Source organism: Biformimicrobium ophioploci (assembly GCF_030270605.1).
Taxonomy (GTDB): Bacteria; Pseudomonadota; Gammaproteobacteria; order Pseudomonadales; family Cellvibrionaceae; genus Biformimicrobium; species Biformimicrobium ophioploci.
The window spans coordinates 1-57671 of sequence record NZ_BSYJ01000008.1 but is presented as its reverse complement, the minus strand read 5'-3'; the positions used below and the strand labels follow the sequence as shown (position 1 = coordinate 57671).

46 protein-coding genes and 1 tRNA gene (1 of these 47 running past the window's edge) are annotated in these 57671 nt (G+C 58.6%); 12 read left to right on the top strand and 35 right to left on the bottom strand.

All coding sequences use genetic code 11. From position 1 onward, the window contains the following. The 6 genes from QSJ80_RS15210 to QSJ80_RS15185 form a co-directional block, all read right to left on the bottom strand. Positions 1 to 3082: the 5' portion of an ATP-binding protein gene (locus QSJ80_RS15210; protein WP_285765325.1), read on the bottom strand. It extends 563 nt beyond the left edge of the window; the window shows 3082 of its 3645 coding nt (coding positions 1-3082); it begins with the start codon at positions 3080 to 3082; the stop codon falls past the left edge of the window. Beyond that, complete coding sequence (locus tag QSJ80_RS15205) at positions 3072 to 3899, bottom strand: DUF4194 domain-containing protein (RefSeq protein ID WP_285765324.1); 828 nt, start codon at positions 3897 to 3899, stop codon at positions 3072 to 3074. Before QSJ80_RS15205 ends, QSJ80_RS15210 begins: the two co-directional genes overlap by 11 nt. Further along, positions 3892 to 5313, bottom strand: a complete 1422-nt coding sequence (locus tag QSJ80_RS15200; RefSeq protein WP_434219189.1) for a Wadjet anti-phage system protein JetA family protein — start codon at positions 5311 to 5313, stop codon at positions 3892 to 3894. Before QSJ80_RS15200 ends, QSJ80_RS15205 begins: the two co-directional genes overlap by 8 nt. Before the next feature lie 14 nt (positions 5314 to 5327). After that, positions 5328 to 5498: a DUF3012 domain-containing protein gene (locus QSJ80_RS15195; protein WP_285765322.1), complete on the bottom strand. Its 171-nt coding sequence runs from the start codon at positions 5496 to 5498 to the stop codon at positions 5328 to 5330. Between the two features lie 103 nt (positions 5499 to 5601). Next, complete coding sequence (cysS, locus tag QSJ80_RS15190) at positions 5602 to 6978, bottom strand: cysteine--tRNA ligase (RefSeq protein ID WP_285765321.1); 1377 nt, start codon at positions 6976 to 6978, stop codon at positions 5602 to 5604. 67 nt (positions 6979 to 7045) lie between these two features. After that, complete coding sequence (locus QSJ80_RS15185) at positions 7046 to 8713, bottom strand: glutamine--tRNA ligase/YqeY domain fusion protein (RefSeq protein WP_285765320.1); 1668 nt, start codon at positions 8711 to 8713, stop codon at positions 7046 to 7048. 258 nt (positions 8714 to 8971) lie between these two features. On the opposite strand from QSJ80_RS15185, the gene QSJ80_RS15180 reads away from it, so the two are divergent. The 3 genes from QSJ80_RS15180 (at position 8972) to QSJ80_RS15170 (ending at position 11529) form a co-directional block, all read left to right on the top strand. Beyond that, positions 8972 to 9481 carry a peptidylprolyl isomerase gene (locus QSJ80_RS15180; RefSeq protein WP_285765319.1) on the top strand — a complete coding sequence of 170 codons (510 nt, stop codon included), beginning with the start codon at positions 8972 to 8974 and terminating at the stop codon, positions 9479 to 9481. 114 nt (positions 9482 to 9595) lie between these two features. After that, on the top strand, positions 9596 to 10324 hold the full coding sequence (locus QSJ80_RS15175; protein ID WP_285765318.1) for a UDP-2,3-diacylglucosamine diphosphatase: 729 nt from the start codon (positions 9596 to 9598) through the stop codon (positions 10322 to 10324). A 47-nt stretch (positions 10325 to 10371) separates the two neighbouring features. Then, positions 10372 to 11529, top strand: coding sequence for a saccharopine dehydrogenase family protein (locus tag QSJ80_RS15170; protein ID WP_285765317.1), 1158 nt, complete (start codon positions 10372 to 10374; stop codon positions 11527 to 11529). A gap of 1 nt (position 11530) precedes the next feature. Here QSJ80_RS15170 and QSJ80_RS15165 read toward each other — a convergent pair whose 3' ends face one another. Next, on the bottom strand, positions 11531 to 12139 hold the full coding sequence (locus tag QSJ80_RS15165; RefSeq protein ID WP_285765316.1) for a MiaE family protein: 609 nt from the start codon (positions 12137 to 12139) through the stop codon (positions 11531 to 11533). Between the two features lie 296 nt (positions 12140 to 12435). Continuing rightward, positions 12436 to 12903, bottom strand: coding sequence for a DUF3429 domain-containing protein (locus QSJ80_RS15160; RefSeq protein WP_285765315.1), 468 nt, complete (start codon positions 12901 to 12903; stop codon positions 12436 to 12438). 59 nt (positions 12904 to 12962) lie between these two features. Here QSJ80_RS15160 and QSJ80_RS15155 point away from each other — a divergent pair, with 59 nt between their 5' ends. Together QSJ80_RS15155 and QSJ80_RS15150 are read left to right on the top strand one after the other, a co-directional pair. Continuing rightward, complete coding sequence (locus tag QSJ80_RS15155; protein WP_285765314.1) at positions 12963 to 13223, top strand: DUF3081 family protein; 261 nt, start codon at positions 12963 to 12965, stop codon at positions 13221 to 13223. 93 nt (positions 13224 to 13316) lie between these two features. After that, positions 13317 to 14219, top strand: a complete 903-nt coding sequence (locus QSJ80_RS15150) for a hypothetical protein (protein ID WP_285765313.1) — start codon at positions 13317 to 13319, stop codon at positions 14217 to 14219. Between the two features lie 28 nt (positions 14220 to 14247). Here the strand turns inward: QSJ80_RS15150 and QSJ80_RS15145 are convergent, their stop codons facing one another. Continuing rightward, complete coding sequence (locus QSJ80_RS15145) at positions 14248 to 14703, bottom strand: DUF1289 domain-containing protein (protein ID WP_285765312.1); 456 nt, start codon at positions 14701 to 14703, stop codon at positions 14248 to 14250. A gap of 249 nt (positions 14704 to 14952) precedes the next feature. On the opposite strand from QSJ80_RS15145, the gene acnB reads away from it, so the two are divergent. The 3 genes from acnB (at position 14953) to QSJ80_RS15130 (ending at position 21627) form a co-directional block, all read left to right on the top strand. After that, positions 14953 to 17577 carry a bifunctional aconitate hydratase 2/2-methylisocitrate dehydratase gene (gene acnB / locus QSJ80_RS15140; protein WP_285765311.1) on the top strand — a complete coding sequence of 875 codons (2625 nt, stop codon included), beginning with the start codon at positions 14953 to 14955 and terminating at the stop codon, positions 17575 to 17577. Between the two features lie 234 nt (positions 17578 to 17811). Further along, the gene (locus tag QSJ80_RS15135) at positions 17812 to 20031 is read left to right on the top strand and encodes an ATP-dependent helicase (RefSeq protein WP_285765310.1); all 2220 of its coding nucleotides are present in this window, start codon (positions 17812 to 17814) and stop codon (positions 20029 to 20031) included. A gap of 93 nt (positions 20032 to 20124) precedes the next feature. Beyond that, entirely contained in the window at positions 20125 to 21627 is a 1503-nt protein-coding gene (locus tag QSJ80_RS15130; protein ID WP_285765309.1) for a phospholipase D-like domain-containing protein, read from the top strand. A 44-nt stretch (positions 21628 to 21671) separates the two neighbouring features. On the opposite strand, the gene QSJ80_RS15125 is transcribed toward QSJ80_RS15130, so the two are convergent. The 8 genes from QSJ80_RS15125 to QSJ80_RS15090 form a co-directional block, all read right to left on the bottom strand. Further along, positions 21672 to 22370: a hypothetical protein gene (locus tag QSJ80_RS15125; protein ID WP_285765308.1), complete on the bottom strand. Its 699-nt coding sequence runs from the start codon at positions 22368 to 22370 to the stop codon at positions 21672 to 21674. Further along, positions 22348 to 23628: a patatin-like phospholipase family protein gene (locus QSJ80_RS15120; RefSeq protein WP_285765307.1), complete on the bottom strand. Its 1281-nt coding sequence runs from the start codon at positions 23626 to 23628 to the stop codon at positions 22348 to 22350. Before QSJ80_RS15120 ends, QSJ80_RS15125 begins: the two co-directional genes overlap by 23 nt. Before the next feature lie 118 nt (positions 23629 to 23746). Beyond that, positions 23747 to 24307, bottom strand: a complete 561-nt coding sequence (locus QSJ80_RS15115) for a YbaY family lipoprotein (protein ID WP_285765306.1) — start codon at positions 24305 to 24307, stop codon at positions 23747 to 23749. Positions 24308 to 24452: 145 nt separating this feature from the next. Continuing rightward, on the bottom strand, positions 24453 to 25454 hold the full coding sequence (locus QSJ80_RS15110) for a YhdH/YhfP family quinone oxidoreductase (RefSeq protein WP_285765305.1): 1002 nt from the start codon (positions 25452 to 25454) through the stop codon (positions 24453 to 24455). A gap of 42 nt (positions 25455 to 25496) precedes the next feature. After that, on the bottom strand, positions 25497 to 26669 hold the full coding sequence (gene sohB, locus QSJ80_RS15105; RefSeq protein WP_285765304.1) for a protease SohB: 1173 nt from the start codon (positions 26667 to 26669) through the stop codon (positions 25497 to 25499). Between the two features lie 119 nt (positions 26670 to 26788). Then, positions 26789 to 27439 carry a cation/multidrug efflux pump gene (locus QSJ80_RS15100; protein ID WP_285765303.1) on the bottom strand — a complete coding sequence of 217 codons (651 nt, stop codon included), beginning with the start codon at positions 27437 to 27439 and terminating at the stop codon, positions 26789 to 26791. 24 nt (positions 27440 to 27463) lie between these two features. Continuing rightward, positions 27464 to 28348 carry an NAD(+) diphosphatase gene (nudC, locus tag QSJ80_RS15095; RefSeq protein WP_285765302.1) on the bottom strand — a complete coding sequence of 295 codons (885 nt, stop codon included), beginning with the start codon at positions 28346 to 28348 and terminating at the stop codon, positions 27464 to 27466. Further along, on the bottom strand, positions 28335 to 30032 hold the full coding sequence (locus QSJ80_RS15090) for a FimL-related protein (RefSeq protein ID WP_285765301.1): 1698 nt from the start codon (positions 30030 to 30032) through the stop codon (positions 28335 to 28337). Before QSJ80_RS15090 ends, nudC begins: the two co-directional genes overlap by 14 nt. Positions 30033 to 30444: 412 nt before the next feature. Here QSJ80_RS15090 and nhaB point away from each other — a divergent pair, with 412 nt between their 5' ends. After that, complete coding sequence (gene nhaB / locus QSJ80_RS15085; protein WP_285765346.1) at positions 30445 to 31950, top strand: sodium/proton antiporter NhaB; 1506 nt, start codon at positions 30445 to 30447, stop codon at positions 31948 to 31950. Positions 31951 to 32064: 114 nt separating this feature from the next. On the opposite strand, the gene dnaQ is transcribed toward nhaB, so the two are convergent. From dnaQ to QSJ80_RS15065, 4 genes are read right to left on the bottom strand one after another with little or no spacing between them, the layout of a single operon-like run. Further along, positions 32065 to 32787, bottom strand: coding sequence for a DNA polymerase III subunit epsilon (gene dnaQ / locus QSJ80_RS15080; protein ID WP_285765300.1), 723 nt, complete (start codon positions 32785 to 32787; stop codon positions 32065 to 32067). 50 nt (positions 32788 to 32837) lie between these two features. After that, a complete protein-coding gene (gene rnhA, locus QSJ80_RS15075) occupies positions 32838 to 33272 on the bottom strand; it encodes a ribonuclease HI (protein WP_285765299.1) in 435 nt (144 codons plus the stop codon). A 33-nt stretch (positions 33273 to 33305) separates the two neighbouring features. After that, positions 33306 to 34706 (bottom strand): 23S rRNA (uracil(1939)-C(5))-methyltransferase RlmD, encoded by a 1401-nt coding sequence (gene rlmD / locus QSJ80_RS15070; RefSeq protein ID WP_285765298.1) that lies wholly within the window; start codon positions 34704 to 34706, stop codon positions 33306 to 33308. Between the two features lie 16 nt (positions 34707 to 34722). Then, positions 34723 to 35538 (bottom strand): class I SAM-dependent methyltransferase, encoded by an 816-nt coding sequence (locus tag QSJ80_RS15065; RefSeq protein WP_285765297.1) that lies wholly within the window; start codon positions 35536 to 35538, stop codon positions 34723 to 34725. A 162-nt stretch (positions 35539 to 35700) separates the two neighbouring features. On the opposite strand from QSJ80_RS15065, the gene gloB reads away from it, so the two are divergent. Further along, a complete protein-coding gene (gene gloB, locus QSJ80_RS15060; protein WP_285765296.1) occupies positions 35701 to 36459 on the top strand; it encodes a hydroxyacylglutathione hydrolase in 759 nt (252 codons plus the stop codon). A 172-nt stretch (positions 36460 to 36631) separates the two neighbouring features. Continuing rightward, entirely contained in the window at positions 36632 to 38206 is a 1575-nt protein-coding gene (locus QSJ80_RS15055) for a LysM peptidoglycan-binding domain-containing protein (protein ID WP_285765295.1), read from the top strand. 86 nt (positions 38207 to 38292) lie between these two features. On the opposite strand, the gene QSJ80_RS15050 is transcribed toward QSJ80_RS15055, so the two are convergent. The 12 genes from QSJ80_RS15050 to QSJ80_RS14995 form a co-directional block, all read right to left on the bottom strand. After that, the gene (locus QSJ80_RS15050) at positions 38293 to 40161 is read right to left on the bottom strand and encodes a SurA N-terminal domain-containing protein (RefSeq protein ID WP_285765294.1); all 1869 of its coding nucleotides are present in this window, start codon (positions 40159 to 40161) and stop codon (positions 38293 to 38295) included. A gap of 117 nt (positions 40162 to 40278) precedes the next feature. Further along, positions 40279 to 40551, bottom strand: coding sequence for an HU family DNA-binding protein (locus QSJ80_RS15045; protein ID WP_285765293.1), 273 nt, complete (start codon positions 40549 to 40551; stop codon positions 40279 to 40281). A 325-nt stretch (positions 40552 to 40876) separates the two neighbouring features. Continuing rightward, positions 40877 to 43282: an endopeptidase La gene (gene lon / locus QSJ80_RS15040; RefSeq protein ID WP_285765292.1), complete on the bottom strand. Its 2406-nt coding sequence runs from the start codon at positions 43280 to 43282 to the stop codon at positions 40877 to 40879. Between the two features lie 200 nt (positions 43283 to 43482). Then, the gene (gene clpX, locus QSJ80_RS15035; protein ID WP_285765291.1) at positions 43483 to 44784 is read right to left on the bottom strand and encodes an ATP-dependent Clp protease ATP-binding subunit ClpX; all 1302 of its coding nucleotides are present in this window, start codon (positions 44782 to 44784) and stop codon (positions 43483 to 43485) included. 111 nt (positions 44785 to 44895) lie between these two features. Then, positions 44896 to 45540, bottom strand: a complete 645-nt coding sequence (clpP, locus tag QSJ80_RS15030; protein WP_285765290.1) for an ATP-dependent Clp endopeptidase proteolytic subunit ClpP — start codon at positions 45538 to 45540, stop codon at positions 44896 to 44898. Positions 45541 to 45843: 303 nt separating this feature from the next. Then, complete coding sequence (tig, locus tag QSJ80_RS15025) at positions 45844 to 47154, bottom strand: trigger factor (RefSeq protein ID WP_285765289.1); 1311 nt, start codon at positions 47152 to 47154, stop codon at positions 45844 to 45846. A 109-nt stretch (positions 47155 to 47263) separates the two neighbouring features. Continuing rightward, a tRNA-Leu gene (locus QSJ80_RS15020) sits at positions 47264 to 47348 on the bottom strand. Positions 47349 to 47549: 201 nt separating this feature from the next. Next, entirely contained in the window at positions 47550 to 48902 is a 1353-nt protein-coding gene (locus tag QSJ80_RS15015; protein ID WP_285765288.1) for a cupin domain-containing protein, read from the bottom strand. Positions 48903 to 49001: 99 nt separating this feature from the next. After that, on the bottom strand, positions 49002 to 50177 hold the full coding sequence (gene fadA / locus QSJ80_RS15010; RefSeq protein WP_285765287.1) for an acetyl-CoA C-acyltransferase FadA: 1176 nt from the start codon (positions 50175 to 50177) through the stop codon (positions 49002 to 49004). A gap of 11 nt (positions 50178 to 50188) precedes the next feature. After that, complete coding sequence (gene fadB, locus QSJ80_RS15005) at positions 50189 to 52348, bottom strand: fatty acid oxidation complex subunit alpha FadB (RefSeq protein WP_285765286.1); 2160 nt, start codon at positions 52346 to 52348, stop codon at positions 50189 to 50191. A gap of 202 nt (positions 52349 to 52550) precedes the next feature. Then, complete coding sequence (locus tag QSJ80_RS15000; protein ID WP_285765285.1) at positions 52551 to 53138, bottom strand: cupin domain-containing protein; 588 nt, start codon at positions 53136 to 53138, stop codon at positions 52551 to 52553. A 63-nt stretch (positions 53139 to 53201) separates the two neighbouring features. Continuing rightward, positions 53202 to 55097, bottom strand: a complete 1896-nt coding sequence (locus QSJ80_RS14995; RefSeq protein ID WP_285765284.1) for a beta-ketoacyl synthase — start codon at positions 55095 to 55097, stop codon at positions 53202 to 53204. 263 nt (positions 55098 to 55360) lie between these two features. Between QSJ80_RS14995 and QSJ80_RS14990 the strand changes: the two genes are divergently transcribed. Further along, positions 55361 to 56350 carry a GlxA family transcriptional regulator gene (locus QSJ80_RS14990; RefSeq protein WP_285765283.1) on the top strand — a complete coding sequence of 330 codons (990 nt, stop codon included), beginning with the start codon at positions 55361 to 55363 and terminating at the stop codon, positions 56348 to 56350. Positions 56351 to 56367: 17 nt separating this feature from the next. On the opposite strand, the gene QSJ80_RS14985 is transcribed toward QSJ80_RS14990, so the two are convergent. Together QSJ80_RS14985 and QSJ80_RS14980 are read right to left on the bottom strand one after the other, a co-directional pair. Then, a complete protein-coding gene (locus tag QSJ80_RS14985; RefSeq protein WP_285765282.1) occupies positions 56368 to 57009 on the bottom strand; it encodes a class I SAM-dependent methyltransferase in 642 nt (213 codons plus the stop codon). A gap of 51 nt (positions 57010 to 57060) precedes the next feature. Continuing rightward, a complete protein-coding gene (locus QSJ80_RS14980; RefSeq protein WP_285765281.1) occupies positions 57061 to 57549 on the bottom strand; it encodes an Hsp20 family protein in 489 nt (162 codons plus the stop codon). Positions 57550 to 57671 lie beyond the last annotated feature (122 nt).

The following is a 57671-nucleotide window of genomic DNA, read 5'->3' as shown; positions in this document are numbered from 1 at the left end:
CCAGTAACTTGTCCCTGACCTTGCGGTGTTTGGGCTTAAGCTCCGCATCGAACAGGCTTTCCCCCTCACCGAGGTTGGGCAGGTCGATGAGCGCTTTGAAGAAGCTGTAATACTCCTCGAATTCCGGCACAAAGCGGTACGCAAAACGGAAGCGCTCGCGATCCGCACCAAAGCGATGATGCTCGAGCTCCAGGTTCAGCTGGTCCAGTACTTCCTTGCCACGGTTCACTGACTGGTAAATGGCGTGGCAGAGATGCGTCACAAAGGTGGTATTGAAAGACTGTTTGAGGCCGCCAAGTTGCTCATGACGCTCCGCCAGCAGATTGTGCTTCAGGCGGTTGCGTAGCGCCTCCACCTGGCGTTCCAGGCTGGAAACCGCACGGAACGTGGCATCGCCCTGCCCGGCACCGGGCGCCGGCTCATAAATCAGGTTGTCGCTCTCCGCGCTCAACTGGTTATGTTCCGGCACCTTGCGGTAGAGCTTGCGATCCAATTCCTCCAGCCGCGCCGTGCGCTCACCGAGGTCCGCCTCGAAATCAAATGCCTCTCCGGCCAGCTCAACCTCGCGGTCCGCCTGCTCCAGCGCCACGTCCGGATCGAAGTCCGGGCTGATCGTAGTGATCTGTTGAACCGCGTGCTCTTCCTGCTCAAGTCGCTCATCGAGCAGATCCTGCTGCGCCGCCAGTGCCTTACCCTGCTTGTCGTGCTGCTCACAGTCGCGCTCCAACCGACCGGACACTTTCTGGGTATCCGCCAGCGCCGTGCGCGCCTGTTCCAGCTCAATCCGCAGGCTCTCCGCCTGGGCTTCCAGGGATTCCGAGCCGCTCAAATCAAGGTTAGCAAGGGATTGCTCGGCATCTCGCCACGCCTGCTGGGCGCCAAGCATGCGAGCAACGACAGCCTGCAACTGCAAGGGCTTTACGCTGGCCAGCGCCCGGGAAACGCGCCGCACGAGGTTGTACCGATCATTCAGTTCATTGGCGGCCGCCAGCAACTGCTCAAACTGGCTTTCCTGTGCGGCAAGGGCGCGTGCGCGCGCACCTTCGCCAAAGACAAGATCGGAATCCGGCATATCGCAGCGGAACAGCGCGTAATTGCCGCTCGCGATACCCTCCGCAGTCACACCCCGGCGCGTGGATTTCAGTACCGCAGTATCCGTCACCTGCACCACACTGCCATAGGATGCGCGCAGGTAATGCTCCGCGGTCTTGTCACTGAAGCGCATCAAATGCAGGATACTGTCGTGCGAGAGATCAATGCGCTCCGAATCGCGTGCAGCCTGTGCACCCTGAATCACCCGGGTGCGGTTTTTCCCCGGCAGCCCACGCACTATCCGAATCGCTTCAGACTCAAATTCCCGATCCACAATAACCGCAAATCGCGTGCCGCCAAGAAGGCCCTCAACCGCCATCTGCCACTGCTCGTCGAGTACTTCAACGTAATCACAGAGGACACGAGGCTCGGCTTGCGGACAGCTCGCGCGAATCGCATCCAGAGCGGCCTGTACGTACTGCGGGTAACGAACACGACTGCCGCGCAACTGCCGGATGACCTGCTCTGCGGTGGACAGTTTCTTTTGTGCAGCACTCACCTCCGCGCCGAGGCTGGCTGACATAGCCGCGACCCGGTCACGCAGGCTGGCCCCATCTTCGTCTGCCTGTCCGGAATCTTCTGCACTGAGGGATTTACAAATGAGGTTCTGGGCTGCCTCAACGGACTCCGCGGCCTTTTGCAGTTCCGCCAGCGGAGCCAGATCGACCCAGTCGCTACCAAGCAGCGGGCTGAAATCCGGCAGTTCCAGGTTACAAATAGCCTTCAGCTGGCTACTGAATGTCTTACCCTGCAGCCCGGGAATTGCAATCCCGATACTGGTGGTGTTGATGAGAGACTGGAGTTCCTGCAGCGCTTCCTTGTTGGCCGCCGCCTGTTGCTCCTGCTCGAACAGGGGCCGCTTGGCGTCCCGCAACGCGCCCTGCGCCGAGGTAATGGCAAGTTCCAGCTGGCGCTTGTCTCGCAAGGCCGGCACGCCCTGACGCTGGGCCTCCACTTCGATCTGGCGCTGGGTAAGGCGCTCGATATCTTCACTCAGCTGCTGACGGCGCTGCTCGTTGAGCTCCAGCTCCGAGGACAATGCGCGCAGCTTTTCCTTGCCGGCAAGCCAGGTCTGCTGCAGGCGTACCTGAGCCTGCTTTGCCGCTTTGTACCGCAACATGGCAAGGGACAACCACTCTTCCCGGTAAATCGCGGCCGTCTCGCCGAGACCCTGCAGGCTATCGATGGTGGAGACCAGCTGACGCGCTTCCTGCTCCATACCGTGTATGGTCTTCATCAGCTCGGAAACCGAACGGATGGCATCGCCGAGATCACGCTTCTCCAGCACCTCACGTGCGACAAACTCGCTGATGCTCTTTACCGGCTTGTAGGCCATAAACCCGGCGAAAGTACGTGCCGCGTTTTTGGCCTCGTCTGCAGGCACGGCATCCTTGCGGCCGCGCAGCGCACCGTAGAGCCGGCGGAGGTAGGCTGATTTCTTGTCGTACTGCTCGATATTGCCGAACTGCTTCTGCAGCACTGCGTGGATCTTGTCGAGTGGCAGCAGATGCTTGCCGTCACTGTATTCCTTGATGATATCGCCGATCGCCAGCTGCACGCCTGGCAACAGGAAAAATCGCAGGTCGTCCTGGCGCGCCTGAGCCGGCTTTACAGTGCTATCCAGCCGTGCACGCGCGCCGAGCACCGCAGTGAATGGCTCCCCCTCCTCTCCGCGCGTGACATCGAAAACACCCGCAATGTAACAATCTGTGGGGGCCGTGCGTGCAAAGCTGCCGTCATCACATCCCATCACGTAGGACGCGAGCGTCCGCACCTGCTTGCCACCGCGCCCGCGCTGGGTGGTTTCATCCTGCCCGGGGTTGTAACTGAACAGGGTGTCATGGGCGGCGGTCATCAATGTCTGGATCGCATCCGCCAGCGTGGTTTTGCCTGAACCATTGCCGCCGGACAGGAGGTTGACCGGACCGAATTCATATTCCAGCTGGGGAATATTGCCCCAGTTGACCAGAATCAGTTTCTTAAGAAACATCGGTGGTCTCCTCAGCTTCATTATCGAAGAGGCTGCGTCCTTCGATCACTACGGAACCCTGTTCATCTTCATCAGAAGATACATCCGGCTCAGTTCCTGAAACATCACCTGCGCTGCTCTCACCTGTGCTGCTCTCTCCTGTGCCGCGCTCATCTGCGCTGCTGGCATCAGACTGCCGCTCTGCAGTATCGGCGAGGCCTGCGACTTCCATGACCTCCGCAATAGCGGCATCATTGACGAAATGCGTAATTGTCGGGCGGATACGCAGCCAGCTTTCACTACTACCGTCTTCCGCACTGAACTGGATCAGGCGCAGCTGGCGCAACTTGCGCAACAGTGAAACACGCTCGCCCTGGGTTTCCGGGAGCGACATTTTGAGCAGATTGCGCAGGCCAAGCTCCAGCGCCTCCAGCGGCGCCGGGACACACCCCTGCTCGTCCACCTGCGCTTCTCGCAGGCCTTTCTCATATTCGACCCGCAACACCAGAATGGCGGCAACCTCCGCCTGCGACAGACGTGTCCGGAATCCACCATGGTGCGGCTGCTCCGCATCCGGCATGCCCGGCACCGTCGCCGCCGGTGGATAAATACGGATAAACTGAAAGCGCCTGTCGTGTTGCAGCCGTACGCCCAGCGGTGCCAGCCACGACTCCACCAATGCCTCACAGCGGAGGAAGCGGTCGTACAGCAGCTCCTCAACCTGGCTTTCGTCCCTGCAGATCACACCCCAATCCAGCAGGCGCACCAGCAGTTCGGAGAACTCTTTTTCTGTGACCTGGCATTTTGCCAGGCATTCTTCCAGGTACTGGTCAATCACGTTGTTTCAACTCAAGAAAAAATTCGTCAAATTCAAAACAGGGATTTTCGCCACGCTCACCGGTAAAGGTCACTTCAAACCGGTATTCACTGGAGTCTGCAGCAGCGCTGGCAACTTCCAGTGCATGGCCCATCGCCAGCATCTCCCGCGCATTACTGCACGGCAGGTCCCGGCTGGAAATACGCCGTCCCGCGCCCATGGCTTCACGCACGTAGCTACGCAGCTCTGTATTATTCATGGAGAACGCCTGATCGAGCAGTTGCTGAATCACCACGTCGCGACGATTTTCCGCATCCAGTTCGACACTGTCTTCGATCTGCGTAACAACCGGGCGGCGCTTCTGCCTGTTCGCCAGCTGCACCTGTCCCGGGTCATGCAGGCGAAGTTGAAGGCCCTGCATCGAATCGCCAATACTCCCCAGCAACTCAGCCCGGTTTTCCGCCGCACCCAGCGTCGAGCAGAGCTCGACCAGGTCGCTGTCGTTATTGCGATGCATATAGCTGAGTTGCCGGATAATGATGTCTGCGCGCTTGGTAAACCCGTTCAGTGCACTGCGCAGAGCTGGCAGACTGATTTCACAGGCCCGCCGCATCCGCTCATCAATGGTGTCCAGCATGTACCAGAGCACGCTTCGCCCATCCTGCACCAGTTCGGGCACCAGCCTGCGAAGGTTGCGTTCCCATTCGGCCTTACGCTCCTTCGACTGCCTGCGTACCTTACCAATCACCTTGTTAATTGCATCGCGGTGCTTCTCTACACTGTCAGCCGAGAGCCGCACGGCGAGGTCAGGCTGGAAGCGGGTTTCCATGAACTGGAAGAACTGATCGGCGGCCTGCTGCACCAGCTGCTGCGATTCAACTTCTCGCACCAGCTCGCGGCGGCGTTCTTCCAGCTCGGAAATGATATCGGTGAAGTCGGCAACGATGCGCTCTGAGTACTCCCAGGCGTCGATCAGATCATGCTCCTCACCGCGGGCAAGAAAAGCATCGAGCGCATTCAGGGTGTTGCGGGTATTGCGATGGCGAGTGCGAACGCGAGTGTTATTGGTTTCCACCAGCGGCTGGGTAAAGAGCCGCCCGCGACGGCTGAACGGGTAAGTCGATGTCAGGCTGGCGCCGTCTACCTGCTTCTCCAGCCAGCCGCAATCCACCAGCAGGTTCAGAACCCAGCCGGCCTGTTCCCTGAGGTTCTTGAAACGCCGCTCGCCCTCCCCCTGCTCACTGTCGAGTTGCGGGGCACGGGTCAGCGCTTCGGAGAATACCTCGATGATCTGCTCTCGCCTGAGCGACTCACCATAATCGGCATTCGCCGTGTAAAGGCGCTCATACAGCAGGCGCAGGCATTCAACCACCTGCTCACGGTATTTACCCGTGAGCGGGCGAAAGAAGTGCTCGTAGGGTTCCGCAAAGAACAGCATGCAGGGCGGGATTATTCAGGCTTCTGGTTCAGTACGCAGTACTTGGTAAAGTCCCTGGCGTCATTCAACGTCCAGTTGCCCTTGTCGCTCTTCTCCATTTTCTCGCACCATGCGTCGGAGCCGCGCTCCGGCTCACAGCCGAACAGGAAAACGATAGGCAGAAGAATAAGGATCTTTTTCATTGTTGTTATCTCTGTAAATCAATCTAACTCAAAATAGCCCCGAATTTTTCGGAGCCCAAAAATCATACATAGGTGGAAGCGTTATCGGTGAACGAAATAGCTTTTAAGCCCGACGCCACTTGGTGCCTTCTCTACTGTCTTCAAGTATTACACCACGCACCCTCAGCTCTTCACGCACCTCATCGGCACGGGCAAAGTCCTTGGCCGCCTTGGCGTCCGTGCGCGCCTGGATCAGCGCCTCGATTTCCTCTTCGGAAATGGCATCGGCACTACCGCGCGCCTGCTTGAACCACTCTTCCGGGTCCTGCTGCAGGATGCCAAGCAGGTTGGCACCGGTCAGCAACAACCCCTTCAAACGCGCCTTTTCTTCACCCTCAGCCCGGTTGAGCTCCTTGGCAAAGTGGTGCAGCTCACTGATCGCAATCGGTGTATTGAGGTCGTCCTCGAGCGCAGCCATGAAAGCACTATCGGCGAGCGATACATCCGCGGCTTCGACGCCTTGGTTATCGCGCAGGAAACCGTACAGGGTATCCAGGGTACGCCAGGCCTGCTCCAGCAGGTCCGCGCTGAAGTTCAGCTCGGAACGGTAGTGCGCGGAAAGCAGCGCGAACCGCAATACTTCGCCCGGATATTCTTTCAGGAGATCATGCACCAGGCGGAAATTGCCCAGGGATTTGGACATCTTCTCGCCATCGATATTGACGTAACCGTTGTGCATCCAGTAACGCACGAACTCTGCTTCATTGGCACAGCAGCTCTGCGCAATCTCGTTTTCATGGTGCGGGAAAGTGAGGTCACGACCACCACCGTGGATATCGATGGTATCGCCGAGGTGTTTCTTGATCATGGCGGAGCACTCCAGGTGCCAGCCCGGGCGGCCACGCCCCCAAGGGCTGTCCCAACCCGGCTCATCATCGTACGACGGCTTCCACAGGACGAAATCGCCAGCGTATTTTTTGTACGGCGCCACTTCCACCCGCGCACCGGCGAGCATATCTTCCAGGGAGCGGTTCGACAGCTTGCCGTAGTCCTCCATCGACTGCACCGCAAAGAGCACGTGCCCCTCTGCTTCGTAAGCATGTTTCTTTGCGATCAATGACTCGATCATCGCAATCATTTCTGGAAGATGCTGGGTCGCATAAGGCACGACGTCCGGGCTCAGGCAGTTCAGCTCGTCCATATCCTCGACGTACGCCTGGGCAAAACGCTGCGACAGCACGGAGATATCCTCGCCCAGCTCCTTCGCCGCGTTCATGATCTTGTCATCGATATCAGTAATGTTGCGTGCATACACAACATCGCTGTACTTCTGCTTCAGCAGACGGTACAGGGTGTCAAAAACCACCGCCGGACGCGCATTGCCGATATGCACACGGTTATAGACCGTGGGGCCACACACGTACATGCGCACGCGGTCCTCTACCAGCGGGACAAATGGCTCTTTTTTACGCGTAAAGGTATTAAAAACTTGCAGACTCATAAAAACTTTTCAATCGTCAAATCAGCTATCGAACAATCAGCTTGCGAGCGCACTCGCTGCACTCGCCCTAGGATTGCTTGGCCCAGCTATCGCGCAGACCAATGGTGCGGTTAAAGACCCGCACATCCCCACCGGAATTCTTGCCATCCAGGCAGAAGTAACCATTGCGCTCAAACTGGTAGTGATCGTCGCTGGTCGCATTCGCCAGGCCAACCTCTGCCTTACAGCCCTTCAATATCTGCAGGCTATGCGGGTTCACATGATCGAGGAAGTTCTTGTCCCCGGCGTCCGGCGCTTCGTCGCTGAAGAGCCGATCGTACATACGCACTTCGCAATCCACATGCTTATCGGCGGAAACCCAGTGAATCACGCCCTTCGGCTTGATGCCGTCTGCCGGATCCACGCCGCGGCTTTCCAGATCCACAGTGCATTTCACTTCCGTGATCTCGCCTGCATCGTTCTTGACAACCTCTTCCGCCTGGATCACATACGCATTGCGCAGGCGCACTTTCTTGCCCAGCACCAGGCGCTTGTACTTCTTGTTGGCTTCCTCACGGAAGTCTTCCCGCTCAATGAAGATTTCTCGCCCGAACGGCAGGGTACGAACACCCAGGTCCTCCCGGTTCGGGTGGCCCGGTGCATCAAGCTCCTCAACCTGCCCTTCCGGATAATTGACCAGCGTAATTTTGAGCGGGTCCATTACACACATCGCACGCGGTGCGTTCTTGTCCAGGTCATCGCGGATGCAATATTCCAGCATGCCAACATCCACGACCGAATCACTGCGCGTCACGCCGATCATTTCGCAGAAGTTGCGAATCGACGCTGGCGTGTAACCACGACGACGTAGCCCGGAAAGGGTTGGCATACGCGGGTCATCCCAGCCATCCACATGCGCTTCATCAACCAGCTGCTTCAGCTTGCGTTTGGAAACCACGGTGTAGTTGAGATTCAGTCGCGCGAACTCATACTGTGTCGGCTTGGCCGGCACCGGCAGGTTTTCAATAAACCAGTTGTACAGCGGCTTATGGTCCTCAAACTCCAGCGTACAGATAGAGTGGCTGATATTTTCAATCGCATCGCACTGGCCGTGTGCAAAATCGTAGCTCGGATAAACACACCACTTGTCACCAGTCTGGTGGTGGGCCATTTTCTTGATGCGATATATCACCGGGTCGCGCAAATTAATGTTCGGCGCGGCCATATCGATCTTCGCGCGCAGGCTACAGCTACCCTCTTCCAGTGCGCCACTGCGCATTTCTTCAAACAGCGCGAGGTTCTCTTCGACGGTACGATCACGGTACGGGCTGTTCTTTCCCGGCTGGGTCAGGCTGCCACGATATTCACGCGCCTCATCCGGCGACAGGTGGCAGACATAGGCTTTGCCTTCGCGAATCAGGTGCAGTGCCCACTCGTAGAGCTGGTCGAAATTGTCTGAGGTGTGCTTGACCTCGCCATCCCACTCGAAACCAAGCCACTGCACATCACGTTTGATCGCCTGTACGTATTCGTCTTCTTCCTTCGCCGGGTTGGTGTCGTCGAAGCGCAGGTTACAGACTCCGCCAAACTCCTGCGCAAGGCCAAAATTCAGGCAGATAGACTTGGCGTGGCCAATATGGAGATAGCCGTTCGGCTCTGGCGGAAAGCGCGTGACAACCTTATTGACCTTGCCGGACTCCAGGTCCGAACGAATGATATTCTGGAGGAAATGAGCGGGCTTGCTCTCTGAACTCATGATGAACTCTTCAACTTTCGAGTGACTACTTGCGATGCCTGCTACCGATTACCTGCTGAGTAATTAAAGACCGGACAACAGCTTAATTTTTGATCTGGCGCAGGTCGGCTGGCGAAAGGCGGAGTATACCCCCAATACCCGCTTTTGTATGCGCCAAACACCCCCCTGAAAAGGCCCACGAGGCTTTGAATCGGCGCCAGCCGGCGGTATCATGCCGGCCTTTCGACACCTCCCGAGCAACCCAAGCGGACTCTTTATATGATTACACTGCACACCACTTACGGCGACATCGACATTGAGCTGGATTTCGACAACGCCCCCAAAACGGCGGCCAACTTCCTCCAGTACAGCCGTGATGGCTTCTATGCAGGCACTATTTTCCACCGGGTAATCGACGGCTTTATGATTCAGGGTGGCGGCATGCTGCCGAGCATGGAGCAAAAAGAAACCGGCGCACCGATCCAGAACGAAGCGGACAACGGCCTCAAGAACGACATCGGCACGCTCGCCATGGCCCGCACCCAGGACCCGCACTCCGCAACTGCACAGTTTTTCATCAACGTGAACAACAACGACTTCCTCAACCACCGCTCCAAGGACACGCAAGGCTGGGGCTACTGCGTGTTTGGCAAGGTCACTTCCGGCATGGACGTGGTCGAGAAGATCAAGGCAGTTCCGACCGGCAGCCACGGCTTCCACCAGGATGTGCCAAAAGACTCCGTCGTGATCGAGAGCGTCACCGTATCTGACGCCTACGCCGACAAATAAGGCTGCCGCCAGGCACCTCCCCCCAGCGGCGTAGTACCGGCTTCGGTATTGCGTCGCTGCCGACCACCAACCACCAAACCCTGAACCCCAAACCCTCAGCCAGCGGAGCCAGCCGTGTCACAACTGATCATCTCCGACCTGCACCTGGACCCGAGCCGTCCGGCGGTAACAGAAGCCTTCTACGAATTCCTGCAGGAACGGGCACGCGAGGCCGATACGCTCTACATCCTCGGGGATTTTTTTGAAGCCTGGGTTGGCGACGATGACGATGCACCATTGTCTCTGGAGGTTCAGGACAAGTTGCGCCAGTACGTCGATGCGGGGCACAAGCTGTATTTCATGCACGGCAACCGGGACTTCCTGGTGGGAGACGGCTTCGCGGGCAATACCGGTGCCACGCTGCTTGAAGACCCGACTGTGGTCAGCCTGGGCGGCGAAAACGTCCTGCTGATGCACGGTGACAGCCTGTGCACCGGCGATACGGAATACATGGCATTTCGGCAACAGGCCCGAAACCCGGCCTGGCAACAGGGCTTGCTGTCCCGCCCCCTCGAGGAGCGCCGTGCGATCGCGGCGCAGCTACGCGCTACCTCCAAATCCATGAACAGCCTCAAGGCCGAGGACATCATGGACGTTACCCAGTCAGAAGTTGAGCGCCTGATGCTGGAAAATGGTGTACAGACTTTGATCCACGGCCACACCCACCGCCCGGCCGTACACGATTTCACACTGGGCGACGCCCCTGCACGCCGAATCGTACTGGGTGACTGGCATGATCTGGGCTGGTGCATTTACGCAGACAACAGCCGTCTCGATCTTATAAACTGGCCGATAAAGGGTTGACCGGCAAATCAACCGGCTAATTTTCGACCAGACGCGAGTACAGCATATTGCCCCACAGGCTGCCCCACCCTCTACCGGAAGCGCACTATCGAGTCCTCGTACTTGGCGGATACGGGGTCTTTGGCAGTCGAATCACCAGACAACTGGCGTCACACCATGACCCGGACAACCCGGTTCACCTGATCATTGCCGGTCGAAACAAAATCAAGGCAGACAAACTTGCCGAGCAGCTTCCCTGCAGCGCTGAGGGCCTGCGCCTCAACCGCAACGCAATCAACCTCCCAGCCCTGCTTCAGGCACTGAATATTCGCCTCGTCATACATTGTGCCGGACCTTTCCAGGGGCAGGATTACCGTGTGGCAGAGGCCTGCCTTGCCAACAAGATCCACTACATCGACATTGCTGACGCACGCCGCTTTGTCTGCGACATCAGCAGGCTGAACGAATCCGCCGTAAAGCAAGGTGTGTCGATTGTTTCCGGCGCTGGCGCGCTGCCAACCATCTCCTCGGCAGTACTGGCACGGACTGCACCGGGCTTCGCGACCATCGAGGAATGTCACATCTGCATTGCCCCCGGTCACCAGATCCAGCGGGGCATTGCAATCGTCCGCGCAGGCTTCGAATCACTGGGGGCAGATTTCCCACAGCTGGCCGATGGCCGTTGGCACAGTACGTTCAGCGGCAACCACCACCGCCTCTGCGAGCTGGGGCACCCCGTCGGCAAGCGCGAAGTCTGCGATTTTGATGTGCCAGACCTGGAGTTATGGCCACAGAGGGTCCAAGGGATCAGAACTGTGACTTTCGGGACCGGCCTGCAACCGCGCCTGTTACAAAAGGGTCTCAACGCATGGGCACACCTGTTCCGCTTTATGCGGCAGCTCGGAAAAACCCACATCGCGAAATGGGGACACAAGTTGGCAGAGATCTGGCCGGGTGGCTCGCCGCACGGTGGTATGTCGGTAACCATCCGCGGCACGAATCAGGACGGCCGACGTATATCACTCAAATGGGAAGCACTGGGCCTGAATGGATCCGGCCCGGACATTGCTGCAGCACCTGCGGCGGCGCTGGCCTTGAAAATCATCCGCGGCGAGCCAGTAACAAACGGCGCCTACCCCAGCTGGAACACCGTCTCTCTGGAAGAGATCCTGTCCAGCCTGGACAACGAGCCGGTGGTGACGAGTACGCTCGTTACGCCTGACTGAATTAGACCTGACTGACCGGCCCGCTGTGGAAGCGGAACTCCGCATCCTCACTCAGCACCAGTTCGCGCTCCTTCTCCAACAGCACCTGTACCCGGTCACGGATATCCGTACCTGCCGCATTTTCAGCGAGAGTCAGGTAATCAGAAAAGTGGCGCGCTTCCGACTTCAGCAGCGAGTTGTAAAACTTCTGCAGTTCCTCATCGAGGTGCGGCGCAAGCTTGGCGAAACGCTCACAGGAACGCGCCTCGATGATGGCGCCGCAGATCAGCGTATCTACCAGGCGAGCCGGTTCACTGCTGCGCACCAGTTTGCGCAGTTCAGCGGCGTAACGGGAGGCACCAACGTGCGGGTAGCTGATACCGCGCCTTTCCATGATCGCTATGACCTGCTCGAAATGCCGCAACTCTTCCCGCGCCAGGCGTGACATCTTGTTCAGCAGCTCAAAATTATCAACATACCGGAACATCAGGTTCAGCGCGGTGCCCGCTGCCTTCTTCTCGCAATTTGCATGATCCACCAGCAACATTTCCGGGTGCTGAAGCGCACTCTCAATCCAGCTGTCTGGTGTTTCGCACAGAAGGAAGGCGTGGATTGCGGAAAGATCGGTCACTGCTGGTACCTGCTACCTACGGCTGGAGGATGGTCAATTTCTGGCCGCGCATTATATACGAGTCGCCTATCCCTACCATGTTCACTGGTACCACCTGACCCGCAGAAGGCGTAAATACATGGAATTTGGCGGAAAAACTGGTCTCCCCACATTTGATAACGGTTTTTTACGTACCTATTTTTTGTTAGGGCGCTTATTCGCCTCGGATAACGCAGAGATTTTCCGGCTGAAGAGCTGACATCAAGCCAGCGCAGCCACCAAACAAGCCGGAGCAGTCACCAAAGAAGCCAGAGTAGTCACCAAACCAGCCAGAGCATCACCAGATGGCAGGCAATCACGAGATAGCTCACCAGGGCACGGGTGCGGAAATAATTGCGCAGCCGCCGGGCATTGGGATTGAGACGCGCCTCTTCCCAGCGGACATAAGCGAAACCCGCCGCAAGCAGCAGAATGCCCCACTTCTGTGCAGAGAAAAGCAGCCCAACCCATGCCACTAGCGCCAGGGCATTGCTCTGCAGTGCAAGGGAAAGCCGCTTCGGATGCTGCGCGCGGTTCAGGGCGGCCGCCCACCATATGCCAACGAGAAAGCTGAGAATGCAGGCGCTGTAGGCTGCAAACAGGAAACGCCCCCCTACCCCAAACAGCTCGGTACCGGTCCACTGCATCCAGATACCGACAAGGAACGGCAACACCCCCGCATAGGCAAGACTGTCGAATAACGGGGTTGGCTCGGTAGGTGGCGGCGTGTCGCGAGGTTCCTTCATGTGCGCTAGTCTAAATAGCGTGGGATCGATTAGCTTAGACGAAGCAAGCAGTGGTGAGCGTGGAAACAGAACACAAGATCGACGTCAAACAGGCCCTGCGTGTATTTGACCGCGCCACCAAGGAAGGCAAGAAACTCGATGACGGCTGGCACTATCATGGCATCACCGCCAGTACCGACTTCGACGGCTACACCGTGTTCCTGAGCACCCCCAAAGTCCAACTTAGCATTTTCTTCCACAACAAATTTACCGTGGACTACAAGACCGCATTCGAGCTGGAAGAGTTCGTGGAGCTCCTCAAGAGGCTGGATAAATCCTGAATACCACCGTCTGGCAATAGCTGGCACTAGCTGGCAATGCAAAGCGTAGTCGCGTAACCTACCGAAGTTAACGGCTTGTTACGTACTTATAAAATGGACTTTTTTCCCGCGGAAACCCTTACGGAATTGCAGAGGCAACTCGACCGGCTCGAGCAGGATCTTATTGCTGACAGCCGCGAGTCCGGCGAACGTGCATACTTGGTGGAAATCCCGGAACTCATGCGCTGCGAATCCGCCTTTTCTACTGAACGCAGCAAGCCTTTCCAGCTTTCAGCGGCGCTCTACCGCCAGACTGACCACCTCGACGCAACCGCCGGCGGGGGATCTGACGCCCGGGAAACCCTGCAGCTTCCCGGCCTGCTGGGCGCCTCCCAGTGGACACTGGAAATTGCGGCGGAAGTAAACCGGCTGAAGGCCCGTTTCGAACAGGAAATCAAAGACTGGAAGGCCGCCCTGCCCGAGATGCCGGCACTCGAAAAGGACCGCCTGGTGCGGGATAAACTGTCCGGGCACGGCTTTCCACGGGCACACCTGCGCCAGATATACCGGCAAATCGTGCTGTGCCCGCCTGGCGTGGATGCAATCGCACTCAGCTGGGTCAAGGCGCGCAAATCGATTCGGAAAGTATCCGTGGACTGGTGCGAAAAGAAGCTGGAGAAGATGGATCCGCAGATGCAGGACCCGGGTATCCAGTACCAGCGCCGGTTGCTGGGCGGTCTCGATCCTTCAAGGGCAGACCACCTGCGCCAGATTCAGGTTCGCAGCCGTCCTACGGTCCAGGTAGCGGTTGTGGAGAATGATGCCTATCGCCAGATTGGCTATTCGTCCATGCCCGTGCTGGTACAGCTGGACCCCGGCAAATCCCTGCCGGACTTTACCCGTATCGCCGGCGAGCCCAGTGCCACAGTTCGGCGTGTCCGCAAGGACCGGACAATCGAACCCGAGCCGTTCCTTGCGGCACTACGTGTGCACCTGCTCAAGAATCAGGGCGACTAACCTTGCCCCCGTCTAGCTGGCTCCTTGGTTAAACCGGCTCGAGGCCCGGCGCCACATAGCGCTGGTAATAGGCAGCAGACACCGCATAGAAGGCTTCATCAATTTCCTTGCGCAGTTCGGCGAGTGAGACTCCCTGCCCCCGGGCGGTCAGCTGCAACCCGTAATCGTCAAGGTCGGTAACCTGATTCGCGCCGGCGCGCAACAAATCAAACACCCAGCAATGCGGGTCCTGATGCGGCTTAAAGCGTACTCCCTGGTGCTCCAGCTGCTGGCGTAGCCGGTTGACGTCGGCCACAACGAAGAACTGACGCGCGGCATCCCGCAGATAACCGGACAAACGCGCCTCGATCACCCGGCGCTGCTGCTCGCTGTAGGCATTCCAGTCGATCACCTCATGGGCGAAGCGCTTGCAGCCGCGACACACACCATCACCGAGGCCCGTGGAACACACGCCGATACATGGCGTGGATACGCGATTTAACATACTGATTCCGCTTCAGTTTTGCAGTGCGCAACAATGTATTGAATCAGCCTGACCGGTACAAGCGCGCGCCGACCACTATTCATCGAATGAATGATCGTGATTTTCATAAGTGATTGATTTTATTGACTTCTTAACAATCTTGTGGCTTTGGTATAGAATGCGCGTCCGAAATACACCGCCCCTTCGTCCGAAGAAGGCAACCAGACTAACCTATCCACGGTTAGCCGATTAAATAAGAGGGATTGACTCGTGCTTGAAGCCTATCGCGCCCACGTTGAAGAACGCGCTGCACAGAACATTCCACCCAAGCCGCTCAGCGCTGAACAGGTAGCTGGCCTGGTGGAACTCCTGAAAAACCCGCCGGCTGGCGAAGAAGAAACTCTGGTTGACCTGATCACCAATCGCGTACCGCCGGGTGTGGACGAAGCTGCCTACGTAAAAGCCGGCTTCCTCACCGCACTGGTCAAGGGCGAAGCCACTTCCCCGCTGATCGACAAGGAACACGCCGTTAAACTGCTGGGCCAGATGCTCGGCGGCTACAACATCGCGACCCTGGTTGAGATGCTGGACGACAGCGCTCTGGGCGAACTCGCCGCAGAACAGCTGAAAGGCACCCTGCTGATGTTCGATGCCTTCCATGACGTGGAAGAAAAGGCCAAGGGCGGTAACGCCAATGCGCAGGCTGTAATGCAATCCTGGGCCGACGCCGAGTGGTTCACCAAGCGCGACAAGGTTGCCGAGAGCATCAAGGTAGCGGTCTTCAAGGTAACTGGCGAAACCAACACCGACGACCTGTCCCCGGCCCCGGACGCCTGGTCCCGCCCGGACATCCCGCTGCACGCACGCGCCATGTACAAAATGACCCGCGATGGCCTGACGCCAGAAGAGCACGGCGTAACCGGCCCGATGGCGCAGATCGAAGAGATCAAGGCCAAAGGTATCCAGGTTGCCTTCGTGGGTGACGTGGTTGGTACCGGCTCCTCGCGTAAGTCTGCCACCAACTCCGTACTGTGGTTCTTCGGTGACGACCTGCCGGGTGTGCCGAACAAGCGCGGTGGCGGCATCTGTATCGGTGGTAAGGTTGCGCCGATCTTCTACAACACCATGGAAGACGCCGGCGCACTGGTATTTGAAGCACCGGTTGACGAGCTGGGCATGGGCGACATCATCGAGATCCGTCCGTACGACGGCAAGATCCTGTCCGAGGACGGCAAGGTACTGTCCGAGTTCACCCTCAAGTCCGAAGTACTGCTGGACGAAGTGCAGGCAGGTGGCCGTATCAACCTGATCATCGGCCGTGGCCTCACCACCAAGGCACGTGAATCCCTGGGCCTGCCGGCGTCCGATCTGTTCCGCAAGCCGGTAGCACCGAAAGACACCGGCAAGGGCTTCACCCTGGCACAGAAGATGGTCGGCAAGGCCTGTGGCCTGGAAGACGGCAAGGGCATCCGCCCGGGCACCTACTGTGAGCCGAAGATGACTACCGTTGGTTCCCAGGACACCACTGGTCCGATGACCCGTGACGAACTGAAAGACCTGGCCTGCCTCGGCTTCTCCGCCGACCTCACCATGCAGTCTTTCTGTCACACCGCGGCTTACCCGAAGCCGGTGGACATCGACACCCAGCACACCCTGCCGGACTTCATCATGACCCGCGGCGGTGTATCCCTGCGCGCAGGCGACGGCATCATCCACTCCTGGCTGAACCGTATGCTGCTGCCGGACACCGTGGGCACCGGTGGTGACTCCCACACCCGTTTCCCGATGGGCATCTCCTTCCCGGCGGGTTCCGGCCTGGTTGCGTTCGCCGCAGCCACCGGCGTTATGCCGCTGGATATGCCGGAATCCGTGCTGGTACGCTTCAAAGGCGAAATGCAGCCGGGCATCACCCTGCGTGACCTGGTACACGCCATTCCTTACTACGCGATCCAGGAAGGCCTGCTGACCGTAGAGAAGAAAGGCAAGAAGAACATCTTCTCTGGCCGCATCCTCGAGATCGAAGGCCTGGAAGGCCTGACCGTTGAGCAGGCGTTCGAGCTGTCTGACGCGTCCGCCGAGCGCTCCGCTGCCGGCTGTACCATCAAGATGCCGGAAGACTCCGTTGCCGAATACCTGCGCTCCAACATCACCCTGCTGCGCTGGATGATTGCAGAGGGCTACGGCGACAAGCGCACCCTGGAGCGCCGCGCGCGCAACATGGAAGCCTGGCTGGCTGACCCGAAACTGATGGAAGCGGATGCCGATGCCGAATACGCTGCAGTAATCGAAATCGACCTGGCTGAAGTCAAAGAGCCGATCGTCTGTGCCCCGAACGACCCGGACGATGCGCGTCTGCTGTCCACCGTGGCCGGCGACAAGGTCGACGAAGTATTCCTCGGCTCGTGCATGACCAACATTGGTCACTTCCGTGCGGCCGGCAAGCTGCTCGATCAGCATAAAGGTGGCATCTCCACCCGCATGTGGATCGCACCGCCGACCAAGATGGACGAGCACCAGCTGATGGAAGAAGGCTACTACAACATCTACGGCCGCGCCGGTGCGCGCACCGAGATGCCGGGCTGCTCACTGTGTATGGGTAACCAGGCACGCGTTGCTCCTAACAGCACCGTACTGTCTACTTCTACCCGTAACTTCCCGAACCGCCTCGGCGACGGTGCCAACGTGTACCTGACCTCTGCGGAACTGGCATCTGTGGGCGCCATCCTCGGCAAGCTGCCGACGCCGGCGGAGTACCAGGAGTTTGCGAAGAACATCGACGCCATGGCGGACGATATCTACCGTTACATGAACTTCGACCAGATTGCCGAGTTCCAGGCAGCTGCAGAAGAAGGCAAGAAGATTGCCGCGGTGGAAATCCAGGACGTTGCTGTATAAACACTCTGGATGTGAGGGTGCTGCATAACACTTTCAAAACATTTGCCGTGAGGCAGCATATTCGAGGTAAATGCAGCCGGTAAGGCAGTTTTGAAAGTGTCTATCAGCACCCCTAACGCTGATTGACGCAGCGACAATAAGAGCCCCGCCCCGTGCGGGGCTTTTTGCATCCCAAGACTTTCCCTCTCACGCCCAAACTGGTTAAATATACAGCCCTTGTGTAGTTAACCCGTTATGCAGCTGACCGCCGAACAACAAGCCATCGCCGACCACAGCGGTGGCCATGCCAAGATCATTGCTGTTGCCGGCTCCGGCAAGACCACGGCGCTGCTGCACTATGTGCGCAACCGGCTGGAAGCTGGTATTCCCCCCGAGCGCATCCTCGTGCTGATGTACAACCGCAGTGCCCGGGAGGACTTCGAGAAGCGCCTCGCGCGCATGGAGCTGCCCTGCCACCCACCAAAGGTTTTTACCTTCCACAGCCTGGGATACCGCCTGTACAGGGCCATGATGAAGCGCGGCCTGCTGGCCCAGAAGAACCTGGATCCACTGCCAGAGGCACGCGTACAGCTGAAACTCTGGGAGCTGATCCAGGAACTGGCACCTGACAGCATGCAGGGTGAACTACACGGCAGAAAGCAGTCCCTGGTGGAAGGGGCGGAATTTTTCCTGGAGTACACCAAATCCGATCTTGCGGGCCCGGCGGCGGCATTCGAGAAACTGGGTTACCCGCCGGAGTACCGCTTTTTCCTGGACGTCTACAAGGCGTTCGAGGACTGGCGCCACGCCGAAAGCGCTATCACGTTCTCGGACCTGGTTTTCGATCCCGCCATGCTGTTCAGCCTGCGCAGTGATATCGCGCGGGAATTTGGCGGCCATTACGAGGAGATCCTGGTCGATGAATATCAGGACATCAATGCCAGCCAGCACTTCCTGCTGACTACCATTTACGGCGGTCATGGCAACGTCATCGGTATTGGCGACCCGGACCAGACCATCTACGAGTGGCGCGGATCTGACCCGGCCTTCCTGCTGCAGGGTTTCGACCAGCACTTTGATGAGGCCACCACCTACAAGCTGAGCGTGACCTTCCGCTATGGCCATGCACTGGCGCTGGCGGCCAACCACTTTATTGCCAATAACAGCGCCCGCGCGGATATCCACTGCATCGCGACCCCATCCAACCCGCAGACTGAGATTGAGCTGGTGGAAAGCGAGGCGGAAGCCGACTGGCTGGTGAAATACCTGAAGAAGCCCAAGAACCGGGACAACCAGGAGAACATCGCCATTCTGGTGCGACTCTGGTCCTGTGCAGCGCCACTGGAGCTGGCCCTGATGGCAGCGGGCATCCCGTTTCGCAGCAACGGCAAGAAAACCGTGCTGGCGCGGCGCGAGCTACGGCCCCTGTTCTGGATGCTGAAGCTGGCCGCCGGCGGATTTACGAACCTGTCACCGGCGCAACGCGGCAGGGCGTTGCTGGAGCTGATGTCCACACCGCATGTCAAGGTGCAGAAGGCGCGACTCGAACGCATCTGTACCGCAGTCGCCGATTTTGAAGGCAACTGGGGCAAGCAGCTGCAAAAAGCCGACCTCGACGGGCTTTCCAGATATCAGCTGGAACGGCTGGTGAAGCGCGGCCGCCTGCTCCACAGCCTGGAAATGTGGAAGAAGTCCGCAGGCGCCCTGCTCCGCCATGCCCTGAAGCAGCTGGACTACCTCGACGGCCTGGCGGATGACGGGTTCAATGCACAGCAGACCGATGAAAAGAAACAGGTGGTATCTGCCTTCTGTCGCTACGTGGACAAGCTCAAACTGCCACCGGACGAGGCCCTGTCGCACCTGCAGTCCCTGCAGAGCAGCCACCAGGAAATGGGCGCAGGCGGTGTACGTATCACCACCATGCACCAGTCCAAGGGGCTCGAATGGGATACGGTAATTATCCCGTCACTCAATCACCAGACCCTGCCTTATAGCCCCAGCCAGGCACTGGCAACACCGGCCTCCGTGGAAAGCGAGCGGCGCCTGTTTTATGTCGCCATGACCCGTGCGCGGGAGCGCCTGCACCTGCTTGCCCCCCTCGCGGCCGGCAAAGACCAGACCACCCGGGAAATCAGTGCCGAGAGCAGTGTGCACCAGTCGCCGTTTATCGCCGAGGCGCAGCTTCTGCTCGCCAACGCTATTGCGGACGCGGTCTACAACCGCGCGGAAAAACTCGACCTGAAATTCCCCATCTCCCGCCAGGCCCTGACCTACCTTGCCGAGTTCGACTGCAACCCCACCATCAATGCACCAGAGCCCGTCAATGCGCAGCCGGGCCTCGGCGATGCGATCCAACACCGGAATTTCGGCCATGGCCGCGTTATCCGTGCCGCCCCTAATTTCATCGAGGTGATTTTTTCCGACCGCTCCGCCCGCACACTGGCCTGGCCGAAGGCGCAGGAATTTTTGGTCTGATTTTTGGGCCCGGTCCGCGGCACAACCCTCTGCTGAAGCCATTTGGTCTTATGGTCTAAGATCTGGACAAGGGTTGTCGATCAAACGGAAGTAATGCGCGCCCAAGCCAGAGCCTTTTTCATTGCGCTGAGTATTCTCGTTACGGGCTGCGCCGCGCAGTTGCCTGCGAATCCCGTATTTCCCAGTCAATACCTTTCCGCACCGGACAATTCCCGCCTGGCAGGCAATATTGCCAACTTACGCGCATCTCGCCCGGACAAGACCGGTGTTTTTCCGCTCACTCACCCGGGGGATGCAATCCACACCAGGATCGCAGCCATTCGCGCCGCCAGCAAAAGCGTAGACCTCCAGGTATACATCTTTCGCAATGACGATACCGGCCAGGTAATCAGCGAAGCACTGCTGCGTGCGGCACAGCGTGGCGTCAGGGTGCGCCTGCTGATTGACGACATGAACAACGCGGGGGTGGACCCTTTACTCGCGCTGCTCGACAAGGAACCCAATATCGAGGTTCGCCTCTTCAATCCCTTTGCCAAACGCAAACGCAGGCTGTTGCAGCTTCTGGGAGATTTCGACCGGCTTAATCGCCGCATGCACAACAAAACGCTTACGATCGACAACATCGTGACCTTTGTTGGCGGGCGCAACATCGGCGATGAATACTTCGGCCTCAATACCACCATTGCTTTTGGTGACTTCGACTTCATTACCATCGGCCCTGTTGTCAGTGAAGTCTCGGGTCAGTTCGACCTGTACTGGAACCACCAACTGGCCTTCCCACTTCGGAACATTACAGTGGTGCCCGAGCGGAAAATACAGGAACGCAGCGAGGAAAGTGGCGTTACAAAGCAGGCCCACCTGAGGCACGTTGGGCAATCTCGCCTGGCTCGCGCGCTGACACAGGACTACCACTTCTGGTACTGGGGGGATGCGTCACTACTGCACGATCCACCGGACAAGATCCTGCTGGACAAGGAGCACTACCGGAAATTCATGCTGGGCGATATTGTCGATGAGCTGAATAAATCGTCCGAGCTGCTGATCCTGGTATCGCCCTATTTCGTACCCGGAGAGAATGGCGCAGAGGCGCTGGCCAGCGCCGCCAGGCGCGGCATGGACATACACATCCTGACCAACTCCCTCGCTTCCACCGATGCCTTCCCCGTCCACGGCCACTACCGCAAGTACCGCAAGCAATTACTGGAAGCCGGTGTGCATCTTTATGAAACGCTGATGGTGCCGGTAGAGTCAGAAAACTCGGACACCGTGGTACCGCAGCGCAGCAGCCTCCATGCCAAGGTGATCAGCATCGACGAAAAATCGACGTTTGCCGGGTCGTTCAATATGGACCCAAGGTCCGTATTCCTGAATACGGAGGTGGGAATATTTATTGAGTCAGAGAGATTATCGCAGGAGCTATCCAGGGCTTTCCTCGACGATGTCCGCAAGAAAACCTTTATCCTGCGGTTGCAGGGTGGCGAGATTGTCTGGCATGCACCGGACGGGTCCGTGTACAAGTCAGAGCCCGATGCGGGTTTCTGGAGGCGCCTTGGCGCGACCGTGACAGGACTGCTGCCAATCGAGGGTCTGCTCTAAACGTAGAGCAGACCGCACAACTGGCAGCGACTGCCGATCATCAACTAGCGTGCGCTTTGCGCCGGGCTTTTGACCAGCGACTGCCCGCTGATATCGAAATACAGGGAATGGCGGCGCCCGGTACCGGGTTCGCGTACTTCCATGCGATCGACGAATGCAGTGCCATGCTGCTCCACCCAGCGCCCGGTGATTTCATAGCCCTTTAACAGCAGAAAGCCCTTGGACTCGGCGAAGTTCAGGGTCTTGTAAGCCGTTTCCACGGTCTGGCCGTCGCCACTACGCTCGATGGAGTCGATCAGGCCGCCGACCATATACAGGTGAAAGTCCTCCCGCTCCAGCGCCTGGTACTGGCTACTGCAACGAATGCCGGCAATGTGCGCCTCCATGCTCATGAAGTCCGCACGCAGGTAGCTGTCCACCACCTCCAGACAGCGTTTGTAGTCGTCCTCACTGATTGCCTCATAGATCAGCGGCAGTTGAATCGCGGCGGTTTCAGCAGCACGCTTGAACTGGCCGGATTGACGGTAGGCATCACGCAGTTTGCCGAAGTCGAGCGTGAAGGACATCTTGCGAGCCTGCACCACCAGCTTTTCGTACTTCTGTGCGGCACCCGCGAGGGGCACCTGGTTCTTCTGGAAGTTTCCACCGGACTGCGGAGCCGCACTGCCTGCCGAGCAGGTGGCTGCCATGGCCATGGAAGCGAGCAGCGCAGCAATACGCCTAGGTTGGATTTTCGTCAGCATCTTCCGTCACCGTTTTCCTTCGCAGGCCAAAGAACGTCTTGCGAGGTTCCTCTTTCTGCTCAGGGGGTCGCAGGAAGTGGCGCAGGCTGTCCTGTGCCCACATCGCGTCCTGGTACCCCAGGTCTATTAACTCGCTGGTAAACGGACGTTCAAACAACAGGTAACTCGCCGGTGAGGCGCCGCCACCTGTATTGGTCCCTCCAGTCGCCCGAAAGATAAAGCGCAGGATTCCAGCAAGATGCTGCACTTTGCGCGCCGCGATATCCTCAAGGCTCTGTGACGGTTCAATCACTGCCGTTTCCACGGGGCGCAGTGGCGTATCCAGGTTGCCACCTTTCTCTTCAGCCGCTTCCAGCAGGTGGTTCACCCTCTCCAGGTGTTCCAGGTCGCCTTCAAGGCTGTCGATAAAGGCTGCATTGAATAAATGCCCCCCGATCTGGGCAATGCTGGGAGAATGCTTTGGCCGCAATCTCTGCTTTCCCCAATGGACCGGGCTGCGATTATCGGATACACCGACAACAAATATTCGGTCAGCGCCCAGATGGAGCGCCGGGCTGATGGGCGCCAGTTGTCGTACTGCGCCGTCGCCAAAATACTCACTGCCTATCTTAACCGTAGGAAAAACCGTCGGAATTGCCAGTGATGCCATCAGGTGGTCGATATTGAGCCGGGCGCGTACACCGTAGCGGCGGAAGCGGCGCCACTCTTTCAGCTCAGGCCCACCCTGGAAGAAACTCACGGATTCACCTTCGCTGTAGGACATGGCATTGACGCAGAGTGCCCGCAAGATGCCGCTATCGATCTTGCGCTGGATAACTCCAAAATCGAGTTTTTCGAAGATAAATTCACGAAACGGTGAGTTATTGAGCATCGCCAGCGGCCGCCCACGGCCGATACCACGGTGCAACAGCGAGCCACTGAAGGAAAGCAGGTTCCCGACCACGTTGTACCACTCGGTGCGATAGATCTGGTCGGCAGTGATATTCAGCCAGAGCGAGCAGAGGTGATCGACCGATGCCTTGAAGTCGCCGTCGTAACCCGCCAGGAACATGGCGTTGACGGCACCGGCAGAGGTGCCGCAGATGATATTGAACGGATTGGGCCTGTCGGGCGGAGTCAGCTCCGCCAGGGCCTTGAGCACACCAACCTGGTAAGCGGCGCGGGCACCACCACCGGAAAGGATCAGAGCGCTATTGGTGGTTGCAGATACGTCCTGATTTTCATCCGCACCGGCCTTTTCTGCTTTCTGTTTTGCCACAGACGTCGCCCAACCCCTTCATACTATCCTTGTTATCCGACTCCAGTTTAAGTCGTCCCGTCGGGTTAAGGTAGTTCAGCGCGACACGAATTCCTGATCTCGGTCAGCTGTTCCGGAATCAACTCTTCCAGAAAACGTCGTCCAGCAGCATGGCGACTTTCTCTCGCTTGCGCGGGCGCAGCCGCGGCTTGGGCACTGCGCCGGGTTCACGGGTCATGCTGAGCATGACATCCACCTCATTGCCGGCACCTTTGGTCAGTACGCGGTACTCCTCAACGGTCCGGTAAAGCAGCGTGTCCCCCTTATAGATGGAAGCCACCACGGCGTAGGAATGGTTTTCCTGAATCAGGCGGGGGTCGAACATCATCGTGAACTGGATCGGTGTCTTCTTGACGTTGACCAGCTCATGGGAGGCGATTTCGCGCGCGGGAATCATCCCCTGGGATACGTCCAGCAGCTGAACGTGAAAGCGTGCGCCCTCCGGCAGTTTTGCCACGCGATCCTTGCAGGCGGCGGTGCCAGTCACCTTGCCACCCGCGGGCGCCGCGTTCGCAACAAAGGCGCCGGATAGCAATGCGCCGACAACAAGCGCGCCCATCCACCTCAACAGCGGTCGCACCAGCCCACTAACAGAAGTTCCGACTGTGGTTGAAAGCTCATTGCGCGCAGATTGGGCCATCGCCTACACCTCTGATGTCCGGTCCCCCGGAATCGCGGGCAGGCAAGGCTCGCGCGCCGGGATATAAGAAAACGGCGCAACGAAATCGGCGCCTTAATCCCAGCATAGTCGAAAAAAGAGACAGCCCCGCAGGACCGGTGAGTACCTATTTGTTGAGATTGACGATGTAGCGACCGATACCGTGGCCCCGGTGCAAACGGGCGAGGAATTCCGGCGCCTGTGCCAGGCTAAGCTCCTCCGTGATTCGAGCAAGCTTTTCCCCGATATTCCACTCGCCCGCGAGTTTTTCCCACACAGCGGCCTTGGCCGACAACGGCTGCTCCACACTGTCAATGCCCAGCAGGCTGACACCCCGCAGGATGAACGGGTACACACTGGCATTGAACTGGGCACCGCCTGCGAGACCGCAGGCCGCGACCGCGCCACCGTAACCGGTCGCCTTGATCAGGTTAAACAGGGTTTCCCCACCAACTGAATCGACGCCCCACTGCCACTGCGGTTTGACCAGTGCCCTGGGCGAATACTCCGCGAGCATGTCGCGGTCGATGATCTTTTCTGCCCCCAGCGCCGTGAGGAATTCCGCGGACTCCAGCTTGCCGGTCACCGCAGCCACCCGGAAACCGAGCTTCGCCAGCAACGCGACCGCTATTGAACCGACGCCCCCGGTCGCCCCGGTAACCACCGCGGTTCCACCCTCCGGGGTCGCGCCCGCGGCCAGCAATTTCTGTACACACAGGCCGGCGGTCAGGCCTGCAGTCCCGAGCGCCATGGCATCGCGCGCCCCCAGCGATTCGGGGCAGGCAACCGCCCAGGACGCGGGTACACGGATACGCTCGGCAAGGCCGCCGGCGGTATTCATACCGAGATCGTAACCGGTCACCAGTACCTGCTGGCCCGGCTGGAAGGTGCCACTGGCATCCTCAAGCACCCTGCCTGCGGCATCGATACCCGGCGTGTGCGGATACTCCCTGGTAACACCGGGCTGCCCGAATGCGGAAAGCGCATCCTTGTAGTTCAGTGACGAGTACTCGACCTCAATCAATAATTCATGCGCGGGCAGTGCATCTATCTCCTGCGACTCAATGCGCTGGTCGAACTTGCCCGGTGCCACTTCCTCAACCCGCAGCGCCCTGAATGTACCTTCCATGGCCAACTCCCCCGTATAATGCAGCGTTTATGCAAAAAACATTTACTGTGCGTGGTGACGCAGCGCCTCGAGGCGCGTCAAAACCCGCGACAAAGCGCCTTCGACAATATTCTGCGTTGCCGCGGCCAGCTTTTGCGGCAGCAGGTGACGGTGCTTGTACTCAACCAGGTACAGGTCGTGGTTCTCCGCGCAGTTGGTGAGGTACTCGTCAGAAGTCTGGATACCGTCAATCAGGCCGAGGTCCTGCGCTTCCTTGCCAAACCAGACTTCACCGGTGGCTACGCGATTCACGTCCAGAGAAGGACGATACTCACTAATGAAGTGCTGGAACAGGCGATGAATATCATCGATATCTTCCTGGAATTTCTGGCGCCCTTCGGAAGTGTTTTCGCCAAACATGGTCAGAGTGCGCTTGTACTCGCCCGCAGTCATCAATTCGATATCAATGTCGTTGCGCTTCAGCAGGCGGTTGAAGTTCGGTATCTGGGCAACCACGCCGATGGAGCCAAGCATGGCAAACGGGGCTGCCAGTACCTTGTCGCCGACGCACGCCATCATATAACCACCGCTGGCGGCAACCTTGTCGACGGCGATCGTGAGCGGAATACCGGCTTTGTGCACCCGGGTCAACTGGCTCGCCGCGAGGCCGTAATTCGCCACCATACCGCCGGGACTTTCCAGGCAAACGACAACCTCGTCGTCCTTGTCTGCCACCTTGAGGATGGTCGTGATTTCCTCGCGCAAATTGGCCAGCGCACTCGCCTTGATGTCGCCATTAAACTTGACGACAAACACACGCCGGCCCTCTTTCCCGCCGGCAACCTCTGTACTGTCACCGGCCTCTGCGTCGGCTTCCGCCTGCAGCTGCGGCTGGTGATCTGCACCTGCATCGACAACAGGCTTGTCTTTGCCTGATTTTTTCTCAGCTTTGTGAGCAGCCTTGAGCGCTTTGTGCTTTTCCTTCGCGGCGTGCTTTTCTTCTTTCTGTTTTTGCTTGTGCTGCCACTTCAGTTCAGCCGGGTCCAGCACTGCGGCCAGCAGACTGTCCCGCATCGCGTCATAGCGGTCATTCAGGTTGGTGACCTTGATCTTGCCCTGGCCCCGGTCCTTCATGTGCTCGCGATTCGCCACTACCACAGACATGATCGCCACAATGGCGATCACTATCGTGATGGCCTTGGCCAGAAACAGTCCATATTCGGTCAAAAATTCCACTGTGCCTCCACGGGATTCAATCTTGTTCTGGCCCGATTATCGCTTTGATGGCGGGCATATACAAAAACTGCTCCAGATGGAGCAGTTTTTGATCGGTAATAATTGCTGGGCATTGTGCTTCAATCCCACTCACCCAGCGCGCGTTTGGCCTGGTTGTTCAGTGGCCGGGCTGCCAAACCCTCCTGGTTCATGCGCACATCGTACACGGCACCATCTTCCATCGGCAGGAAGGTCGCGCTGCCGTACTCTGCATCGGCGAAGGCTCCCAGGCGCCCACTCGACTTGACCCAGAACCACACGTCGACACCAAAATCGCTCTCAACCAGGGTATGCACTGATTCCGCCTTCTCGCGCTCGTCCTGCAGCGTCAGGTATCGCCCACTCAGGCGGTCGAGCCGGTAGGCTGGCTCCACACCAAAGCCGGCTACCGGGCCTTTCCACTTGAGCATGCGCGCATCAATCTGCCACTGATCCCCCAGCACGGTAAACGACTGGGAAAGCCCGTCCTCGTCGGCAAACTTCGCCAGATATTCCTGCTCACCAGTCTTTACGAAAGAAACGGTGGCGATACTTTTCTCTGTGAGCAGGTGTTTGTAGCTGTAAATATCGGCCGCTACGGTAAGGATAAACAGGGCCCCTGCGATCAGGGAGAGCCCGGTCGCGCCCCGCAGGAAACCCAGCACCCAGCTGCCCCTGAGGAGTACCCGGGCTCCCCAGACGATAAACAGCAGCGCCAGAATTGCGAAAATAAAGGTGATGGCGGTATACATTTATTGGTTGCCTTTACTATCGAATTATTTTTGCTCAGCGGCAGCGCGGCGCCGGCTTTCCACAAAGTGCCGGATCAGCTGCCCGGATATCGTAAACGGCGGCGGTATCTGCGGCAATTGCTCATAGTGGTACCACTGTGCGTCTATGATTTCCGTTCCATCGGGGCGCAGGTCACCACCGGCATACTCGGCAAAGTAACCAAGCATCAACTGGCCGGGAAACGGCCAGGGCTGGCTGCCGAAATAGCTAATGTTGCCAACTTCGACCCCAACTTCCTCGCGCACCTCGCGTACCAGTGCCTGCTCTGCGCTCTCCCCGGCCTCGATAAAGCCCGCCAGAGCGCTGTAGTAGGCACCGCGAAAGTTACTGTTGCGGGCAAGCAGCAGGTGGTCCCCATCAGTGATGATGGCGATGACGCAGGGCGAAATCCTGGGATAAAAGCTAAGACCGCAAGCGCGGCAAATTGTGGCGAGCTCACCGCCATGATCGGAAGTCTGGCCGCCACAGCGCCCGCAGAACTGGTGATTGCGTTGCCACTCCACCACCTGTGCGGCGCGACTTAACAGGGTAAAAAGCAACTCGTCGGCTATCGATAAGGCTTCGCGCAGGCCAACCCACTCCCCGCCTTCTGGCAACAGATCGGTCGCCAGAACGTGTACACAAACCGCCTTGCCGTCGAGGTAGCCGAGCATCTGGCTCTGCTCCAGGCGGGCGCTCGCCGGGCTGCTCTCCCGATCCTGTCCCTGCCATTCATCGCCAAGCGCGCGCTCAAGCAGGAGCTTCCGTTCTTGCCCCATGGCGAGCACACGCTTTTCAAACAGGTAAATATGGTACTCGACGACCACTTCCGCCGTGCCGGCGACCAGCGGCTCGAATCCCGCAAGGCTGTTCTTCTCAGACTGTGGCAACGGGATAACCCAGGGCTTCCAGGCTCTCGACCGCCAGGCTCAGGGAATCGAGATCCGCGGCGCGATGATGTTTGGCCTCGCCGAGATAGTATTCGAGGCTGATGATTGCATCCGCAAAAATATCGAGCGAATGCTCGATAGCCACCGGGCGCTCTTTCTGGTCGGAAATGCGATCGACAAACGCCTTCAGCCCGTCAACCACCACAGCGGCCCGCTGCAGGTTCAATACCTGCAGGCCACCGCGCAGGGCGGTCAGCGTTTTGGAGACATTACGGATATGGCCGTGGTCGTAATCGGACTCGGCATAGGATGCCAGGGCCCGCTTGATCAGGGAAAGGCCGGCCTCTGCCTCGGAGAATACAGCGGCCTCGGCTTCTGCCAGCTGGCTATTGGCAACCAGCTCGTCGACGCACACACCGTTATCATCGTTGGCAACCACGTTGCCGCGGCGCATCGCCTTGATCGCACTCTCCGCAACCAGCACCTGATTCGCGACTTTATGCAGCACATCCCGCAACGCATCCTCGTCATCGGAGGGCGCATGCTGGTACAGGCCCACCGCGTCCTTCAGGCCCTCACCGGCCTTGGTGAAATTCAGCAGCACAAGGGTATTGGCAATCCGCATCAATGCACTCGCGAGGCCATCATCGCTGCCAAAGTATCCGGCCTCACTGTCATCGGCATCGTCGAGCATGCGCCGCACCACGGTAACCTCTTCCATCAGCCCTTCTGCAACGGCGGCAATCGCCGTGGCCCCGGGGCCACCAAGGCTGGTACGCTCGGTCTCCAGATCTTTTTCAGAGTAAGGCAGCGGCTCGACATCAAATGCCTGCAGTATGCGCCCGGCCTGCCCCATTGGCTCCACCAGTGCCAGCCAGTAAAGGCATTCACGCAGCAGGACCTTGGGCGGCTCGGATTCCAGGGCGGTATAGCCCTCTTTCTGCACGATCTTCAGTTGACGGTCGATCATGCCGAAGACCAGCAAACGGGATTTGCCCAGCTGGGCGCTGTGGACAGAGAGTGCCTGCAGGGCCACACCGGCAACCGTCCAGAAGCTCGCGCTCTGGCGCCCGGTGGCAAGACTCGCCACCCTTTGCAGTGCGCGCGCCATCATACCCAGCGCCGGCAGAACCGGTTTGTTCTTCATCAGTGCAAGCAGGCCAACCTGATACATGTGCCGGTAGCGCTTTACCAGTGCACCCAAATCCTGGGCGAAGCCGGCTGGCTTCGTCCCGGGCAAAACGGCATTGAGGCGGCAACTGAAAAAATGCGCTTCCGGTACCGGGGCCTGGGAACGCTGGCTGCGCAACAGGTTTACATAGGGAATCAGCAGCTCCGGCCGTGCGACACCATTGGCCAGTACGAAGTCGAGGTAACGGGAAAGGACAAATGCCGCAGTACCCAGTGCACCCAGCGCTTCCAGCTTGCGCGCCTGGGCCATACCGCCAAGGCTCTCGAGCAGGGCCATCATCTCCACGGCCAGCAATTCGCCACCGCGCAACTGGATTACCTGAAAGACACCGTGCACCTGACGCAGGTTGCCCGCGAGATCCGACAGCGACTCGCTGTCGTTCAAATCTGCAGCATACTGATCCAGCAGACCCGCTGCGCGATCAATGGTTGCCTCCAGCTCATCTTTAACGAGGCTGACAGAGGTCAGGTTTACTTTGTGCAAGTCGGACACGGCAATTTCCCAATACTTCCGGTACACCTGGGTATCTGGCGTCACCGTAATTCTCACTCTGAAGGTCGGTCAGGCAGGAATAACTGAACACCAATTCCTGAACCCCAATGCCTGAACACTATTTGACCACCAGATGAATTATCTGAAAGACCGGTTATACCATTGTTGGGCCTCGATTTTTAGCGACCAAATTCAAAAAACAACAAGACTGATGGGTATCCCGATAAAGCAGGCGTAACCCGGTTACTAACAATAATTACTTGAATTTTTGTGGGAACTGAGTAGCGTTCGCAAGACGCGATAACAAGGTGCGCCAAAACGCACAAAAAACATCCAAGGAAGCAATTCAATGGATAACAGCAATAACAGAGCACTCTCGGGAATGACGATGTCTTCTTCCAACACCCTGAGCATGAACGGTAATGCACTGTTCAGCGCTTTTGGTCAAAACTTCCTAGGAAGCGCGCCAAACTGGTACAAATATACAATTCTGGCCTTTCTGGTCGCGAACCCTGTACTCCTGATGGTACTGGGCCCGTTTACCACGGGCTGGATCCTGGTTGGCCAGTTCATCTTTACCCTGGCCATGGCACTCAAGTGCTACCCGCTGCAGCCTGGCGGCCTGCTGGCGATTGAAGCCGTACTATTGGGCATGACCTCGCCAGACCACGTTTTTCACGAGGTAGTGGACAACTTCGAGGTGATCCTGCTGCTGATGTTCATGGTTGCCGGTATCTTCTTTATGAAGGACCTGCTGCTGTTTATCTTCACCAAGATCCTGCTTGGCATCCGCTCCAAGAAACTCCTTTCTTTCCTGTTTGCCTTCACTGCCGCTGTCCTGTCTGCATTCCTCGATGCACTGACCGTCACCGCAGTACTGATTACCGTGGGTGTTGGCTTCTACACGGTTTACCACAAGGTGGCCTCAGGCAAGCATTTCCATACCGAGCACAATCATGGCTCGGACGAAGAAGTGGTGGAATACCATCGTGAAGATCTGGACAAGTTCCGCGCATTCCTGCGCAGCCTGATCATGCACGGCGCCGTTGGTACCGCGCTGGGCGGTGTCTGTACGCTGGTGGGCGAGCCCCAGAACCTGCTGATTGCAGAAAAGGCCGGCTGGGACTTCCTGGAATTTGCCCAACGCATGGCGCCGGTCACCATCCCCACCTTTATCGCCGGTCTCACCACCACACTGCTGCTTGAGCACTTCAAGGTGTTTGGTTACGGCACCCAGCTGCCGGAAGCGGTGCGCGATGTCATGATTGCTTTCGACAAGGAAGAGTCGAAAAAGCGCACAACCCGCGATATTGCCAAGCTGTGGATCCAGGGCCTGGGCGTTGTGGTACTGGTCATCTGCCTGGCCTTCCACCTGGCGGAAGTCGGCCTGATCGGCCTGATGATTATCGTACTGTTGACGGCATTTAACGGCGTCATTGAGGAACACCAGATTGGCCACGCGTTTGAAGAGGCCCTGCCCTTCACCGCACTGCTGGTCGTGTTCTTTGCTGTGGTAGCCGTAATCAATGAGCAACACCTGTTCGCGCCGGTGACCGCATTTGTACTCAGCCAGGAGCACAGCCAGCAGCCGGGCATGCTGTTCGCGGCGAATGGCTTCCTGTCAATGATCAGCGACAACGTATTCGTAGCGACTGTGTACATCAATGAGGTGCTGGACGCCCTGACGGCTGGCGACATCACCCGCGATCACTTCGACAAGCTGGCGGTGGCCATCAACACGGGCACCAACCTGCCAAGTGTTGCCACCCCCAACGGTCAGGCTGCGTTCCTGTTCCTGCTGACCTCCGCCCTGGCGCCGCTGATCCGCCTGTCCTACGGTCGCATGGTGTACATGGCCCTGCCCTACACCGTGGTTCTGTCCATTGTGGGCATTGTCTTTATCAGCACCATGATCTGAGTGTGAAGCAGCGGCGCAAGTCGCGCTCTCAAACTGAAAAAGGCCTCACATGAGGCCTTTTTTATTGCAGCGATTTCTGAGTTTTTTCAGGCACTAATACCTGAGCATATCTGCTTAACCTTTGGGCCAGAGACTGTGTCCTGCCGCTTTTTCCACTGACTCCATCAGTGCATTGTGCCCGGCAACTTCGGCTTCGCTGGCGACGATAATACGGCCCGGCTGACGCCCCGACGCGATCCGACGGATCCCGGTGGTCAATCCGCTATCGGAGCCCTTGTTACTGTTCTGCCCGTCCTGCCCGAGCGCCAGATCAGTCTGGCCACCGGTCATCAACAGGTAGACGTCGGCCAGGATTTCCGCATCCAGCAATGCGCCGTGCAGGTCGCGCGCGGAGTTGTCCACGTGATAGCGCTTGCACAGGGCGTCGAGGTTATTTTTCTGGCCCGGGTGCTTTTCCCTTGCCATCTGCAGGGTGTCCAGCACTGAGCAATGTGCGGCGGTATTCTTCCAGCGCGGATTGCCCCACTTGCCGAGCTCGTTATCGATATGCCCGACGTCGAACGCCGCGTTATGAATCACAAGCTGCGCGCCCTCGATGAACGCCATGAACTCTTCTGCAACCTGTGCAAAGACCGGCTTGTCCGCCAGGAATTCATTGGTGATGCCGTGAACGTTGATCGCTTCCTGCTCGACCTCGCGCTCCGGATTGATGTATTTATGGAAGTGCCGGCCGGTCAGCTTGCGCCCCACCACTTCCACACAACCAATTTCAATAATCCGGTGTCCCTGCTTCGGGTCGATACCGGTGGTTTCCGTATCCAGAACAATCTGTCGCATGGTTTCCCCAAAAACTCAGGCCGCGCAAAAAGAGCGGCCGTCAATCAATTTCAAGCAAGCTCGTCGATGCCGCGATTGGCCAGAGCATCTGCGCGCTCATTACCCGGGTCACCGGAGTGGCCTTTCACCCAGTGCCAGTTGATCTTGTGCCTAGCCACCTCGGTATCCAGCGCACGCCACAGGTCCTCGTTCTTGACCGGTTTGCGAGCGGAAGTCTTCCAGCCGTTTTTCTTCCAGCCGTGAATCCAGCTTGTGATCCCCTGGCGCAGATACTGCGAGTCAGTATGCAGCTCCACCTGGCAGGTCTCTTTCAGGGCCTCAAGACCACGGATCGCCGCCAGTAATTCCATCCGGTTATTGGTGGTATTTTGCTCACCACCGCACAGTTCCAGCTGGTGCTCGCCAAACGTGAGCCATGCCCCCCAGCCTCCGGGACCGGGGTTACCCCGGCAGGCACCGTCGGTATAGATTGTTACAGTCTTCAAATGGTCGGTTCGCTTTCTTGTAAAAGGCTGGCGCTAGCGCGGCTTGCCCAGCCCGGAATATTCGAAATAGCCCATGCTTTCGACATGCATGGTCTGTGGAAACATATCCAGAGTGGACAATCTTATCAGCTCGTAGCCCCCGCCCAACAGGATCTTCGCATCGCGGGCGAAGGTTGCCGGGTCACAGGACACATACAGCAGTTTTTTTGGTCGCAGTTTGAGCAGGTTTTCCACCACTTCCCTCGCCCCGGCCCGTGGCGGGTCCAGCAGCACACCGTCGATCTCCGCCGGCAGGCGCTTGAGTGCTGTCGCGGACGTCAGGTCAGCTGCGACAAATTCACAGTTATCCAGCCCCTGCGCGATGGCATTCTGGCGTGCCCGCTCCACCATATAGGGCAGCAACTCCACCCCGATCACACGGCAGCCCAGACTTGCAATCGGCAGGGTAAAATTGCCAATACCGCAGAACAGGTCGAGCCAGGTTTCCGATGCGGCAGGACTGGCCCATGCGAGCGCCTGCGCGACCATCAGTCGGTTGATTTCGGGGTTGATCTGGGTGAAATCCTGGAACTGGAAGCTCACCGGAGCATCGAGCCCCGCCAGGCGGTAACCCAGCAAGGGCGCCACCGCGTTGCCATCCGGGTCCGTTACCGTGGTGCCGGCTTCCCCCTCCTTACCGGGCTGCAGCAACACCTGCAGCCCGCTGGTGCGGCCCAGTTCCGCCAGCTGTGCGCGATCACGAGGACGCAGGGGCTTTAACTGGCGCAACAGGCAGAAGCTGGCGGAGTCATCCCGCAGCAGTTCAGCGTGGCCCAGCGCCCGGGGCTCAATCCCCGCCAGCACCTGCTGTATCGCGGACAGGCTCCGATTCAGTTCCGGGTGCAGGATCGGGCATTCGCTGACTTTCACCAGCTCCCGGCTCGATTTCTGCCTGAAGCCGGCAAAGGGTTTGCCCTTGTGCCTTATCGAAAGGCGGGCGCGACTCCGGTAACCCCATTCGCTCCCGGTCAACATTGGCTCCCAGGCGCCGGTGGCAACGCCTGCCCCCGCGCGCTGCAGGTGATCGCGCAGCAACTGGGCCTTGTGCGCCCTCTGCTGATCCAGGTTCAGGTGCTGAAGCTGGCAGCCGCCACAAGTCTGGTAATGGGGACAGGGTGGATTGACCCGCTCTGGCGCCGGATCCGAGACACACGCCTCGCTGATGCCCTCCTGAAAGCGGCTCCTGACCTCCACCAGGCGAACCAGGTGGGTTTCACCGGGAAGCGCCTGCTCCACAAAAGTCACCTTGCCGTCCCAGTAGCCAATACCGCGGCCATCGTGGGCCAGACGCTCTATGGGTACTTCGACGGGGGCGGACGGGAGCCTGGGACCGCTGCCTGCCCTGCCCGACTGGCGGGCCTTCGGTTTTTGGGGTATTGGCCTGGGGCGGCGCATGCTGATATACGGGCTCTCAATCTCGCGGCTTGTTGCGGGCCGCCTCTGTAACACGGGAGCTGCTGGGCACCATGCCCAACGCCGGCGTATGCTTGCGCTGCCAGTTGGGCTTGATGGCCTGCATGCGCACCACTTCCTTGCGCGCGACTATGAGATAAAAGCCGCCCCACGGCAAACGCCAGCGCGCCGCCTGACGCTCCATCCAGCTGGTTTGCGCCAGAATTTCACCGTGCTGTACCGGCCAGCGGAAAAAGCCCTTTTCAATATTGCCCGGCTGTAAATCCAGAAACTTCATCCAGTCTGTCACCCGGGAGAGGCTCAGGCTGTTGCCACGAAAGTGCGGACGCGATGAAAACACGCGCCCTACGGCGCGGTAGATGCCCATCAGGCTGTACGGGCTGAAGCCAATCAGCACCAGATGGCCATTGGGAATCAGCACCCGCGCGGCCTCGCGCAAGAGCTGGTGGGGATCCTCGGCAAAATCCAGCAGGTGGTGCAGGACGACCACATCCACCGAGCCCTCCGGCAGCGGTAAATGATTCAGGTCGGCAACGGCCTCGCCCGATGCCTCGGCCACCGGGGACAGGCGGAAGCGATGGTTGATACGGCTGGACGCTGCGAGATCGACATCCGGGGCGACACTGGCCTGCAACAGGTGATAACCGAAAAACTGCTCGATCAGCGGCTGGGCCACGGCCAGTTCCTGGCTCAGCAGCTCGTTACCCAGATTGCTGGAAAACCAGTTGCGGATCTCACCGTAGGATTCGGAAAGTGGCGGGACACTGCTTTGCTGGCTCCACCATCGCGCCGCGCGCCTGCGAATCTTCCCCATTCAGCTGCCTCTCCCTGTAATTACCTGCGCGGTCTGGTGTGCCGGGTGCGCCCGCGCGGCTGCAAAACAGCGCGGGAATTCCTGTCTAAGGTGCCATAGTCAGGGTATGCTGCGCCCTGTCCAGAAACACTTTCGCAGTTACACCCAGATTTCCGGAAAAATATGCTTAAGATTACTCCAATCCCTGCATTTACTGATAATTATATTTGGCTCCTGCAGGACCGGGGCCAGTCCTGGGTAGTGGACCCGGGCGATCCGAAGGCCGTTACCGATGCGCTGCGCGACACTGCGCTCAGCGGCATCCTGATTACACACCATCACCTCGACCATACCGGGGGCCTCCAGCAGCTGCGCGAGACCTATGACTGCCCCGTGTATGGCCCCGCGACCATCGAGGGCATCACCAACCCCATCGCTGACGGCGACCGTTTTGAGCTGATGGACTGCCCGGTGGAGGTCCGTGCTGTCCCGGGGCACACCCTCGATCACCTGGCCCTGATTATTGCAGAAGGCGACATACAACACCTGTTCTGCGGCGACACGCTGTTTGCCGGCGGCTGCGGGCGCCTGTTCGAGGGCACGCCGGAGCAGATGTGGGACTCCCTGGATGGCCTGGCAGAACTTCCGGAAGACACCCTGGTTTACTGCGCACACGAATACACCGCCGCCAACCTGAACTTCGCCAAGGTCGTAGAACCTGACAATCAGGCACTACAGTCACGAATAGGCGCGGTAGAGTCCGTGCGCGCACGTGGCCGCGCTACACTGCCAAGCACTATCGGTGTTGAAAGGGAGACAAACCCGTTTTTACGCTGCAGGGAAGAACCGGTTCAGGCCGCGGCAGCCAGCCAGGGTTTACAGGATGTTTACGACCCGGCCAGCGTTTTCCGCTGCCTTCGCCAGTGGAAGGATAATTTTTAATCAATTTGTATTGACCTTCACCGGCATACCTCTTTAAAATTTTGAACTTATCTGGAGAATCAATGACTTAGATAGGTTCCAATAAGAGTCGGTCAGACCACGTTCTCGCCCTCCGCTGTGATAACACAAAAAACGGGCAGTCATTTAAAGATAAAAACTGGGCAGTTATTCCATGATTTACAAGAAGTTTGCCGTAGTGCTTCTGGCTACGGCTGTGGGGGCCTGCGCTCGCATCGAAACCGCACCGCAACTACCCACCCCGGAGAGCACGGATACCGGAAAGAGTGCGCCGCACGCGGCAACCGCTGAAAGCGTCGCATCACCGGAAGTCACAGAGGCGGTCGCAACCAAGGATCTCTGGCAGCGCCTGACGCGCGGCTTCTCCCTGGACACCCAGACCCACCAGCCCAGGGTGCAGGACTACGTCCGCTACTACACCAAGAACAAGAGCTATATGAAGCGCGTTTCCGAGCGCGCCCATCGCTACATCTACCACGTTGCGGAAGAGCTCGAGGCTGCCGGCGTACCGACCGAGCTGGCACTGCTGCCGATCGTCGAGAGCGGCTACGACCCGTTCGCCTACTCCCACGCCCAGGCCGCAGGTATGTGGCAGTTTACCCCCGCGACCGGTCGCGCCTTCGGCCTGGACCAGAACTGGTGGTATGACGGCCGACGTGACGTCGCCGACTCCACCCGCGCCGCGGCCGAGTACTTCCTGTACCTCGCCAAGCGCTTCGACAATGACTGGCCACTGGTGCTGGCAGCGTACAACGGCGGCGAAGGCACCGTGCGACGCGCCATCCGCCGCAACAAGGCCGCGGGCAAGCCGACCGATTTCTGGCACCTGAAGCTGCCGCGCGAGACCCAGCGTTATGTGCCGCAGCTGCTGGCCCTCGCTGAGGTTGTGGGCAAACGCGAGCAGTACAACACACCACTGTTTGATATCCCCAACGAGCCCTATTTCGCCAAGGTTTCCGTGGGCAGCCAGATCGACCTGGCACAGGCTGCGGACCTGGCCGATATCGAGATCGAAGAGCTGTCGCTGCTAAACCCTGGCTACAACCGCTGGGCAACCGACCCCAACGGCAACCACCAGCTGCTGCTGCCGATCGACAAGAAAAGCGCCTTCGAGCAGAAGCTGGCCAGCCTGCCCAAAGAGCAGCGTGTTTCCTGGCAGCGCCACACGGTGAAATCCGGTGACTCGCTGATCAATATTGCCAAGAAATACCAGACGACCGTCGCCTCCATCCGCCAGACCAACAACCTGCGCGGCAACATGATTCGCGCCGGCAGCACCCTGCTGATCCCGGTGGCCGCGGCGCCTGCCGGGCAGTACGCCTACTCCATGGACGAGCGCCTCAAGCGCAAGCAGTCCCGCAGCGCCCGTCGCGGCACGGAGAAGGTCACCTACACAGTCAAGCCGGGTGATACCTTCTGGGACATCTCGCGCAGCATGGATGTGTCCGTGCGCCAGCTAGCAAGCTGGAACAGCATGGCTCCAGGGGACACCCTGCGTCCGGGCCAGCGCCTGGTCGCCTACCCCAAGTCCAACGCGCCCAAGACCGGTCGCACCACGCGCAAGCTGTCTTACAAGGTGCGTAGCGGTGACTCACTGGCTCGCATCGCGCAGAAGTTCAGCCTGAAGATCAATGACATCGTGAAGTGGAACCGGATCAACAAGAACAAGTACCTGCAACCGGGGCAGAAACTGACCCTGTACGTGGACGTCACCCGCCTGCAGGGTTGATACTCCATTAGACGCGCCACCGGCAGCGATGAACAGGCAACAAAAAAGGGGCTAATAGCCCCTTTTTTGTGTCCGGCGGTTAAATATCAGTTACCGATACTGATATCCGCCGCATCCTGCAGGTACTTCTCCATGGCCGCCGACTCATTGTTGGCATCCAGGACAGACAGCTGTCGCAGGAGTGCATTGCGCTGCTCCGCAGGCTGCGCATCGAGGTTACCCGGGCGCACGTCACGCAGCTTCAGCACCACACGGTTGCCACTGTTTACCTTGAGGGCTTTCACCGCAGGCAGGTCACCAGACAGCTCGAACGCGGCAGTGACGATCTCACCGCGCTCGCCAAAGCCCGTACGACGGGATTTGTCCGCCGTTTCCAGGGTCAGGCCCGCCTCTTCTGCGAGCAGCGCGAAGTCACCGCCAGCTGCCAGCGCAGCCTGCAGTGCTTCCGCCTTCTCGGCCAGCTGCGCACTGGCTTTCTCGCGCTTCAGCTTGTCGCTGATCTGCTCAGCCACCTTCGCCAGCGCGAATACACCCGCCGGCTGGTGCTCGGTTACCTGCAGCACCAGTGCATGGTCTTCCGCCAAGTCGATCACGTCCGAGGTGTTGCGGTCTTCCTTCACTTCCGGGGTAAATGCCGCCGCAACCACTTTTGGTTCTGCTGTAATGCCTTCACCGCCGGAACTGGAGAACAGGCCGGTCGTGCCCACAGTAACACCAAGCTCTTCGGCAACTTCAGCCAGGTCTTCTGCGTTGTAAGCCAATTCGGTCATACGCTCCAGCGCAGTCACGAATTCACGCTCAGCGCGGGAGGCCTTCAGTGCTTCGGCGATTTCCGCACGGCGCTCTTCCAGGGTCGGCACCTTACTTTCGGTCAGTTCGGTCAGCTTGACAAAGTGGGTACCGTCGGCAGTCTCAACCGGCCCGGAAACCTCATTGACGGACAGGGCTGCAAGGGCCTCCTCGAACTCGGGCGGGAAAACGTCACCACCGGTAAAACCGAGATCGCCACCCATTTCCTTGCTGGCAAAGTCATCGGAGTATGCCGTGACCAGCGCCTCGAAAGACTCACCTGCAGCCAGTTTGGCCTGCACTTCCGCAACCTTTTCCGCATCGGCATCGCCTTCAAGGAAGATGTGGGCCGCGCGGCGCTGGGTGCTGGCCTGGAATGCCTTCAGCTCCTGCTGGTACTGCGCCTGGATATCTTCCTCGGAAACATCGATCGCGCCGGCAAAAGTCTCGGGCTTCAGCTCGATATACTTGACCGCAACCATTTCCGGACGGGCAAACTCCGCCGGGTTTTCGTCGTAGTACTGCTGGATCTCCGCATCGGTCACGGAAATCTCGCCCAGCAGGCCTGCCACTTCCATTACCACGTAATCGAAATCACGTTCTTCCATGGAAAGCTCAACGAATTTCTTCGCTTCCTGTGCAGTGACAAAACCGCTGCCAGCGATACCTTCCAGGTATTGCTGTACAACCAGGCTCTGTTCGATGTACTGCTGGAATGCCGCCGGGGACATACCCTGGCGCGCCGCAGCATTGCGGAAGGCAGCCTGGGAGAACTGACCGTCTACCTGAAATGCCGGCAGGGAGGCAATGACCTTGTTGAGCTCCTCCTTGCTCATAACCATACCGCTCTCGCTCGCGGCCTGGCGCATTACCGCCTGCGCAATCAGCTGCTGGATCACGGGGCGACGCAGGGTGTCCTCACTCAGCGCTTCGGCTGGCAGGTTTTCACCGAACTGGGCCATCATCTGGGCCTGTTGGTTGCGCACGCCGCGCGAAACATCAACTTCTGAAATCTTCTCGCCGTTCACCGACGCGACTTCCTCACTGCCGCCACCGCTTGCACCGGTAAAGAAGTCAATGCCGGTGATTGCGACAATAAAACCAAACAGTGCTGCGAGAATAATCGCCGCAGTACCTTTAAGGTTGTCACGCATGGACTGAAGCATGGTGAACTCCAAATAAAAAAATCGTTAAACGAAAAATACAAAAATCTGCTAACAAAAAAGGCGCACCTTACCGATGCGCCTCTTAACTGCAGAAAACTACATCTCTGACAGTCGAAATCAGTTAACGGCGTCTTTCAGCGCCTTGCCAGCCTTGAAGCTAGGAATCTTGGCTGCAGCGATTTCAATCGGGTCGCCGGTACGCGGGTTGCGACCAGTGCGGGCAGCGCGCTCTTTAACAGCGAAGGTACCAAAGCCTACCAGTACCACTTGCTCGTCCTTTTTCAGAGCGTCAGTGATGCTGTCTACCATTGCGTCCAGAGCACGGCCAGCCGCCGCCTTTGGAATATCCGCAGATGCTGCAATGGCGTCGATCAGATCGGATTTATTCACGCTATATCCCTCTATATTTTTTTAGGTTATCGCGGGAGGAAGCATCTGGCCTCCCCCCTGTAAAACTTGGTCTAGCTATCGTGTAGCCACCGGGAACCTGCTGCCAGGCCACCCCCCCAAGGGCAAATGAGCCACGATTTATACCAACTGCCTGATAGCGGGTCAAGGAACCACGGGGGTTTCAGCCCAGTTGGGCGGATTCTGCGATCACATTGAACGTGCAAGGGTCAGGCGGGTCAGTTTTTAACCAGAGACTCGATTGAATTCACGCATGCGCGCCGGGCCACAACAGTGACCGACGCGCAAATTAACATCATATTCCGGGTCAATGGCGACGCGCGGAATGCGACTCCTTCTCATCGGCCTTGCGCTGCAGTGCGGCAAATTCCTCATCGGTCAGCGGCTCCGGCAAACGCACCAGCGCATGCTCCAGAACCTGGTCTATCCATTTGACCGGGTAGATGGTCAGGTCCTGCAGGATATTCTCCGGAATTTCCTTCAGGTCGCGCTCGTTATCCGCCGGAATCAAAACGGTCTTGATACCACCACGGTGCGCAGCCAGCAGTTTTTCCTTGAGACCACCAATGCGCAACACTTCACCACGCAAGGTGATTTCACCCGTCATGGCAACGTCCGAACGCACCGGAATATCGGTCAGCACCGACACCAGGGCGGTGCACATGGCGATACCTGCGCTTGGGCCGTCCTTCGGTGTGGCACCCTCCGGCACATGGATATGGATATCCTTCTTCTCGTGGAAGTCCGGGGCAACACCCAGCACCTGGGAGCGCGAACGCACCACGGTCAGTGCCGCCTGAATGGACTCCTGCATCACGTCACCCAGAGAGCCGGTCTTGATTACCCTGCCCTTGCCGGATACCGCCGAAGATTCAATGGTCAGCAGTTCGCCGCCAACCTCGGTCCACGCAAGTCCGGTTACCTGGCCAATCTTGTTTTCATCTTCCGCGCGCCCGTAATCGAAGCGCCTTACGCCCAACAATTCCTCCAGGTCCGCAGGTTGCACGGTAATCTGCTGGTTGCCCTTGGCACGCACATTCCTGGTAACAATCTTGCGGCAGATTTTTGCGATCTCGCGATCGAGACCGCGCACACCCGCTTCACGCGTGTAGTAACGCACCACGTCGCGGATGCTATCGTCGGAAATCTCCAGCTCTTCGGCTTTGAGGCCGCCGTTCTTGCGCTGCTTTGGCACCAGATAGCGCTGGGCGATATTCAGTTTCTCGTCTTCCGTGTAACCCGGGATGCGGATCACTTCCATCCGGTCCAGCAACGGACCCGGAATATTCATGGAGTTAGAGGTACACACGAACATTACGTCGGACAGGTCGTAGTCGACCTCCAGGTAATGGTCGTTGAAACTCTTGTTCTGCTCCGGGTCCAGTACTTCGAGCAGCGCCGATGCAGGGTCACCGCGATGATCCATGCCCATCTTGTCGATTTCATCGAGCAGGAACAGCGGGTTCTTGACCCCGACCTTGGAAATCTTCTGGATCAACTTGCCCGGCAGGGAACCAATATAAGTGCGGCGATGGCCGCGAATCTCTGCTTCGTCGCGTACGCCACCCAGCGCCATGCGCACAAACTTGCGATTGGTCGCGCGCGCAATGGACTCGCCCAGAGACGTCTTACCCACACCCGGTGGGCCAACCAGGCACAGGATCGGCCCCTTCACTTTCTTCACGCGCTTCTGCACCGCCAGGTACTCAACGATGCGCTCTTTCACTTCCTCAAGCCCGTAGTGGTCCGCTTCCAGAATCTCCTCGGCCTTGACCAGATCGTGGCGCACACGACTCGCTTTTTTCCACGGCACATTGAGCATCCAGTCGATGTAGCTGCGCAGAACGGATGCTTCCGCAGACATCGGCGACATCATCTTGAGCTTGCCCAGTTCGGCGCGGGTCTTCTTTTCCGCCTCTTCCGGCATACCCGCATCGGCGATTTTCTTCTCCAGATCCTCGATCTCGTTCGGCTCCTCAGAGATCTCCCCGAGTTCCTTCTGGATCGCTTTCATCTGCTCGTTCAGGTAGTACTCGCGCTGGCTCTTCTCCATCTGCTTTTTGACGCGGCCGCGAATACGCTTTTCCACCTGGATCAGGTCGATCTCGGAATCCATCAGGCCCAGCAGGTGCTCGAGGCGATCCTTGATGCTGGACATCTCCAGCAGTTCCTGTTTCTGCGCAAGCTCCAGCGACATGTGCGCTGCAATGGTGTCGGCAAGGCGACCCGGCTCATCGATGCCGGAGAGAGAGGTCATGACCTCGCCCGGAACCTTCTTGCTCAGGTTCACGTACTGCTCGAACTGGGTCATGGCAGAGCGCACCAACGCTTCCGCTTCCGGCTCCGACAGTTCTTCTGAAGGCAGAGGCGTGACCTTGGCGCGGTAGTGGTTTTCATGGTCGACCACTTCCGTAATGGACACCCGCTCGCTGCCTTCCACCAGTACCTTGACGGTGCCATCCGGCAGCTTTAGCAATTGCAGCACACTGGCAACGGTGCCCACCCGGTAGATATCGTCCTCGCCCGGGTCGTCCTCCGACGCCTGCTTCTGTGCCACCAGCAATACCTGCTTGTCATTGCGCATCGCCTCTTCCAGCGCGTCGATCGACTTTTCACGGCCGACAAACAGCGGAATGACCATGTGCGGGTAAACCACCACATCGCGCAACGGGAGTAACGGGTATTCAACCTGGGATGGGGACTGCTGATCCATGTAATTCCTCTTGTATCAGTGGCCCCGCACTCCGGATCAACGGCATCCGACGGGGGCTTCTGACGTTAGATGTGGGGCCAAAAGCGCCGAATACAAGTCTAATTTGATCGCGGCGTAAAAAAAAAGGGTTCCTCAGTGGAACCCTTTTTCACAAATACCGCGAATGCGGAAATGTTTTCGACTTGCTCGTCTGCGGCGCCCTACTCGTCCGGGGCAGCCTTGGCCGGGCTGGCTTCTGTACCAGTCTGGTACACCAGCAGCGGCGCGGAGTCACCTTTGATGACAGCTTCGTCAACCACCACCTTGGCCACATCGCCCTTGGACGGGATGTCGTACATGGTATCGAGCAATACCGACTCCATGATGGAGCGCAGGCCACGGGCGCCCGTCTTGCGCTCCATCGCCCTGGCCGCAACCGCGTCCAGTGCGTCGGGGCGGAAGTCCAGCTCCACACCTTCCATCTCGAACAGCTTGCCGTATTGCTTGGTCAACGCGTTCTTCGGCGCAGTCAGAATCTCTACCAGCGCAGCGCGATCCAGTTCCTCCAGGGTCGCAATCATCGGCAAACGACCGACAAACTCGGGGATCAGGCCGTACTTGACCAGATCTTCCGGCTCCAGGTCCTTGACCGTCTCGCCGAAATCACGCTTGTCGTCCTTGGACTTCACCTCGGCACTGAAGCCGATGCCGCCCTTCTCGGAACGATCGCGGATGATCTTGTCGAGCCCCGCAAATGCCCCGCCACAGATAAACAGGATATTGGAGGTATCGACCTGCAGGAATTCCTGCTGCGGATGCTTGCGACCACCCTGCGGTGGTACCGAGGCCACAGTGCCCTCGATCAGCTTCAGCAGCGCCTGCTGTACGCCCTCACCGGACACGTCGCGGGTGATGGACGGGTTGTCGGACTTGCGCGAAATCTTGTCGATTTCATCGATATACACAATGCCCTGCTGCGCCTTATCGACGTCATAGTCGCATTTCTGCAGCAGTTTCTGGATGATGTTTTCCACGTCCTCACCCACATAACCGGCTTCGGTCAGGGTGGTGGCGTCGGCAATGGTAAACGGCACATTCAGCAGACGCGCCAGGGTTTCGGCCAGCAGCGTCTTGCCACTACCGGTCGGGCCAACCAGCAGGATGTTGGACTTGCTGAGCTCGACCTCGTCCTTGTTCTTGCGCGCCGCGCCGCTGCGCAGGCGCTTATAGTGGTTGTATACCGCCACTGCGAGGACTTTCTTGGCCCGCGCCTGGCCGATTACATACTCGTCCAGAATCTCGGTAATCTCGCGGGGGCTCGGCAGTCGCTCCTCACCGCCCTCGACGTTACCGCCCTGGACCTCTTCCCGAATGATGTCCGTACACAACTCGACGCACTCGTCACAGATGAATACAGAAGGACCGGCGATCAGCTTGCGTACCTCGTGCTGGCTCTTGCCGCAGAACGAGCAATACAGCAATTTGCCGTTTTCTTCGCCGTTGCCGCCGTTTTGGTCGGTCATTCACATACTCCGTGGTCTTCGAACAGGCGCCCGATGGGCGCCAAAAAATACTTTCTTATCATCAAGATGCTAGCTTCAGGCGACAATTTCAACCCCTAAATGCCAAACCGGTCAGCTTTCCGCCAAATTGCGGTGGGACAGCACCTCATCCACCAGACCGTAATTCTTGGATTCCTCTGCACTCATAAAGTTGTCGCGCTCGGTGTCGCGGGCAACCTCTTCAATGCTGCGACCGGTGTGGGACGCCATGATCTCGTTCAGGCGCTCGCGGATCTTGAGGATCTCCTGCGCATGGATATGGATATCCGTGGCCTGCCCCTGGGCGCCGCCGCTGGGCTGGTGAATCATGGTGCGCGCATTGGGTGTGGCGTAGCGCTTGCCGGTCGCGCCCGCTGCCAGCAGGAAGGCACCCATGCTGCAGGCCTGGCCAATACACATGGTGCTGACGTCCGGCTTGATGAACTGCATGGTGTCGTAAATGGACATGCCGGCAGTGACCGACCCGCCCGGGGAATTGATATACAGGTGGATGTCCTTGTCCGGGTTTTCCGCCTCGAGGAACAACAGCTGCGCCACCACCAGGTTCGCCATGTGGTCCTCAACCGGGCCCACCAGGAAGATCACCCGCTCTTTCAACAGGCGCGAATAAATGTCGAAGGAGCGCTCGCCGCGCGCAGTCTGCTCCACCACCATGGGCACCAGGCCGCCAGCGGAATTTACGTCGAGGGATTGGTTGGGATATATGAACTGAGCCATGTGAACCGATGCTTCCTTATTGTGGCTGTGGGGCAAGTATCCTGGGCAGCGCCATCACACCGGCAGGCGGCACGCGGACTGCAGAAAATTTAACCACTGCATTTAGTGCAACGCTGAACGCGCTCTTATTACGCAGCAGAAAAGAGAAATCTGTTCTCTTGAAGGAGCTTAACTCGGCAGGCGCCGGATTGCCAGAACGGCATATGGGGAAGAATTCGGGACGCTATCCGGAAGGCTCCGGAAAGAAGGTACCGGGGAGAAAGACGCGGCCGCCGGCAATGCGGCGACCGCCCCTGGAAATGATCAGCCCTGTTGCGGCTTGATCACCTCGTCGTAGCTGCTTTCTTTTTCGGAAACCTTGGCGGATTCCAGAACGAAATCTACAACCTGGTCTTCCAGTACTACAGACTCAACACCCTGCAGCAGTTCGCGGTTGTTGAAGTAGTACTCCACAACCTCTTCCGGCTGCTGGTAAGTAGAAGCAAGCTCTTCGACCTTGGCCTTTACACGATCCTGGTCAACAGCGATGTTGTTCTGCTTGACCACTTCGCCAACTACCAGGCCCAGGCCAACGCGACGCTTCGCCTGCTCTTCGAACATCGCGTCCGGCAGCATATTCATCGCATCTTCCGGCTTGATCTGGCCACCGAACTGCTGAACCATCTGGCCGCGCAGGCCGTGGACTTCGTTGGCGATCAGGGCAGCCGGCATTTCAACCTGGTGCGCTTCGTACAGCTTGTCCATGACCTGGGTCTTGACCTTGTTCACGGCAGCGTTCTTCAGCTCGCGCGCCATGTTTGCGCGGACTTCTTCGCGGAACTTCTCTTCGCCGCCTTCCTCAACACCGTAGGTCTTGAAGAATTCGTCGTTCATTTCCGGCAGTTCCGGCTTCTCGGAAGCAGTCACCTTGACGTTGAAGACAACCGCAGCGCCTTTCAGCTCTTCCGCGTGGTAGTCTTCCGGGAAAGTCAGCTCGAGGTCTTTTTCCTCGCCCGGCTTCATGCCGATGATGCCGTCTTCGAAGCCCGGGATCATATTGCCGGATCCCAGCTCCAGCTTGTGGCCTTCAGCCTTGCCGCCAGCGAACTCTTCACCGTCTTTGGTGCCAACGAAGTCGATGGTAACGCGGTCGCCTTTCTGGGCCTTGCGCTTGGTTTCTTTCCAGCCGCTCTGCTGCTTGCGCAGCACGTCGATCATGTTGTCCACGTCTTTGTCGGACACTTCGGCAACCGGACGCTCGATTTCGAAAGTGCTGAAGTCAACCAGCTCTACTTCCGGGTAAACCTCGAAGGTCGCTACGTATTCCAGATCTTCGCCCGGAGCAACCTTGGTGGCTTCGATGCGCGGCTGGCCAGCCGGCTTAACATCTTCCTTTACCACGGCCTCGTAGAAGGAGCGGTTCATGACTTCACCGATTACTTCCTGGCGAACACCGGCACCAAAGCGCTGGCGTACAACCTTCATCGGTACCTTGCCCTTGCGGAAACCGTTGATGCGGACGGTCTTGGCCGCCTGCTGGAGACGCTTGTCTACTTCTTGCTCGACTTGTTCTGCGGGTACACCTACTGTCAGGCGACGTTCCAGGCCGGAAGTTGTTTCGATAGAAACCTGCATATCAATCCTCGTGAGACTATGCTCGCCATCGCGTCGACTTCACCAAGCCGCGCAAATCACTCATTAACGAAAACGGGCAACCCACCGTGTAGCGGGCTGCCCTGAATCTTGGTGGGGACGGAGAGACTTGAACTCTCACACCTTGCGGCACTAGAACCTAAATCTAGCGTGTCTACCAATTCCACCACGTCCCCGTGCTCTCGCGCGCTAACTCATTGATATTTAAGTTTTTTCCGGGATTTCTCGAACCCGGAGTACGCCGAGGGGTGCAGATTGTGCCACAGTGGCTTGGCGGGTTCAACAAAGTGCCACCGCGGTACCAATGACATGGCGCGATAGATGTACAAAAAACAGCGGATCCGGGCCTGAACCTTCGGTCCCTGACGAATTACACGTTACTGGCCGCGGGGTTCGGCCAGCAATAACGCCGCGTCCGCAGAGTCTGACTGCACGCGCAACGCACTGCCGGCCGGCAGGAGAAACGCAGACTCAGCATCCACGATAGCGCCATTCACGCGCATGGACGCGCCCACGACCATACCAACCCGGTAATCCTCACACGCTGGCAGGTCGACTGACCCTCCGGTGCTGACACGAATACGATCAACGCAGAAGTCACTGAAGTCCACGATGCGCTCGATCGAGGCACTCTCGGGCGCAGGAAGCTGCTCAAACGCCGGCTGGGGCAAAGGCGTTTCGGCCACCAGGCCCAGCGCAGCGTCCGTGTCCCAGTGGCCCTGGGTCAGTACCTTCTGCGCAAACGAAAGGATCTTGCGCTCATACACCGGCGTCTGGAACTCGACAGTGCGGACACCGTGCTGGAGGGCATGCGGGGTATGCGTGGGCACCGTTACCACATCGCCGACTCTCAGCGGTCTGAGCGCGGTAAACGCGTCCATGGCGGCGCGCAGGTCGGCTTCTTCCACCAGCAGAGCCTCCGGTATCTCCGCCAGCCACGCCTTGGTGGTGGCGGCATCCAGCGGCGCATCAGCGGCGATACCGGCCGCCGCCCGCTTGTGGTCAAGGATGGCATCGATCTCGCGACGGCATTTTTCATAAGCCGCCACCGCGCTGCGATAGGCAGCCAGGAAATCCGCGAAGCTGTCAAAAGCGGCGCGTTTTTGCGGACAGAAGCCATAGCGGATTGCTCCGGTGCCATCCGGCCAGGCCTCCTCTGCCACGTGGGTGACGATATAGACTTCCTGCTTCTCTTCGTGCATTTCGAAGTAGAGGTCGCCAAACACCGGCTCCGGCAGCGGATCGAGGATCTTGAGCAGATTGATCTTTTCCGGCGTGCCGGCGGCACAGCGCTGCGGCAATGCCTGCAGCACCCACGGCAGCGGGACCGTCGCACCCGGCGTACCCACCAGAGACTGGCCGCGCGCTTCGATACCACTGAACCAAACTTCCCTGCCCCAGGGTTTCTCCACATAGACCGGTTGCAATGGCATGGGACCATCGAGGCGCAGCAGCGGTGCACCCATGGCTTCTGCCAGCCCCCTGCAACCCTTCGAAGTCAGCGCGCTGGCTGCCGCTGCCTGCACCACGGAAAAGCAGACGCCTTCCCCGGCCTGCTCGCGCCAGAACAGCGCCAGCAGGTCGATGGAGGCCCGGGGGTCCAGGTAGAACTGTTCGTGTGCAAACCGCACCGCCAGCTCGAACGGCTCCGCGCCACCAGCGGTAAGCTGGCTGTCGAGGCAGGCTTCGGGGTTGGGATGGTCTAACAGCTGTAGGGACAATTCGGGCACACCGGTTTCAATTTTCTGGCGATGGATACTAACAGAATCCGTTCCACCATAAAAAAACCCCGGCGTTGCCGGGGTTTTCTCGGGTCGAGGCGTCAGCAATCAGACACGTTCGACGATGGTGGTAATACCCTGCCCCAGACCAATACACATGGTGGAGATACCCAGGTTACCGCCTTCGTTCTGCATCACTGACAGCAACGTACCGGTGATACGCACGCCGGAGCAGCCAAACGGGTGGCCCAGCGCGATCGCGCCGCCGTACAGGTTTACCTTCTCTTCCATGGCGTCCAGCAGGCTCAGGTCTTTCAGCACCGGCAGCGCTTGCGCCGCGAATGCCTCATTGAGCTCCAGCTTGTCGATATCTTCAATCGTCAGGCCGGCCTGCTTCAGCGCTTTCTTGGTGGACGGCACCGGGCCGTAACCCATGATGGACGGATCCACGCCCGCCAGCGCCATGTCACGGACCTTGGCAATGGGGGTCATACCCAGCGCCTGTGCGCGCTCGGCAGACATCACCAGCATCACGGAAGCGCCGTCGGTGATCTGCGAGGAAGTACCTGCAGTAACCTGTCCGTGCTTCGGATCGAATGCCGGGCGCAGTGCAGCCAGCCCTTCAACGGTGGTGTCCGGACGGATGGTCTGGTCGGTTTCCACCAGGTACGGGATACCGTCGTCATCGTGACCTTCAATCGCAATGATTTCGCGATTGAACTTGCCTTCCTCGGTCGCCTTGGCGGCGCGCTGATGGGAGCGCGCGCCAAACTCGTCCATCTGCTGGCGGTTGATGCCGTGCATCATGGCCAGGTATTCGGCGGTCATGCCCATTGAGCCGGCGGCTTTCGCCATGGTGCGGCCCATCATCGGGTTCGGACTTACCCCTTCCATCATATTGAGGTGGCCCATGTGCTCGACGCCACCAACGACATAGACGTCACCCAGGCCGGAGCGGATGTTCGCAGCTGCAGTGTGCAGCGAGGACATGGAGGAACCACACAGGCGGTTCACGGTCTGCGCCGGAATGGTATGCGGCAGGCCCGCGCGCAGCACGATCATGCGCGCCACGTTGAAGCCCTGCTCCTCGCGCTGCATCACACAGCCCCAGATCAGGTCGTCGATCTCTGCCGGATCGAGCTTTTCATTGCGGTCCAGAAACTTCTTCAGCAGTTCCGCAGACATGTCATCGGCGCGCACATTGCGGTAAACACCGTTCTTGGAGCGGCCCATCGCGGTACGGGCGTAGTCGACGATGACTGCATCTCTTGGATTCAAACTCACGATGCTTCTCCTTACTTGTCCTGTGCGTAGTATTTTTCGCCGCTGGCAGCCATTTCGCGCATGCGCTCGGTCGGCTGGTACAGCTCGCCGAGGTCGGCGTACTTGTCGGCCATGGCGACAAACTTGTCCATGCCGATATTGTCGAGCCAGGCGAACAGGCCGCCGCGGAACGGCGGGAAGCCGACACCGTAGATCAACGCCATATCTGCTTCGGCAGCGGACGCGACAATGCCCTCTTCCAGACAGCGCGCCAGTTCGGTCGCCATCGGGATCATCATGCGCTCGATAACCTCGTCGGCCTCGTATTCGCGTGCTTCCGCCACATGCGGCTTCAGCAGCGCATAGGACTCGTCGGTGGCAACCTTCTTCGGGCGGCCCTTTTTGTCCACTTCGTAGTTGTAGAAGCCCTTGCTGTTCTTCTGTCCGTAACGGCCAGCTTCATACATGATGTCGGAGGCAGCGGTAAAGGTCTTACCCATGCGGGTCGGGAAACCTTCGGCCATCACCTGCTCGGCGTGCACACCGGTGTCGATACCGACAACATCCATCAGGTAAGCCGGGCCCATCGGCCAGCCCCAGCGCTCCATGGTCTTGTCGACTGCCTGGAAGTCCGCGCCGTCGCGCAGCAGCATGGAGAAGCCGGCGAAATAAGGGAACAGGACACGGTTCACAAGGAACCCCGGGCAATCGCGCACAACGATGGCTTTCTTGCCCATTTTGTTGGCGTAGGCAACGGTACGTGCAACCGCGGTATCAGAGGTCTTGCTGCCACGGATCACCTCAACCAGCGGCATCTTGTGTACCGGGTTGAAGAAGTGCATGCCGAGGAAGTTTTCCGGACGCGCCAGTGGCTCAGCCAGGTGATCGATGGAGATGGTGGAGGTGTTGGAGGCAACGATCGTGTCCTCGGTCACCTTGCTTTCCACTTCGGTCAGGACAGCGTGCTTGACCTTCGGATTTTCGACGACCGCCTCGACAACGATATCGATATCATCGAAACCATCGTAGCTCAGGGTCGGATCGATTTTGTTCAGCACATCGCCCATCTTGGACGCAGTCATGCGGCCGCGCTCAACCATTTTGGACAGCAGCTTGTTGGCTTCCGCGAGGCCGAGGTCGATACCCGCCTGGTTGATGTCCTTCATCATGATCGGGGTGCCCTTGTAGGCAGACTGGTAGGCGATACCGCCACCCATGATGCCCGCACCCAGTACCGCGGCGCGCTCGATCTTCTTGTCGGATTTTTTCTCCCAGCCCTTGGCAACCTTGCTGATCGCCTGGTCCGCCAGGAACAGACCCACCAGGGATTTCGCAGTATCGGTCGCGGAGCAAGCAGCGAACTGCTCCTGCTCTTTTTCCAGCGCGCCGGCACGGTCCAGTTTATAGCCCTGTTCCATGGAGGTGATGGCAGCTACCGGAGACGGGTAATTGCGACCGGCCTGCTGGCCGACAAACGCCTTGGTGGTGAAGAAGGCCATCAGCGCTTCGGTGTCATTGATCGGCACCGGTGAGGTCTTGATTTCGCGACGCGCCTTGATGTCGAGCTTGCCATCAACAGCACGCTGCAGCAGCTTGATAGAAGCTTCGCGCAGCTTGTCGGCCGGCACAACAGCATCGACAGCGTGTGCTTTCAGTGCGGCGTCAGGCTTCTGGTCCTTGCCGGAAGCAATCCACTCCGCAGCCACATCGAGGCCCGCAATGCGCGGCAGGCGCACGGTGCCGCCCCAGCCCGGGATCAGGCCAAGCTTGATTTCCGGCAGGCCCACCTTGGCGTCCTGGCTCAATACACGGAAATCACATGCCAGGCACACTTCAAAGCCACCACCCAGCGCGATGCCATTAATGGCAACCACAGTCGGGATGGACAGGTCTTCGATGCGATTGAAATTTTCGTTGTTGCGCGCAAGCAGCGCACCCACGCCGCTGGCACCGCCCGCGAAGGCATCACCAAATTCAGTGATGTCGGCACCTACGATGAAAACGGACTTGCCACTGGTCAGCAGCAGACCCTTAATAGCGCTATCTGCCTCAACGGCATCCAGCGCCTGGGAGAGTTCAGTCACTGTCAACACATTGAACTTGTTGACGGACTCACCTTCCAGATTGAAGTTGAGCTCGGCGATGCCATTTTCCAGCATCTGAACCGAGACAGCCTTGCCTTGGAATATCATTATTGACCTCGTTTTTCGCGGGGTTTTTGTTCACCCTGACTTTTCTTACCCTGGCTTAGGGCTGCACAGGTGCGCAGGCCAGTCCCGCCAGTGCGGGAGCAGACGCGCTAGTATAGTGCCTGTCAAACAGTTGTTTTAATACTAAATTCGACCAAAACCAGTGGCCTCGCCGATAGATTGGCGCTTTATTGGACAGTCGGTCCTAAACCGATGGGGGCGTGTTCGCAGATACCAGCACACACTCCAGTGGCCCGGGATTACGAAAGCGGTGCGGACGACGACTGTCGAAATAATAGCCATCCCCTGCCTGCAGCAGTTCGGTCTTGCCGGCCACCGTGACCTCGAGCTGCCCCTCTACAATGATGCCGCCCTCCTCGCCGTCGTGGCTGAGCATTTCAGGGCCCGTATCCGCACCAACCGGATACACCTCACGCAGGATCGACATATTCCGGTTAGGACGGTTCGCCGCGAGTAGCTGGAAGGAAATTTCCCCGGTGCCGACGTCTGCCATTTCCTCGGAGCGGAAAAAAACCTGGGGATTGGCCTCGAAATTGAGGGTGAAGAAATCTGCCAGCGACATGGGCACGCCATCCAGCACTTTCTTGAGGGATCCGATAGAGGGGCTGACCCGCCCCTGCTCGATCAGGGAGATGGTGGCATTGGTTACGCCGGCACGCTTGGCCAGCTCGCGCTGGGACCAACCGTGCATTTTTCGCAGCGCCTTGAGGCGCCGGCCGACACCGTCACTTGATGCGGCACCGGTTTTTCCATCAAGCTGCTCTTCTGCCAAAGCCGCCTCCCATCCTTAGATTGCTCTCTTTTATATGGGAAAGGCGGCTGGCGAACAAGAACCTTAGGCCATGTCCGCGAATGGATTGTCGCGTGGCAGGGTAACCGGCTGCTCCATGCCGGGCACTGTCAGGCTCTCACTATCGAGGCGGATCTCGCTCTCGTCGATCATGCCTTCACCGAACCGGTAGATCGCCTGCAGGTCGCCCTGGGTCGCAGTCGCGTCATAGGCGGCAGATTTTTCCTGCACGGCTTCATTAGCGCGCTGATGCGCATCCATCGCCTTCGCGCCATGCCGCGCAGCCAGCATTTGCCGGGCAACATCCGGGGAAAATACGGTCGCGGTAGCGTTGTTGCCACCAAAGCCCTTGGAGTTCAGGAATCCCACTTTGAGCGATTCCGGTGCACGCACCGTATGGTGCGTGTTGATTGCCAGGTTGTCGCAATGTACATCGTCCGCGACCTTGTCGATGGTCGTCACACCCGGGAGTACGCCGCGCTCGAAAATGCCGAGCGATGTCACCATCTGGTCGCCGCTGGCACAGGCAACGGTGTGGCCGAGGAATGCCTTTACGGCAACAATCGGCCACTCGCGAATACCAAAGGCACCTGCAACACGATCAAAAATCGCAGATTCGGTAATGCGGTTCTGCGGCGTGCTGGAGCCGTGCGCCTGCATGAAGCTGTGCTCGCGTACAGCCTGGTCACCGAGAATCGCCCTTGCCAGCGCGACGGACTTCGCCACGGTGAGGTAGTTGCCTGCACCCGGTGCGGAAATGGATTTCTTGGTGCCATCCGCGTTCACGAACACGCTTGGCACGGCGCCGTAGATATTGGCCCCGAGTTCGAGCGCCAGGGCATCGTCCATCAGCACCACCCACTGGGTGCCTTCGGACAGGGTAAAACCGCAGTTTTCGCCAAAAGGACGGCTCGCACAGCGCAGGTCCACATCCTCGCCGAAGATCTTGCGCAGGCCATCGATATTGCCAAGCGCACCCATGGTGGCAAAACCGTCAACGATTTCCGGTACCAGCGGCGCCTCGGCGGAGCCGACCACAGCAACCCGCGCGTTGCCCGCACGAATATCTTCCACGGCATTGCGCAGGTTGTAGAGGAATGTGGCGCAGGCACCGGCAACCGCGCCCGTGGTACCCACACTGCCGAGTACATAAGCATTGATGAAGTCCGCCGGCATACTGGTGAGGCCCATCGCAGTCTGCTTGGAACTCACACGGCCACCGCGCAGACGGGACTGTAACAGGCCACCATTGCCCATCGGATCCATCTGGCTCATGGCAGAGCTGGCGTACACCGCAATCTGGTCTGGCGCCACCCGGCTGGCAACAGTTTGCCAGTCGATACCCATGGAGTTGATGGCATCGGACGCGCCCAAAATGGCAAGCTGCAGGCCGCGCGGATGGAAGCGTGCATTGTAATGCTGGTCCGGTTCAAAACCGGACGGCAGCTGGCCGAAGGAATACACATTGATTTCACGGGCACTGTCGAGCATCACCGATAGCTGCTCGGCCTGCACCCGAACACGACCATCGCCGATATCCGTCACCGTCCAGTCCAGCGGTACCGGGTTCGGCAGCTGCTTGGCGGCCATCTCAAATGCCAGTGGTCCCGCTTCGGTACCGGACAAGCTGGCCTGCTGATGGCAGTGAACCTGGCTCGGGTCAAAGAAGCGCTCCTCCATTGGCCTGATCAAGCTGCCACGCAGCAGCGCCGGCTCCAGCTGGTCTACCAGGGCCGCCGCACTCACCTGCTCCTCACCGCGGTACCAGGCACCGTTGCGGAAACTGGCCAGCCCCATCAGGCTCGCCAGACTCAGCAAGGTAGCCTGACGCTCCGACGTGTCCAGCACGTCGAGGACCAGACGCTTGTATCCATGGTGGGCAGAACTACGACCAGCGGGGTTAAAACCGCCAAATCCTGTGACTACGGGTAAACGCTGCATGCAGGGCTCCAGCTAAAAAGCCTGTCTGAAATGGAAAAATAAGCACAATTTATCGAGGGGCCCAGTGTAGAGTCTGGCGAATCGGCCTAGGTATGGCCAAATTGGCCAGTCAAAAAGAAAGTCTAGCCAGCGCAGTCACTCAGCAGGAATATGAATTGGCGCCATTTTGGCCATGAATTAAGATATACGCGCCAATGACTTTCTGGCCACCGTTTTGACCGAGCACGCTAAACCAGTCATAAATCCGGGGAAGACCACACTCGATGCACAGAGTTACCTTTTTACTGATCGACCAGATGCTGGCCACCGCCAGCACATTGCCGATGGAGATGTTACGCGCGGCAGAAAGCCGCGCGCGCATGGACCCAAACTTTGATGGCCAACTCGAACTGGTGACTGCCAGCTGTGATGGCAAACCGGTATCCACCCGCTCCGGCATCGACCTGTCGCCCCAGTACAGCCTCGACCAGCTGGAAAAGAGCGACATCATCTACCTGCCCTCCCTGTGGCGTAACCCCCGCCCGCAGATCATGCGCAATCGCAAACTGTTGAGCTGGCTCAAGGAACAGGTGGCCGCCGGTGCGGCCATCAGCGCCACCGGTACCGGGGTTTGCTTCCTCGCGGCAGCGGGACTGCTGGATGACAAACCCGCAACCACGCACTGGCACTACTTCGACCAGTTCACCCAGGATTACCCGAAGGTGCACCTGAAGCGCCAGTATTTTATTACGCAGACAGACCGGATTTTCTGTGCCGCCAGTGTCAACGCACTGGCAGACGTCACGGTGCACTTTATCAAGGAGATGTACGGCCAGGCGGTGGCAAGCCACGTGGAGCGTAACTTCTCCCACGAGATTCGCAGGCCGTTTGAGGAAATCGCCTACTTCGAAGGCGCAGTACATCTGCACCCCGACGAGGACATCGTTCAGGCGCAGATGTGGCTGAAAGACCACTGCGGCGAGGAAATTCGCCTGAGTGAGGTAGCGGCCAGTTTCGACATGAGCGTGCGCTCGTTTAACCGCCGCTTCAAGATGGCAACGGGCCAGACGCCCTTGCAGTATCTGCAGAACGTCCGCATCGATATGGCCAGGGACCTGCTGCAGTCCAGTAACCTGTCCATCAATGAAATTTCAGAAAAAGTCGGTTACCAGGATATGGGCCATTTCACCGCCCTGTTCAAGAAATTCCTGTCGACTACGCCCAGCGAGTACCGCACCACCGTGCGCGCCAAGCTGTTCCGGGTCAATACCTGAGCGTCCTGCCGGGCGCCTCAGGGCTTTGTCAGAAAAATCACATCGTCCGCGACAAACTCGAGCTGCGCCTGCCAATGGCAGGCCAGCCAGCGGAGTGTATCGCGACTGAAAAAGATGATGTGGGTGGGGTCATTCTTGTAGTGCCAGTTGGCGAAGCGTTCCCTGCTGATTACCAGCTTGGTCATGATTGCCATGACACCACCGGGTTTCAGGCACCCCCATAATCGCGTCAGTTCATCTTCAGGATTGTGCAGGTGCTCCAGCACTTCCGTCGCGCAGATAAAATCATACTGCTCCTTCAGTACCTGCGGATGGTTGGCGTAATGCCGGTCGTACAGGGCCACACTGTGCCCCCTGGCTTCCAGCATCGCGGCCAACGCCGGGCCCGGACCACAGCCGAAATCCAGCCCGCGAGAAGCGGCTGGCAAGCGTGCCAGCAGGGGCTCGGCACAACGGGATAAAAAACGGCGGTAGCCGGCATCGCCTACATCATTTTCGTGCAGGTCGTAGTAGGCGCGCTCTTCCGCGTAAGAGAAATGGAAGGCGGGGGGAACAAAAACCAGGTCGCAATGGCTGCAGTGGAGATAGTCGCGCTTGCGATCCTTAAAATACAACTGTGCCGTCTCGCGACGGCACAGTGGGCAATATTGGTTAGTCATTGCCGGATCTTTCTCATACCCATCCGGCACAGTGCTTACGTTGCATGGCGTTTACGCGACCCGGGTCTGAGTCTCTGCAGTTTCCTGCTCTTTTTCCGTCCCGGATTCAATCAGGCTGCCGCCATTGATCTGGATCTTGCGTGGCTTCATCGCTTCCGGAATCTCGCGCACGAGATCGATGTGCAGCAGGCCATGCTCCAGCTTTGCATCAACCACCTTTACATGGTCCGCCAGCTGGAAGCGACGCTCGAAGTTGCGTGCGGCAATACCGCGATGCAGGAAATTCTTCTCAACTTTTTCATCGCTTCTGTTCGCGGTTACTGTGAGCTTGTTCTGGTCCATCTGGATATCCAGCTCATCCTGCGAAAAGCCGGCGACCGCCATGGAGATACGATAATTGTTCTCTCCGGTCAGTTCGATATTGTACGGCGGATATGATGGCTGGTTCTGTTCAGTGGTCATCATGGAATCCAGCAGATTTGCCATGCGATCAAAGCCGATTGCAGAACGGTACAGTGGGGAAAAATCAAGATTACGCATTTCCTATATCCTCAAACTTAGAGCAATATGTTTGTTTGCCTGCCTTACGGCCAGGCCCTGTTTTGCGATTTCCCTACCTGGCGCTAACATCGCACCAGGCAGGTCGCACTTTTGCGGCACCT

What these genes read in the sequence shown, in the direction of transcription:
- QSJ80_RS15050 (WP_285765294.1), bottom strand. Translation starts at nt 40,161, where the DNA reads ATGCTTCAGTCCATGCGTGACAACCTTAAAGGTACTGCGGCGATTATT.
- QSJ80_RS15180 (WP_285765319.1), top strand. Translation starts at nt 8,972, where the DNA reads ATGATTACACTGCACACCACTTACGGCGACATCGACATTGAGCTGGAT.
- QSJ80_RS15160 (WP_285765315.1), bottom strand. Translation starts at nt 12,903, where the DNA reads ATGAAGGAACCTCGCGACACGCCGCCACCTACCGAGCCAACCCCGTTA.
- QSJ80_RS15130 (WP_285765309.1), top strand. Translation starts at nt 20,125, where the DNA reads ATGCGCGCCCAAGCCAGAGCCTTTTTCATTGCGCTGAGTATTCTCGTT.
- fadB (WP_285765286.1), bottom strand. Translation starts at nt 52,348, where the DNA reads ATGATATTCCAAGGCAAGGCTGTCTCGGTTCAGATGCTGGAAAATGGC.
- QSJ80_RS15125 (WP_285765308.1), bottom strand. Translation starts at nt 22,370, where the DNA reads ATGCTGACGAAAATCCAACCTAGGCGTATTGCTGCGCTGCTCGCTTCC.
- QSJ80_RS15145 (WP_285765312.1), bottom strand. Translation starts at nt 14,703, where the DNA reads ATGTTAAATCGCGTATCCACGCCATGTATCGGCGTGTGTTCCACGGGC.
- rlmD (WP_285765298.1), bottom strand. Translation starts at nt 34,706, where the DNA reads ATGCGCCGCCCCAGGCCAATACCCCAAAAACCGAAGGCCCGCCAGTCG.
- tig (WP_285765289.1), bottom strand. Translation starts at nt 47,154, where the DNA reads ATGCAGGTTTCTATCGAAACAACTTCCGGCCTGGAACGTCGCCTGACA.
- QSJ80_RS14980 (WP_285765281.1), bottom strand. Translation starts at nt 57,549, where the DNA reads ATGCGTAATCTTGATTTTTCCCCACTGTACCGTTCTGCAATCGGCTTT.
- QSJ80_RS15150 (WP_285765313.1), top strand. Translation starts at nt 13,317, where the DNA reads ATGGACTTTTTTCCCGCGGAAACCCTTACGGAATTGCAGAGGCAACTC.
- lon (WP_285765292.1), bottom strand. Translation starts at nt 43,282, where the DNA reads ATGGATCAGCAGTCCCCATCCCAGGTTGAATACCCGTTACTCCCGTTG.
- QSJ80_RS14990 (WP_285765283.1), top strand. Translation starts at nt 55,361, where the DNA reads ATGCACAGAGTTACCTTTTTACTGATCGACCAGATGCTGGCCACCGCC.
- QSJ80_RS15100 (WP_285765303.1), bottom strand. Translation starts at nt 27,439, where the DNA reads ATGTATACCGCCATCACCTTTATTTTCGCAATTCTGGCGCTGCTGTTT.
- cysS (WP_285765321.1), bottom strand. Translation starts at nt 6,978, where the DNA reads ATGAGTCTGCAAGTTTTTAATACCTTTACGCGTAAAAAAGAGCCATTT.
- QSJ80_RS15055 (WP_285765295.1), top strand. Translation starts at nt 36,632, where the DNA reads ATGATTTACAAGAAGTTTGCCGTAGTGCTTCTGGCTACGGCTGTGGGG.
- QSJ80_RS15110 (WP_285765305.1), bottom strand. Translation starts at nt 25,454, where the DNA reads ATGGAAGGTACATTCAGGGCGCTGCGGGTTGAGGAAGTGGCACCGGGC.
- QSJ80_RS14995 (WP_285765284.1), bottom strand. Translation starts at nt 55,097, where the DNA reads ATGCAGCGTTTACCCGTAGTCACAGGATTTGGCGGTTTTAACCCCGCT.
- QSJ80_RS15135 (WP_285765310.1), top strand. Translation starts at nt 17,812, where the DNA reads ATGCAGCTGACCGCCGAACAACAAGCCATCGCCGACCACAGCGGTGGC.
- QSJ80_RS15185 (WP_285765320.1), bottom strand. Translation starts at nt 8,713, where the DNA reads ATGAGTTCAGAGAGCAAGCCCGCTCATTTCCTCCAGAATATCATTCGT.
- dnaQ (WP_285765300.1), bottom strand. Translation starts at nt 32,787, where the DNA reads ATGCGACAGATTGTTCTGGATACGGAAACCACCGGTATCGACCCGAAG.
- clpP (WP_285765290.1), bottom strand. Translation starts at nt 45,540, where the DNA reads ATGGCTCAGTTCATATATCCCAACCAATCCCTCGACGTAAATTCCGCT.
- QSJ80_RS15115 (WP_285765306.1), bottom strand. Translation starts at nt 24,307, where the DNA reads ATGGCCCAATCTGCGCGCAATGAGCTTTCAACCACAGTCGGAACTTCT.
- gloB (WP_285765296.1), top strand. Translation starts at nt 35,701, where the DNA reads ATGCTTAAGATTACTCCAATCCCTGCATTTACTGATAATTATATTTGG.
- nhaB (WP_285765346.1), top strand. Translation starts at nt 30,445, where the DNA reads ATGAACGGTAATGCACTGTTCAGCGCTTTTGGTCAAAACTTCCTAGGA.
- QSJ80_RS15065 (WP_285765297.1), bottom strand. Translation starts at nt 35,538, where the DNA reads ATGGGGAAGATTCGCAGGCGCGCGGCGCGATGGTGGAGCCAGCAAAGC.
- clpX (WP_285765291.1), bottom strand. Translation starts at nt 44,784, where the DNA reads ATGACCGACCAAAACGGCGGCAACGGCGAAGAAAACGGCAAATTGCTG.
- QSJ80_RS15195 (WP_285765322.1), bottom strand. Translation starts at nt 5,498, where the DNA reads ATGAAAAAGATCCTTATTCTTCTGCCTATCGTTTTCCTGTTCGGCTGT.
- QSJ80_RS14985 (WP_285765282.1), bottom strand. Translation starts at nt 57,009, where the DNA reads ATGACTAACCAATATTGCCCACTGTGCCGTCGCGAGACGGCACAGTTG.